The organism is Flavobacterium sp. 103 (assembly GCF_003096795.1).
Taxonomy (GTDB): Bacteria; Bacteroidota; Bacteroidia; order Flavobacteriales; family Flavobacteriaceae; genus Flavobacterium.
In genome coordinates, this window is the sequence record NZ_QENX01000001.1 from 1,557,132 (window position 1) to 1,614,802 (window position 57,671).

Sequence of the window (57,671 nt, forward strand, 5' to 3'; positions counted from 1 at the left end):
ATAACTACAAACTACTAGACACTGTAGTCATAAATGGTCGAAACACTTATATGGTTTACTTTAAAAACAAAAAAGAGAAAAGAGCCGCTGGTCTTGAAGGGATTTTGTACATCGATCAAGTTAATTTTGCTGTTGCAAAAGCAATTATGCGTATCAAAGGGATACTAGATATCAGTGGAATTCATGAATTTCAATTCATTCCAGAAAAATATTTGTGGTTTCCTACCGCAACCAAGTTTAAAATTGTAAAAGGAACCAATGATGATGATATAAAAATATTGGGAGGAACAATTCAATTTGATGGCGACATAAAAGAAGACTTAACTCCCAGGAAAAGAGTCGAATCTGATTATATCTATCTGCTTTCCCAAACAACAAATTTTGACATTCAATACTCCACTCCCGTAGCAATCAAAAAGCCAATAGTTCAGGTAGAGATTAAAGAGAATGCCATAAATAAACCCGAAAGCTTTTGGGTCGAATACCGAAAAGACAGTTTGGACAGCCGAAGTGAGAAAACCTATCTATCATTAGACAGTATTTCGATAAAAAAAAGAATAGAGAGCAGGCTCAATTTTGGCCGTAAAATCTTAACTGGATACCTCCCTTTTAAGATTTGGGATTTTAATTTACGTAAAATATTAAGTTATAATAATTATGAAGGATTACGATTAGGAATTGGCGGTATAACCAATGATTTTTTTTCCAAAAAATACCGTCTCGAAGGTTACACGGCTTATGGTTTAAGAGATTATGATTTCAAGTATAATTTAGGAATTGGAGCCAGAATAGATAAATTCTCCAATACTTGGATTGGAATAAGCTATACCGATGACCTTAGAGACATTGCAAGTACCGACTATGTTGTCGAAAAAAAAGCTTTCAAAATCTATGATCCACGTTCGATCAATTTCAACACTTTTTATAGATATGAGCATTGGAGAATTGCATTAGAATCCAAAATCATTCCAAAAGTGGAAAGTGTTTTCGCACTTGCCAATACTTTTGTAACCCCACAATTCGAATATACTTACAACCTGAATGGCAAGTCCTACAAGACTTACACGATGACAACCGCAACAATATCTTTGAAATGGAGTCCATACAGTGATTATATGCAAACCCCAACAGGAAGAATTGAAACCGAAAAAAGGTTTCCAAAGTTTACTTTTCAGGTGACTCAATCACTTCCCGATGTTTTGAACAATGATTTTACTTATACCAAAATTGACTTTAAAGCCGATTACCAAATCAAGTATTTAAATGGTCAGCGAACTTTTTTGTTATTTGAAGCCGGACGAGCCTTTGGTGATTTACCACTCCCTCAATTATACAGCAACTCACCAAATAATTTAAACAAAGAAACGATTTTTAAGAGAATTACCTTTGCGGGTAGAAACAGTTTTGAAACCATGTATTTCAATGAGTTTTTCTCTAGTGAATACATGTCTTTTCAGTTCAAACATGGTTTTAACAGAATTTATATTTTTAATAAACTAAAGCCTTCGCTTGATTTTGTAACTCGAATGGCTTGGGGAAATATGAAAAATCCAGAAAATCATATTGGACTTGACTTTAAAACCTTGAACAAAGGATTCTTTGAATCCGGCATTGAACTCAATAAAATCTTTAACGGATTGGGACTTGGTGGTTATTACCGTTATGGACCGAATCATTTAAGCAATTTCAAAGACAATATTGCTGTGAAACTGACTTTTATTCTTGATTTGGGAATTTAACCCAAAATCCTCTTCTTAAATTTACCCTAAGCAAAATCGAAACCCAATATCCAAAATTATTATTTTTTGGATCGACCTGTCCTACCCATTTTTTGCAAACAATCCATTCAAAATAAGGAACTTACAAATACATTATGAAATTTTCAGCAATGGATAAATACATAGGAAAAAGACTTCTTTATTGTTAAAAAACACTTGTTTTTAAGTCCAAAAAGAACAAAATTACACATTATAAAAAATTTGGAGCTAGATTTGTTTCGATAAAAAGCAAATTAACCCGATAAAATGCACTTATGATATAAAAAAGTAATCATATACTTAATATATTTGTACATTATTACTTTGAATAAAATAGAGAATAAAAGAACTTACAAATGGCTGAAAATATAAATATCGGACAATACAACATTCCTACGTTTCTAAATTCGACGACCAAAATTGTTGCCAGTACCGCTATACTATATTTTCTAATTTCCAAATTATCCCTATTTATATTCGTTACCGAAATTAATATACTTCCATTTTTTCCAGCGATTGGTTTTGCAATAGCTACAACTCTACTTTTAGGAAGAAAAGTAATTTTAGGTGTAGCGATAGGCTGTTTACTATTTTCCATAAGTTTATATCTAAGTGATTTTCAAAATGCGACAACATTTAAAGAACTTATTAAACCTTTGGCTTTATGCATTGTTAGGCCAATCATAGCCTCTATAAATGTATTTCTCGTCTCTTATTTGACCAAATTGTGGTGCAAAAATAAATATCCTTTCGACAATGAAAAAAATGTCATTTTTTTTGCTTTGGCCAGTTTACTGGGAACTTTTGTAAGTGTTAGCACTGGTTTTATTACTCTAACAATCATTCCCTATTTCTCGCTCGATAACTTCATTTTAATCTGGAGTAACAAGCTCAGGGGAAATGTTTTGGGTGCAATTATATTTACCCCATTTGTACTTTCTTGGTTACTTCGCACAAAAGAATTCACTGGATGGTCAGCAGTTAAAAAAATGGAAGCCTTTATCCTAATTATTTTTACTCTTTTTACAACTATATATATATTTGAAACACATGCAAACAACGAATCCATTCTTTTCTTTTTTCTGATATGGGCAGCGTGTCGTTTTGGGATGAAAATTATCACTCTAGTCTCCTTAGTCATTACTATTATATCAATATATTGCACCAGCCATCAGATGTGTGGTTTTACTTTTATTGGTTGGAATAAAGATTTTTTCATGTTACAATTGTTCCTATTTGTAAATATGGTCTCAGTCCTATTTCTAAAGTCAATTTTAGAACAAAAGGAAAACGAAGAGAACAAATTAAAAATTACCGAACAAGACTTAGACCTGGAGAAAAACATACTCAAAGCAACCGTCGAAAGCCCAAAAGAAGTCAGTATTTTTTCTCTGAATACCAACTTAAACTATCTAAGTTTCAATTCGGCTCATTCAAAATATATGAAAAATGAATATGGAGTCGAAATAAAAATCGGGGACAATCATATTGATTTAATTCCAAGAAGAAGCCGAAAAGAAGAAATCATTTCCATATTTAATAATGTTTTAAAAGGCAACACCTATTCTGCGGAAGAAAAAGATTCCACAGGGGCATATTGGAATGTTGCTAAATCACCCATCAAAAATGAGGAAGGTAAAATCATTGGAGCAACCACAATTGTCACCAATGTCACCGAATTAAAATTAAAAGAAATGCAGTTAGAAAAAAACAACATTTCACTTAATCAACGTATTAAAGAGCTCCGTTGTCTATATGACATCTCGGAAATCATTAGCAACAAAGCGCTTTCAAAACCCAAAAAATTGGAGGCCTCCGTTCAAATTATTCCAAAAGCACTGCAATTTCCCGAAATTGCCAATTGTCGAATCCAAATGTGTGAGGAAGAATTCTTTTCTGCCAATTATCAGCAAAACGATTGGACTCTCAAACAAAATATTTTTGTAAATGGAGAAGAATACGGCTTTATTGAAATTGGTTATTACAATGCAAAAGAATTAAAAAAAGAAACAATTTTTTTAGAAGAAGAAATCAAATTATTGGAAGCATTGTCAGATATTCTTTCCAGATCTATGGAAAGAAAATTGGCTAAAGAAAAACTCCTTAAAAGTGAAGAAACCTATCGTATTTTATTTGAAAATGTTCAGGACGTCTTTTTTAAAACATCGATAAGAACAGGAGAGATATTGGATGTCAGTCCGTCTTGCAGCACTTTTAATGGAATAACAAGAGAAGAACTAATTGGTCAAAGTATGTCAATTATTTATTCCGACAAGAATCAAATGCAATTGATGTTACAAAAAATAATAACGGAACAAAAAGTTATTGACCACAATAATGAAATTACTATAAATGGTAAGCTTTTTTATGTATCAATCAATGCCAAAATCATTTTTGATTCAAATGGAGAACCCGAATTTGCAATCGGCTCTTTTAGAAACATTACCGAACGAAGATTAATGGAGGAAAAACTAAAGATAAGCGAGGCAAAATTCCGTTCTATTTTTGAAAATTTTGAAGATGTCTATTTCAGAACAACAATGGACGGGACGGTCCTTGATGTCAGTCCCTCATTCGAAAAAAATTTCCATAAGCCTTGCTCGTTTGCATTAGACAATTCTGTCTTTGATTTATATTACGATAACCAAGATAGAGAATCCTTATTGCAAAAACTAAAAAAAGATGGTCAAGTTAGGGATTGCGATATCCGATTTAGAGATGGGAATGAAAAGATTCTGTTTTTCTCAGTAAATGCACGTTTAATATATGATGAGAATGGAGAGCCAATCTACATAGAAAAATCCATGAGAAACGTTAACGACCGTATAGCCTTTCAAAAGGAGTTGCTGACAAAAAACCGACAACTAGAATTTCAAAATACTGAATTAGAACAGTTTGCCTACATAGCATCCCATGATTTACAGGAACCGTTAATTACAGTAATCCATTGTATACAAATGCTTCAAGAGGAATTAAATGAAAATTTGGACGAAGATCAAAAACAATATTTACAATTCATTAACAGCTCCACAGCAAGAATGCAGTTATTGGTAAAAGGACTATTGGATTACTCCCGAATCGGCAAAGAAAGAAAAAATAACTGCATAGATTGTAATGAAATTGTTGCCAATGTTCTTACGGATATGGATGTTATCCTAAAAAAAAGCAATGCCTTTATTGAATGTGAGAACCTACCTGTTATCGAAGGTTACACTACCGAAATAAGACAACTATTCCAAAATATAATCAGTAATGCCAATAAATATCAAAAAAAAGACCGACAGCCAAAAATAAAAATAGCTGCAGTAAAAGAGGAAAACAACTGGCTTTTTTCAATTCAAGACAATGGAATCGGGATTGAAGAGCAAGATAAAGATAAAATATTCGTGATTTTCAAAAGACTGCACAATCACAATGAATACCAAGGGATCGGTATCGGATTATCGCTTTGCAAAAAAATCGTAGAACACCATAATGGAAAGATTTGGGTCGAATCCAATTACAACAAGGGAAGTACATTCAAATGGACCTTACCTGTAGAACTAAATTAACAATACAAAATATTAAAACTCATACAATGCCACAAATGAACAAAAAACTAAATTGCGTATTATTAGTCGACGATGATTTTGCTACTAATTTTATTAATAGAAAAATCATACAAAAAACTGATTTAACAGAACATATCCACGTAGCTTTAAATGGCAAAGAAGCCATTGATTACCTGTGCCAACAAGGAAAATTCGAATCGACAGTTGATAATGAATATCCGAGACCTCAACTAATTTTATTGGACATCAATATGCCTGTCATGGATGGGTGGGAATTTATAGAAGCCTATAAAAATTTGAATCTGGAAAACAAAGAGAATATCATTGTTGTGATGCTCAGCAGTTCTTTCAACCCGGCCGACCGAGCCAAAGCAGAATCCATTCAAGAAATCTCAGCTTTTAAACAAAAACCTATGAACAAGGAAGCTTTGCTTGAAATTTTTGACAAGGCATTTCCAGGATTAATTGGTGAAAATATCCTCTAAAAAAATATCCACTTGATTCATTATATTATTAACCGCAAAACTCAGGGAGCTTTGCGGTTACTTTTAAGGTTTAATAATTAGCACCGATGGCGTATTATTAAGCCAGGTACTGTGAGAGTCAATTAGTTTTTTCCAGCTTTCTAGGCTAATAATCATTAAATCCTGTTGTTCCAAAAATTCTTTCTTAATTGTTCTTTCCTGCATCATCATAATATGATTGGGAGCAATTTGTTCAATCGAGCGAACATTTTCCTGAATTTCTCTACTGTTTCTTACTTGCCCATCTGTATCCAAAACAGTAATTTGAGAACCATTATTGTGTATCAACTTTTGTGCAAACTCCATCAAAAACCCATCTTCTTTGCTGAAAATTGGCATAAACACACGATTTATTTCTTCCAACTCTTTATCGACAAGAATTCCAACTGGCATTTTGCTATTAGCGATAATTTGCCTTGTACTTTCATCGAAAGGAGAGTTTTCGAATAGGCCCTCTTTCCCCGTAATTTTATCGATCAAACGATCTGGATTAATAATTCGAGTTGTAAAGCCGAGCACTTTCCCCAACAACGTTCCTTCAAAAATAGATTGTCCCAAACCAACCAACAATAAATCATAATCCCCTTGATTAGCCGTCTCGGCAATTTCAAAATCTATATCATTGCTGACTTTAAAAAGAGTTACTATCTTTTGATTAAGCTTTTCTGATTCGGAAAGAACAGGCAAAAAAGTTTCCTTTTCATAATCTTTAACGTCAAAAGAATGCAACTCTGAACTTAATGACAAATGCATTGCCGTTAAAATTGTATTCCCGCCTTGTTTCTTAACCAAACTGTTGGCTACTTTTAGCAACGTTTTTCCTTTGTCTGGTGAAGCAAAAGAAATAAGAATTTTGTATTTGCTTTTGTTACTTATTTCTTCTGGGATAATAGTAGGTTTGTCTCTAAAAACATAATTTATTAAATCCAAAGCGGGACCAGTCATAAACGTAGTTACCAAAGCCATGATGACCATCATTGTAAAAATTTCGGTTGACAAAACGCCTAAATCATACCCAATATTCAGCACAACCAATTCCATCAAACCTCTCGTATTCATCAAGGTCCCAATAGACAAACTATCTTTCCAAGTATGACCGACAAATTTTGCTGCAAGCGCACTGCCAAAAAACTTACCTGCTACAGCAACCAAAATAATGATCCCTGTAATTTTCCACAAATGCGGGTCATCAATCAATCCGATTTGAGTTCTTAATCCCGTAAATACAAAAAACAAAGGAAGTAACACAACCACTGAAACGTCTTCTATTTTTTCGATAAAAATAGACCGGAATTTATTATTTTCAGGCATAATTGCTCCTGCTAAGAAGGCTCCAAACAATGCATGAATCCCTATTAATTCTGTAACGTAAGAAGACAGCAATAAAGTCAGAAAGAAAATAGCGACAACAGGTTTGCTCAGACTTTCTCTTGTTGAACTCAAATCACCAACCTTTTTTAGAAAAGGACGAACCACTTTCAACATTAGCAGTACATAAAATACCGCCAATACAATAACGTATAATGAACTCGTAAATGAACCCGCTTTTACAATAGCAATTACAGCTGCCAAAATACACCACGCAGTAATATCATCGGCAGCTGCACAGGTAATAACAATTGCTCCCAATTTCGTTTTGTGAATTCCACGTTCCCGAACTATCCCTGCCAAAACAGGAAATGCAGTTATGCTCATGGCAATCCCCAAGAATAATCCAAAAGAGATAAACTCAACCCCTTGAGGAGCAAAAGAATGATAGATAAAATAGGCCAAGGCTAACCCTAGCGCAAAAGGAATTATGATACTGGCATGGCTGATAACTACAGCATCGTGCGCTTTGTTTCTGAGCGCTTTCAAATCGAGTTCCATACCGATGACAAACATAAAAAGGATTAATCCTATTTGGCTCAAAAACTGAAGATTGCCCAACGAATCCTTTGGAAACAGCATTGCCGAAAATTCAGGAAAATACATCCCGATTAAAGAGGGACCTAAAACAATACCCGCAATCATTTCACCTATTACGGTTGGCTGTCCAATTTTTCTGCAAACCCAGCCGAAAAAACGAGCAACCAAAATTATTGTTACAATTTGTGCCAAAAGAATGGCTAACGGATGTTGCAAATTTTGCATCATCGCTGTCAGAAAATCATTCCAATGCCCATGTTCTACATGGTGAGAGACAATATTTCGTCCAGATTCCAGCATTTTCCCTTTTAGAATAATCCAATAGATTAATCCCGAAAATCCACCTATAATTGTCAGATAAAAAAAAGATTTTTTAATATTCTTCATACGGCACTCTTAAATTAATTCAATTTCCATGCAAATATGAGAACAGATTTTTGAGGTATAAAACGAATTCCAATCAAATTTTAAAGGAATGTAACAAGAGTAGAAAACTTTGTAATAAGTTAGATTTTCACTTTCATCAAAAAATCATCTCGATAAGTATCACTCAAAACTAATACGATTGGTTTACCGCTTTTTCCTTGAATAGAGAGCGTAATTTCATTATGATTGAAATATTGAACAGCCTTTATTGCAATAATTCCTTTTTTATTGACTCTGCAGAAATCAGCATTGGGTAGCTGATTTAATAGCGAAGCGAAATTGATGTTTTTAAGAATTAAAACACTGCCATCTGTAAGATGAACTTCCTTATCCCTACTATCGACCAATGCAGTTTTGATGTATTGAATCTGATTAAAATATAGTAATGATTTCCCCTTATCTGTATTCAAATGAATAAATTTCTTTGAACTTTCCAGCTTTTGGAATCGTTGCAAAGCTTTGGCAACTGCTTTTTCCAGACGCTCTTTGGTAACGGGTTTAGTGACGTAATCGACTGCATCTATATTGAAAGCTTCAGCAGCGTAATTTTTGTAGGCGGTAGTGAAAATTACTAATTTATTTTGGAGTAAATTAGCCAAAGTCAATCCATCAATCCCCGGCATTTCAATATCGGAAATACACAAATCAAAATCGAGGTCGGGCACTTCATCCAATAATTTTTGAGGATCGTTAAACGACTTTATGACTTCTAATTCCGGAATTTGTTCGCAAAGCATTTTCAGGTAAGTCAAACCCGGTAATTCATCGTCAAGCAGTAAACATTTGATTTTTGTATTCAAGAAGATTGATTTTTAAATGCGCAATATAAATGTCGTTCTCGACAAATTTATCCAATTTGAACTGATTCTTGTATATAATTTTCAATCGTTGTTCCAATGTAGTTGCGCCAATTCCGCTTCTTTCTTTTTTTAAGGCTTTTTTCTCCGACATTTTATTGGAAACAGTCAAATAAAAACAATTGTCTTTAAACTCAAAAAGTATTGAAATAAAGGCATCAGCACTTTGCAAATCGGCATGTTTAAATGCATTTTCAATCAAATCAATCGAAATCAAAGGAGCCAGAAGATTCTGTTCATACAACTTTTCTCCATCATTAATCTTAGTTTTTACTTTCAACTCAAAAAGCGGACTTACTTTAATTTTGTTAATTTCAATAAGATTTAAAGCAAACTGAATTTCTTCTTTTGGAGAAACAAACTTTTTTTGGCTTTCATATAAAATATAATCCAAAACATTAGCCAGTTTATCCAAAGCAAAATAAGTTTGGTAGGCATGTGACTGAATCGAATTGAGAATATTCTTGAAAAGATGCGGATTGAGTTTGGATTCCAATGTTTCCAACTGCAAATTATTTACTTTCATTTCAAGCAAATCAAATTTCTCTTCAACACTTTTTTTGGCTTTGCCAGATTCTATCAATCGATAGACAAGATAACAAAGCACCACTATGAATACCAGTATAATTATCAGCAACACATATATGATGTTATTGTTTTCTTCTACGTTATCCATTTTAGATTAAATATGAAATGATTAAAAAGGGTTCAACTTCATTAATGTGCCGAAACAAATTTCAACCCAATTATTGACGATATCAAAGTAAACAAGAAAAAAAGCCTCCAGAAAGTTGCGGGCTCTTTGAATATAAAAATACCAACCAGAACTGTGCCAACTGCTCCAATTCCTGTCCATACAGCATAAGCGGTGCCTATTGGCAAGGTTTGGGAAGCTTTGTATAACAAAGTCATACTAATAGAAAGTGCAATAAAAAAACCTATCATCCACAAAGTAGATGTCATACCAGAAGTTTCTTTGGCTTTGCCCAAACAAGTCGCAAAACCTACTTCAAAAAAACCAGCTATAATAAGTAAGATCCAATTCATGATTTGTATAAATATGAAACAAATATATTGATTTTGTTGAGTTACCCCCAGCTATAAATAATATCATTTGACAAGCTCAAACAGGAATATCATTAAGACTAATTACAAATATCTTCTTAACCAATCTTCTATTTCATCCAATAAATTACTATCTCTCACACTTTCTAGGCTATGATTTTCATTTTCATAGACTAGTAATCGTGTTGTAAAACTCGAACTATTTAATTTTGAATAAAATTTAAAAGCATTATCAATAGGCACCCTTTCATCCTTATTTCCTTGAATAATAAAATTAGTAAGCTGTTTATTCTGGATAGAATCGATTGCCAATAAACTAGAACGTGTTTTTAAAGCTGCAATAGAATCTTTAGCATAATTTGGTATTCTTTGTCTAAAAACTCCAAACATATCAAGCCTTTTATTATCCAATAAATCAGCTTGGCCTGCAATAGCAATGTTGGTTTTGATTCGATTGGTTTTTTTTAGCATCAAAAAGTTAGTCATTACCCCTCGACTCCAACCAAAAACTCCAATTCTTTTATTATCAACATTAGGTAGTTGGTCAATAATGTCCAAAAGGCTTAACACATCATTTACGTCTTTTCCTCCAAACTCGTCAAACCCTTCACTAGCAGCATTTCCTCTTAACTGAGAACCAATTATAACATAACCCTTATTTGCTATCTTGCCCAGGAAACGTGCTAAATACTGAAAAGGAATTTTTCCGAAATCTCCATTCCCTCCCCTGTTATAAATTAAAACGGGATAAATACCTTTCTTTTTTGGCTCAATCAAAAAACCTCTTATTCTTAAGTTATCAAAAGACTGGTAATTAAATCCATAAAAATTCAAAGAATCTATATATTGGTACTCTCTTCTAATAACTATTTGTCCATTCTCTTTTTTAGAAATTATGGAATCAAAAGGGAAACTTGCAATTGTTTTAGGCTCTAAAGTAAAATTTTGCTTTTTTGTTTGTGCGAAGCTGAAATGGGTGAAAATTAACAGTAATAGTGGTGCGTAAATAATTTTATACATAAGCTATCTAGTTATTGATTTGAATTCTTGAAAAATGAAAACACAGTTCTCAAAGAGAAATTTAAAAACTTTTGAGTCCATCCCCAATAATTCATGATTAAGGCTTTATAATCAATACCGAAGGCATACCGCTTAACCAAACCGGACGAGTATCCAATAAGTCTTTCCAACTCTCCAAACTCACAATCATTAAATCTTGTTTGATCAAAAACTCCTCTGTCAAAATAGATTCGTTATCCAAAATTACATTATCTGGAAATTTTTGTTTTAAGGAACCTAGAGCACTTGCAATTACAAAATTGGATTGCATATGACCATTGATGTCCAAAAAGGAAACGGTAGCATCATTATTGAAAATTATTTTTTGGGCATAGTCAATTAAAAAAGAGTCTTCAGAACCGTAAATAGGAACAAAAACCTGATTTACTTCTTTTAAATCCTTGTCAATCAAAACTCCCAATGGCATTTTGACTTTCAAAACAATTTGTCGTGTTCTTTCATCAAATGGTGAATTTACGAACAACCCTTCTTTGCCCGTAAATTTATCCAACAATCTTTCGGGATTAATAATTCGGGAAGTAAACCCAATTACTTTGCCCAATAAAGTACCCTCAAATATGGATTTTCCAAGTCCTACCAATAATAAATCATAATCCCCTTGATTGGCTATATCTATTATTTCTGTCTCAATATCAATTGTCGCTTTGAAAATAGTAGTGATTTCTTGTTTCAGAATAACTGCTTCTTTCATTATCGGATTAAAGCTGCTTTTCTCTTTATCTTCCATGTTGAACGTATGCATTTCATCACTTAAGGACAAATGCAATGCTGTTACTGAACAGGTTTCTTTTTGCTTTTTCACCAAGCTATTAGCCAAACGCAGCAAAGATTTTCCTTTTTCATTATTACCAAAAGAAATTAAAATTCTATACTTGCTGTGATTTACTTCTTCATCATGATCTATTATGTCACTGGTTTTAAAAATGTAATTGATTAAATCTAATGCAGGTCCAGTCATAAAAGTGGTTACCAGGGCCATGATTACCATCATCGTAAAGACTTCGGTCGTAAGAACTCCAAGAGCTAGTCCGATATTCAATACAATTAATTCCATCAAACCTCTTGTATTCATCAAGGCTCCTATCACAAGACTATTTCTCCAACTTTGTCCAACAAATTTGGCTGCCAAAGCACTTCCGAAAAATTTACCCACAACCGCAACAAGAATGATAAACCCAGTTACTTTCCATAAATAAGGCTCGTTTAACAAACCTATTTCGGTACGCAAACCGGTAAACACAAAGAACAAAGGCAATAATAATATTACGGATACATCTTCGACTTTGGAAATAAAAACAGTTCTAAACTTAGGGACATCCGGCATGATGGCCCCCATCATAAAAGCACCAAACAAAGCGTGAATTCCAACTAATTCTGTAGCATAGGAAGAAATAATCAATATCAAAAAGAAAATGGCAACAACGGGTTTACTCAAACTGTCTTTGGCCCCATACAAATCTCCAATTCGTTTCAAGAAAGGTTTTACCAGATAGATCATCACGACTACATAAATAGCAGCCAACGAAATGATGTACATTGAACTTTCAAAAGTTCCTGCTTTTACAATGGCAATTACAACGGCCAATAGACACCAAGCCGTTATATCATCGGCGGCGGCACAGGTGATTGCAATAGCTCCCAATTTGGTTTTATGCATCCCTCTTTCCTGGACAATTCGTGCCAAAACAGGAAAGGCGGTAATACTCATCGCAATCCCCATAAACAAACTGAACGAAAGAAACTTAACTCCCTCCGGAGCAAAACGGTTGTAAACAAAATAGGCCAATCCGATTCCTAATGCAAATGGAATTACGATACTCGCATGACTTATAACAACCGCTTCTTTAGCTCTGTTTTTCAATACTTTGATATCGAGTTCCATCCCAATCACGAACATGAAGAGAATCAAACCAATCTGGCTCAAAAATTTTAAATTCTCTAAGGAATTAGCTGGGAAAAGTGCATGGAAAAAATCAGGAAAATACAAGCCCAATAAAGATGGCCCAAGCGCAATTCCTGCAATAATTTCACCTATTACAGAAGGCTGCCCTATTTTTTTGAAAAACCAGCCAAAAAGGCGAGCCACAAGGATAATCATTATAATTTGTGCCAATAAAATAGCCAAAGGGTCCTGTACATTATGAATCATTGAAGTGAGAAAATCATCCCAAGAACTTACGCTTGCCGTTGGATGAATGATTATTTTATTTCCCTCAAGATGCTTGCCCTCTTTTATAATCCAATACATTACTGCAGTAAAACCACCTGTAACTCCCAAATAAAATAATGTATTCTTGTACTTTTTCATACCTTTTTTGACTTCTTTATCCCATTAACAAAAGCGCTAAGATGAGAATTTCAAATATATAATTTATAATGCACAAATTATCTTATTGTAAACAAAAATAAAGTCAAAAAAACACCTATACAATAACCAGAAAATCGAAGGACTTTCATGTAATTTCTAACTGTTTTGTTTACATTTGCATGCATTTTAAAACGTATATGAAAAAGAAATTCACTGATAGGTTATGGCAGAACATAGCCCGCATTGTACTTAAAAACAGAATAACCATACTAGCTGCAATACTTGCCATAACTATTTTCCTTTCTTTTCAGTGGAAAAATTTGGCGATGACCTATACTGAAGCTAATTTACTTCCTAAAAAACATATCGTAAATAAACAGTATCAAGACTTTCTAGATAAATTTGGGGAAGAAGGAAACCTTATTGTCATTGGTTTTAAAGATGATGCTTTTTTCACGCCCAAAGCTTTTGCCGCTTGGAATGAATTGATGACTGGCTTGAAAAATTCTAAAGAAGTGGAATTAGTCGTTTCTCTGAATGACCTAAAAACGCTTGAAAAAGACACTGTTGCGCAGAAATTTAAATTGGTTCCGTTTATTGACCAAAGTCAAACTGCGAATCCAGAATACATTCAAAAAATAAAATTCGAATTGTTTCATAATCTTCCGTTTTATGAAGGTTTATTGTTCAACAAAGAGTCAGGTAGTATCCGTTCTGCGGTTTATATCAAGAAAAATATTGTAAATACGGCTTCGAGAAAGACATTCATTTTGGAAAATTTAGTTCCAAAAATTGACAAGTTTGAAAAAACAACCGGAATTGACCTTCGTGTTTCCGGTATGCCTTACATCAGAACCATAAATGCCGAAAACATGAAAGGCGAAATTGGTTTGTTTATTGGTGCTGCATTGTTCATTACTTCTTTAATTTTCTTTTTATTTTTCCGTTCGTACAGAGCCACTTTTATCTCTATCTGTATTTTGATTATTGGTGTAATGTGGTCTTTTGGAACACTAGGTTTGTTTCATTACAAAATCACAATTCTTACGGCTATCATTCCCCCGTTAATTATTGTAATTGGAATCACAAACTGTATTTTCCTGATCAATAAATACCAGCAGGAAATAAAAACCCATCAAAATCAGGCCAAAGCTCTACAACGTGTAATTTCAACAATCGGGGTTTCCACCTTAATGACCAACTTAACAACAGCAGCTGGTTTTGCCACTTTTATGATTACCGGAAATGATTTGTTGTTCGAATTTGGTTTAGTAACCTCTATAAATGTGATTACGGTGTACTTGCTCACCTTGGTAATTGTGCCAATTGTGTACAGCTTTATGGATGTTCCCAAAGAAAAACATTTAAAACATCTAAGCAAAACCTATATATCTGCCCTATTAAACTGGGTTGAAAGCGTCGTAAAAAACAACCGCAAAATGATCTATATTATTTACGGATTACTACTGGTTTTTAGTGTAATTGGGGTTTCCCAAATGAAAGTTTCGGGAAGTTTGATAGGCGAAATGCCAAAAACAGCTTCATTTTTCAAAGACATTATTTTTTTTGAAAAAGAGTTCAATGGTGTAATGCCGTTAGAAATCATGGTGGACACCAAACACAAAAAAGGGGTAATGAAATTATCTACAATGAAAAAGATGGATGAATTGCAAAAAACAATTGCGGAGATTCCAGAATTATCAAAACCGGTTTCTGTTGTCAATTTGGTCAAATATTCTAAACAAGCCTATTACAATGGCAAGCCAGAATATTATGAATTACCTACTTCACAAGAGCAGGCTTTTATATTGTCGTATGCCAAAAATGCCACCAAAGACACCAAGACCAACCTGATGAAAAGCTATGTGGATTCGACTGGACGATATGCCCGAATCACCACTTTCATGAAAGACATTGGAACTCAGGAAATGGCCAGAGTCGAAAAGAAACTAAAAACCAAAATAGACAAAGTATTCCCAAAAGATCGCTATGAAGTTACCCTTACTGGGAAAGCTTTGGTTTTCCAAAAAGGAACTTCTTACCTAATTGACAACCTTATCGAATCGCTTATTTTTGCTATTTTCCTTATTGCCGGATTGATGGCTTATTTATTCCGTTCTGCCAAAATGGTTATGGCATCGGTGATTACAAATGTGTTACCACTTTGCATCACATCTGGGCTGATGGGGTATTTTGGAATACCGCTGAAACCTTCGACGATATTGGTATTTAGTATTGCATTTGGTATTTCGGTTGATAATGCGATTCAGTTTATGGCCAAATACCGCCATGATTTGAATCTCTATAATGGTAAAATTAAAAAATCAGTATTTAGTGCCTTGAGAGAAACCGGTATCAGTACTTTCTACACTTCAATTGTATTAATTGTGGGATTTGCCACATTCACATTGTCTAGTTTTAGTGGTACGATAGCACTTGGAGGATTGATTTCATGCACCTTGATGTTTGCTATGTTTGCCAATTTATTGGTTTTACCGGCTTTGGTATTGACATTTGAAAAGAAAAGAACTAAAAAAGAAGAATTAGAGCAAACACATTAATCAGGAATATTTTTATTTCAAAAAGCATATTCATAATAAAAACAGCCAGTTGTTTTATTATGAATATGACTTCCAAAATCCCTTTTGATCTTATAGTTCAAATTCAATACTAAAAAGATTTTTCTTTGTAATCCGGCAGTTTATAAATTAATTCCTGGATTATCATAAGCCAAAATGTGTTAAGAAACATTGTAAGAGTGGTAACAGCCAAGGTTATTTGATAAGTATAAATTCCCACAAGTTGCAAAGAAGATGCCAAGGTCATCAAAACAAAACTAAATTCTCCAATTTGTGATAAAAGTGCTCCTCCATACAAACTATCACGCCATGAGTTTTTTGTAAGTTTAAAAAGTATGGCATTGATCAGGCTATTTATAAAAAGCACAGCAACTGAAATCCATATTATAGTTCCAATATTTTCAATAAAAAACTTGATATCAAGCTGAACACCTACTGCAAGAAAGAAGAAAGCCATAAAAAACACTCTGAAAGGAATCAGGGATTTACCTAGCCAATGTGTCGCCTTGTCGTGTCCAATTAGAACACCAGCGATAAAAGCTCCAAAGGCAGGAGACAGTCCAAACCATTCACTAATCCATGCCATACCAAAACAGATGCTGAAACCAATGAAAACCTGCAATTCATGATCGGCAATAATTTCTCTTCGCATGGGGATTGAGAAAAGCTTTTTACTGATAGCCGCTTTCATAAACAGAATAATCAATAGTCCTCCTACGCAAACTTTTGTCAATTCTACAGCTGAAATATTATTTCCTGACATAAAATTCAGAGTCAATATCATGGGAACCACAAGTATATCCTGCATTAGTAAAACGCCACAGGTAATAATTCCGAGCTGACTTTTAATCTCACCCGTCTTTGCCAAATATTGGAACACAATCGCAGAACTACTCAAACTTATTATAAAAGCTATCAAAATTATAGTTGCCATTTTCCACTCCAAATATGAACCAACAATATACATGCAAATAAAACTAAGTACAATTTGTACCAGTGCGATTAAAAGAGGCTTGTAAAAATTATGCGATAGATAATGAAGATCGATTTCATTGCCAATGGAGAACATTAGAAGCACAATCCCAATTTGTCCCAATTCTGAAATTACTTCGGGTTCATAAATAACGTTAAATACTTGAGGTCCTAATAACAAACCGGCAATTATATAAGCAATAAAATAGGGTTGCTTTAATCGTCGCAAAAGCAATATCAATAATAAAACCATAAAGGACAGCACAGCTATCCCGGAGAATAATTGTGACAACATCTTCGTGTTTTTTATAATGAAGAAAGCTGCCTAAAGACGGCAGCTTCCAAAAAAGATAATTAATTAGAATTTATAAAATTTCGATCATTCGTGGAGGTCTTGGTTTGGCCTCTTCACGTTTTGGAATGGACAATAATAAAAGTCCATTTTCATAACGAGCTATTATTTTATCCTCATCCACTACGTTTTTAGGCAATTCAAAACTTCTCTGGAATGATTGGTAACTAAATTCTCTACGGCTATAATTTTCGTTCCCTGTTGTTTGCTCATTTTCTTTCACCGAAGAGATAGTCAATTGGTTCCCATCAAGTGTAATCTTGAAATCATTTTTATCCATACCCGGAGCGGCAACTTCAACTTCATAATTGTCGGAAGTCTCTTTGATGTTAACAGAAGGCAGTGTGGTACTTGTTGTTGAATAATTATTATTTTCCCAATTGAAAAAATCACGGCCAAAGATATCATCAAAGAACAAACGATGTAAAGCTGGCGCTTGACCTACATTTCTTTTAATAAGATTCATAACTGTTTTACTTTTAAAATTGTTAAACAAATATTCTATTTATTCTAAACTTGCGCAAGTTATATACCTAAAAACAAAAAATATGCCATTAGAAAAAAATGACATATTTTCAGAATTGGGTTGAAAAAATGTCATATCCCTATGTATCAAAGCCATAAACACAAACACTTAGACTTCAGAAAATATTTTAGTTCAAATACAAATTTAAATTAAACCAAACATTTATCCTCGCCATCGGCTCTTCTCCAGGCAACATGAAACTTTTTCCTAAAAAATAAAAGATATGGAGAATCGCTAAAAATTACTCCTTATTACACTATATCTCACAATGACAATTACAAACAAATGATTTATATTTGCATTTAGATTAAAACACCATTTTTTGTTTTGATCTAAAATTAAAATCAAAAATCAAAATGAGACATACAAAAGTTAAAGACTTACTAAACAGTACAACGACGTTACAGGAAATTAATGCAAAAGGTTGGGTTAGAACTTTTAGAAACAATCAGTTTATTGCTTTAAACGATGGTTCAACCATCAATAACATACAGTGTGTTGTCGATTTTGAGAATACTCCAGACGAAACTTTGAAGAGAATTACAACTGGAGCCGCAGTATCGGTTACCGGAAATTTGGTAGAAAGCAAAGGTGCGGGACAAAAATATGAGATTCAAGTAAATAAACTGGAAATTCTTGGAGATTCGGATGCCGAGAAATTCCCAATGCAACCTAAGAAACATTCATTGGAATTCTTGCGCGAAAATGCACATTTGCGCGTGCGTACAAATGCTTTTGGAGCGATTATGCGTGTGCGTTCGGTTTTATCTTTTGCAGTACACAGCTATTTTCAGCAAAAAGGCTTTGTATATGTAAACACGCCAATTGTTACAGGAGCCGATGCAGAAGGTGCTGGCGAAATGTTCCAAGTGACTTCATTGCCATTGGACAATTTACCAAAAACAGAAGAAGGCAACATTGACTATAAAAAAGATTTCTTCGGAAAACACACGAATTTAACGGTTTCGGGACAATTGGAAGGCGAGACTTTCGCAATGGCTTTGGGACAGATTTATACTTTTGGACCAACTTTTAGAGCCGAAAATTCTAATACTTCTCGCCATTTGGCTGAATTTTGGATGATTGAGCCTGAAGTAGCTTTCAATGATTTGAATGACAATATGGATCTTGCCGAAGATTTCATCAAATACGTAGTGAAATATGCGGTTGACAATTGCGGTGATGATTTGAAATTCTTGGAAGGTCGTTTGATCGAAGAAGAAAAATCAAAACCACAGACTGAGAGAAGCGAAATGCCTTTGTTGGAAAAATTAGGTTTTGTTATGAATAACGATTTCAAACGCGTTTCCTACACCGAAGCAGTTGATATCCTAAGAGATTCCACTCCAAACAAAAAGAAAAAATTTCAATATATCATCAACGAATGGGGGGCGGATTTACAGTCGGAACACGAGCGTTATTTGGTGGAGAAACACTTTAAATGTCCGGTAATCTTGTTTGATTATCCTGCAAATATCAAAGCTTTCTACATGCGTTTGAACGAAGATGGAAAAACAGTTCGTGCAATGGACATCCTCTTTCCTGGAATTGGAGAAATCGTGGGAGGTTCTCAAAGAGAAGAGCGTTTTGATGTTTTGGTTGAAAAAATGAAAGCCTTAGGAATCGACGAAGAAGAATTATGGTGGTACTTGGATACCAGAAGATTCGGTTCTGCAGTTCACTCTGGTTTTGGACTTGGATTCGAAAGATTGGTGCTTTTTGTAACGGGAATGACTAACATACGTGACGTAATTCCTTTCCCAAGAACGCCACAAAATGCTGAATTTTAAAAAAAAGATTCTAAGTTGCTGAGGCACTAAGATTCTAAGTTTTCTTTATATAGTAAATAAATATAATTCATCAACAAATGTTTCTCAGCGACTTAGTCACTCAGTAACTCAGCAACTTTTTTTATGCTAAAGCAATTTTTAAATTTAAAAATATCACAGAAATTATCTCCACAACAAATCCAGTTGATGAAGTTAATTCAGTTGCCTACGCAAGCATTTGAACAAAGATTGTTGGAAGAAATGAATGAGAATCCTGCTCTTGAATCTGGGAAAGAGGAGGATAATTATGAAAAAGACGAATTCGATACAGAACAATATGACGACTATGATGATTCGGAAGCAGACAGAGTCGAAGCCGAAGACATTAACATAGACGAATACCTAAACAGCGATGACACTCCTGATTACAAAACGCAGGCCAACAATTACAGTGAAGACGACGAAACCAAAGAAACGCCATTTGCCGCAACGATAAGTTTTCATCAAGACCTCATCAATCAACTAAACACCTTCATCCTCAATGATGAAGAACGTGATATTGCCGAGTTTTTGGTGGGAAGTATTGACGATATGGGATATATCAGAAGAACCGTCTCAGACTTGGTCGATGATATGGCATTCACTCAAGGACTTTACACCACTGAAAAACAAGTTGAAGCTATATTGCATATCATTCACGAACTCGAACCAACAGGCGTTGGAGCACGTGATTTACAGGAATGTCTGTTACTGCAATTAAAACATAAAACCCCTACGGAATCCGTTGATTTGGCCACGGCTATAATTGAACAGCAATTTGATTCTTTCGTGAGAAAGCATTATGACAAACTGATTCAGAAATTCAATATCTCCAATGAACAGCTTAGAAATGCTATCCATGAAATCGAAAGGCTTAATCCAAAACCCGGAGGCTCTTTTTCCGGAAACAACAAAATCACCGAAAACGTAGTTCCTGATTTCACTATTCGTATCGTTGATGGAGAATTAGAACTCACATTAAATGGCAGAAATGCACCTTCCCTGCACGTTTCCAAAGATTATCAGGAAATGATGCAGACCTATAAAGAATCTAAAGACAAATCGCATTCGCAAAAAGATGCTGTACAGTTTATCAAACAAAAACTGGATTCGGCCAAATGGTTTATAGACGCCATCAAACAGCGCCAAGACACTTTGTACGTAACGATGAACGCCATTATGCACTATCAAAAAGATTATCTTCTTGATGGTGACGAAACGCGATTGAAACCGATGATTTTAAAAGACATTGCCGATATGGTTGGACTAGACATATCTACAGTTTCCAGAGTGGCCAACAGTAAATATGTAGAGACTCCTTATGGCACAAAACTGATAAAAGAATTCTTTTCGGAAGCGATGAAAAATGATCAGGGGGAAGAAGTATCCACAATTGAAATCAAAAGAATTCTTCAAAATACCATCGAAGAAGAAGATAAAAAAAATCCGCTTCCTGATGATCTTTTGGCTGAAATTCTCAAAGAAAAAGGATATCCAATCGCCCGAAGAACAATTGCAAAATACCGCGAACAGCTGGAAATTCCAGTTGCCCGTATGAGAAAAAAATTATAAGCACCATTTCTCAACCTTAACATCCCTCAAATCTCTTTTTGAAATTGAAAAAGATACTCCCCATATTTTCGTATATATTCCATCCGCTTTTCACACCGATACAAGCTTGCTTTTTCTATTTTTTATTCCATATTGCAGATTACAAGATAGAACAGGTTAGCTCGTTTTTTCTGCAAATTTCAATCATAACCATTGTCACTCCGATGGCACTGTATTATTTATTGCGATATACAAACAGAGTAGATTCCATAATGATTGCCGATATGGAACAACGCAAAATACCGTTAATATTTCAAAGCTTTATAATCATTTTATTGCTAAGAAAAACCATCTCATTAGAATATTACCACGAATTGCATTTTTTCTTCTTAGGCGCTTTGTTTAGCACTTTATTCGCACTTGGATTATTATATACCAAAACCAAAGCAAGTTTGCATATGCTCGCTATTTCAGCTTTAACGGTTTTTGTTTTCGGGTTGAATATTCATCTACAAATGGGAAATATATACTTAGTCCCTTTTCTTCTGCTAATGAATGGTTTTGTTGCTTCTTCACGTTTGGTTATGCAAGCGCATACGCCAAAGGAATTGATAATAGGATTACTTTTGGGCAGTATTCCGCAGTTGCTGTTTCTTTTTTTATGGCTATAAAATATAAAATACAACACCAATACTCAAAGCATTCATGGTGATGGGCACAGAATCTATTTGAGCTGAAGATTTAAAAAAGGAGTTTATGTTGTAATACACTTGCAGATTAAAAGCACTGTACCCCACTGAAAGATACACCCCATAAAGAAAGTCTTCAAAATCTTTATTGTTTTTAATGACAATTTTATCAGTGCCATCATCATACACTGATTTATCTGCCAGTAAATAACTGACTTTAACACCTCCATAAATTCTAAAAAACTGAAACTCTACAGGAGTTGAATTACGCCACCTAAACTCAATTGGGATTTCCACGCGCAGTTGTTCGAACCTGCTTTTATCATAGTTTACAGTAGATGGTATTACACTATAAACAGGATTTTGGTTAGTTCCTGTAATAGCCATATTTTGAAGATAGTTGTTAAACGAAAAACCTATTCCAGGCGCTATTGCTAAAGTCCTGCTTTTGTTTATTGGCATATCCCTAAGAAATCCAGCCGAAAAGCCAAAAGATATTTTTTGCTGGGACACTCCTGAAGGTTTCTTTAAAATCGAATTGTAGTTAAGTCCGGCATAAAACTGATCCTCTCTATAAAGACTATCAATCTTGACGTGCAAAGTATCAATTGAAAACGTATCCTCTTGAGAATACCCTCTGAAAAATGATAAAAAAAGAAAACAGCCAAGAAATAATCGCATCATTATTTTGAGAATTAAATTGAGAGTTACAGCATTCAAAGTTTACTAAAACCAATTGCCTTTACAAATATAAGATTTTGGGAGTTTGATAACACTTTTAAATATAAATTAAACTTCGACAGAGATAATCGAATAAAAATCATTCAAAATACCAGAAAAAAGTATTACTTATTAATTAAAACACATATTTTTACTATTTACACGCATAAGCGATCCAAAACAAACATACACAGCACTTTAAAAATAGATAAAAATGCAAATAGGAATTATAGGACTTGGGAAAATGGGATTTAATTTGGCTTTAAATCTAAATCGAAATAAATATGAAGTTATTGCCCATGATGTGAATACAGATTTCGTCAAGAATATTGCAAAAGAAGGAATCCAAACTGCGGCTACCGTTGAAGCACTATGCGAGCAATTAAAAAATCGAAAAGTAATCTGGCTAATGGTTCCTGCAGGAGAAATTGTCGATGAAGTAATCACTTCCCTCCTCCCTTTTTTAAATAAAAATGACATTATCATTGACGGAGGAAACTCTAATTACAAAGATTCAAAAAGAAGACACACACAACTCAAAGAACTTGGTTTTGACTTTCTGGATTGCGGGACTTCAGGTGGTACCTCGGGAGCTTTAAATGGCGCTTGTACCATGATTGGTGGAGACGCAGCTGTTTTTGATTATGTTTCCAATGTTTTTCAAGCAATTTCAGTAACCGATGGTTGGCTCTATACTGGAGAGGCGGGCAGCGGACATTTTACAAAAATGGTTCATAACGGAATAGAATATGGTATGATGCAATCCATAGCTGAAGGGTTTGAAGTATTTGAACACTCTGAGTACGACATTAATTTTGAAAAAACAGCCAAACTTTTCAATCACGGTTCAGTTGTTCGCAGTTGGCTTATGGAACTTACCGAAAGTGCTTTTTCCAAAGACCCAAAACTAGACGGTATAAAAGGCATTATGCATTCTTCCGGTGAAGGGAAATGGACATTAGAAACTGCTTTAGACTTAGGTGTTCCAACTCCCGTAATTGCGCTTTCGATAATGATGCGATACCGTTCTCAAATGCAGGATACTTTTTCCGGAAAAGTAGTGGCTGCACTTCGTAACGAGTTCGGAGGTCATGCTGTAGAGAAAAACGAATAAAATTGTATCGAATTATTTCATTTGAATTTTAATCTAAAAGAAACATATGTCAATATTGATTTTAATTATAAGCATTGTATTGTTACTGGTTCTGATTTCCGTAATCAAGCTCAATGCCTTTATAGCATTAATCATTACCTCTCTTTTTGTTGGAATTACAAAAGGAATGTCTTTCCCCGAAATCATAAACTCATTGCAACAAGGGATTGGCAGTACACTCGGCTCTTTAATTTTAATTCTGGCCTTTGGAGTAATTCTTGGTAATTTATTATCAACTAGTGGAGCGGCACAACAGATAAGTTCCGTAATGACTAAGTTATTTGGCGCAAAACACATTAAATGGGCAATGGTCTTAACAGGGTTTGCCGTTGGCATTTCTATGTTTTACAATGCTGGTTTTATCATTTTGATTCCAATGGTTTTTGCCGTCAGCACAAATAGCAAACAACCTCTTACCTATTTAGGTATTGCTATGGCATCCGCACTGTCTATCACTCATGGCTTTTTACCTCCGCACCCTGGACCAACTGCCATTGCCGTAATTTTCAAAGCCAATATTGGCAAAACCTTGCTTTATGGATTGATTGTAGCACTCCCAGCTTTACTCATAGCTGGAATTATATTTCCAGAATTTATTAAAAAAATCAGTGCCAATCCACCAAAGGGTTTATTCGAAAGCAAAACTTTCGAAGAATCCGAACTTCCTTCTTTTACCATAAGCATCGTTTCCGCTTTGATTCCAATTTTACTAATGGCTTTGGCAACCATAACAGAATTGACATTATCCGAAACCAATTCTATCCGAATCATTCTCGGATATATCGGAAACCCAACAATAGCCCTACTAATTGCCGTTCTGTTTGTATTTGTATTTTTAGGGATAAAGAGAGGTCAAAAAATGCAAGATATCATGGACAAATCAAGTACAGCACTTGCATCGGTAACTATGATTATTTTAATTATTGCATCAGGAGGTGCTTTCAAACAAGTTCTTATTGATAGTGGCATTGGAACAGATTTAGCCGTGTTTTTCGAAAAATCTACACTTTCACCCTTAATCCTAGGATGGTTAATTGCCACAATTATTCGAGTAGCAATAGGCTCGGCTACAGTGGCAGGATTAACCGCTGCAGGAATAGTTCAACCTTTGGTGGCGAGTTCAGGCATCAGTCCAGAATTGATGGTGCTTTCTATTGGAGCTGGAAGTCTGATGTGTTCCCATGTCAATGATACCGGTTTTTGGATGTTCAAAGAATATTTTGGCATCAGCCTAAAAGACACTTTTAAAACATGGACTGTAATGGAAACGCTTATTGGGATTATGGGATTGATTGGTGTTTTAATTCTAAATCAATTTGTGACTGCTTAAAACATGGAAAAAACATACATAGGAATCGACATTGGCACAACGGCTACAAAAGCAATTTGTTTTGACGCAAACGGAAACGTATTGCATCAAATCACCAAAGAATATCCAATGTATCATCCTAAGGAAAATTGGAGCACTCAAAAGCCAAATGAAATTTTAGATTCCGTTTTAGTCTGCATTAAAGAAATCACAAAAAACACAAAACCTGAATTCATCAGTTTTAGTGCGGCGATGCAAAGTATCCTTATCATAAATGAGGATGGTAACCCGATAAGCGATGCATTACTTTGGGCAGACAATAGAGCCGCTTCAATTGCTACAGCATTAAAAAAATCTGAATTTGGATCTATTTTTTATCAAAAAACGGGCATTCCCATCCATCCTTTTTCTCCAATGACAAAATTGGCTTGGTTCAAAGAAAATGAACCCGATTTATTCAGCAATGCTTTTAAATTCATTAGCCTCAAAGAATATATTTGGCATCAGCTCACGGGAGAATATGTTACCGATTCCTCGATGGCATCGGGTACTGGAATAATGAACATCCACACTTTGCAATGGGATGAAACTATTCTTAATTATTTAAATATAAAAGAAAATCAACTTTCGAAAATTGTGTCACCAACGCACAAATCCAAAGGAATTAAAGATGACTTTTTATACATTCTAGGCGGCGGAGATGGCCCATTGGCGAATCTAGGAACTGGTTCAATGGAAAAAAATCGAATTGCCCTATCTATCGGAACTAGTGGAGCTGTTCGAATTCCCATTAAACAACCTTACATTGATGCTGAAATGCGGACACAATGTTATCATTTAATGGACAATCAATACTTAAAATTGGGTGCCGTAAATAATGGCGCAATCATTTTACAATGGCTTAAAGAATCCCTTTTAAAAACAAATGAATCGTACGAAACCCTTTTAGAACAAGCAAAACAAATTCCCGCAGGTTCTGATGGTTTGCTTTTTGTTCCCTATTTACTTGGAGAAAGAGCACCAATTTGGGATGCCGAGGCACAAGGAACTTTATTAGGTATTAAAATCACCCATCATAAAGCCCATTTTATAAGAGCTACTCTCGAAGGCATTCTTTTTGGATTGTTTAGTGTTGTCGAAATTTTACTTCCAGATTCCAAAATAAGAAAAGAAACTACCGTAATGGTCAGCGGCGGTTTTGGCAAAAGTGAGTTATGGCTGCAAATGGTGGCCGATATTTTTCAAATGAACGTTGTTGTTTCCGAAACCATTGAAGGAGCAGCCTGGGGAGCTGTTTTAATTGGATTTAAAGCTACTGGAAATACAAAATCATTAGAAAATAAAATTGAAACGATTTTTTACCCCAACCCAAATCACAGATTGATTTATGAAAAAGCATTTGAGAAATTCAAAAAGGTTTATCCTTTGCTAAAAGATATTTAGCATAAAACATCATAAACTAAAAAAGCGTTGAGTCAGATTTGACACAACGCTTTTTTTCAGCAGAGAGGAAGGGATTCGAACCCTCGATACAGTTACCCATATACTAGCTTTCCAGGCTAGCTCCTTCAACCACTCGGACACCTCTCTATTATTTTGGTGTGCAAAGAACATTAAAAAAAATGAATTTTGAAAGTAAAAAATCAATATTATTGCATTTCTCCCCTTAACGACGTTTCGAATACATTTTTGAAGTCTGACGAAGCTATATTTTGCCCCAATAAATACATTAATTTGGTAATTGCAGCTTCAGTAGTAATATCTTTTCCAGAGATAATTCCCAGTTTTTTCATAGTGGTACTTGTTTCATAATGCCCCATACTCACACTGCCTATCGAACATTGGGTAACATTTACAATATGCAAACCCCTATTTATTGCATTTTGCAAAAGCGACAGAAACCAATCTTCCGTAGGTGCATTTCCTGCGCCGTAAGTTTCGAGCACAATCCCTTTCAAACTGTCAATATTTAAAATCGCAGACAGTACGGTTTCACTTATTCCCGGAAACATTTTGATAATTGCCACATTATTGTCCAAATGTGTATGAACTTTCAAAGAAGTTCCATCATTTGAAGGTAAAAATAATTCTGAATTTATTTTTAAATGTACTCCAGACTCTACCAAAAAAGGGTAATTGGGAGAAACAAACGCACGAAAATGTTCTGCATTTATCTTGGTAGTTCTGTTGCCACGGTATAATTTGTATTCAAAATAAAGACAAACTTCCTTGATTAGCGGTTTACCATTTTCTTGTATAGATGCAATTTGAATCGCAGTAATTAAATTTTCTTTAGCATCCGTCCTTAAATCCCCAATAGGCAGCTGAGAGCCCGTAAAGATGATAGGTTTTGAAAGATTTTCGAGCATAAAACTCAATGCCGAAGCCGAATACGACATAGTATCCGAACCATGAAGCACCACAAAACCATCAAAATTGTCGTAATTATTCTCTATAGTACGAGCAATTTCGGCCCAATGCTCAGGATTCATATTGGACGAATCGATAGGATTTTCAAACGAAAAAGTATCTATCTCGCAATCCAGTAATTTTAATTCGGGAATATTATGAAGGAGTTTACTAAAATTGAAAGCCTTAAGAGCCCCTGTCTCAAAATCCTTTCTCATACCAATCGTCCCGCCGGTATAGATTAAAAGAATTTTAGGTTTAGATTTCATCAACATATTTCAATTTATTGACAACTGGATTTGCATACATGTCCAAAAACCCTTGTTTGGCAACTGGATGTTCGTGATCAATTCTCATCTCCAAACGTCGCTCAAAAAGCAATTTTTCGTTTTCGGTATATAAATGGGAAAATCGATTCGAGCAGTTCAAAATATCGTAAGCGATAAAATTGGTTGTCCACAATTTGTAATTGCTCAAAATGGAATCGTCAATTACTTGAGCCAATGCTTGAACTTGCTTGTTGGTAGTATCTACATTTTTGATAATTTCATCGATTTCAGTATCCAGAACATCACCTATATGTATGTGAATTCTTTTCTTTTGCCCGATGATTCCACTCAACAAAGTCTTGAAATCTTCGTTTTTCTCTTTCTTGTAAATTTCATTGTTTGCTTCTGCCAATAACTGTGGCATTTTTAAAGCATCTGTTGGGTCATATTCGTATGAAATAGAAACAGGAACAATTTTAATTTTCTTAAAATAATCCATTATATTAGGTTCGTCAGATCCCATGGCAATCATTTTCAAAACCCCAGGATTGGTTTCGTCATTTCCATCTTTGGTTCTTCCTTCGCGTTGCGCAATCCAAACCGAACGATTTTCGTGTAACAACAACTGAGCCATATATTCAGACAGCAATTTGGAACTCACCAGTAATTCTCTTGGTGATAATCCACGCAGAACCAAAAAGTTCCTGTTTAGTTTTGCTAATGTTTTTAAAAAAGATTTTTTCACCAAATTATCACCAATAGCCGACGAAGTCATATCCAAACCATGTTCAAACAAAGAAGAGTTTAACAGAGTTGTGTCTAAAACGATATCTCTATGATTCGAGATAAAAAGATAAGCAGTGTTCTTTTCTAACTTTTCAAAACCAGATGTGGTTAAGCCCTCCGAGCTTTTCTCCAACACCTGTTGCACTCCATAATAAATAAAGTTGCATTGAAAATCACGAATTGAATGAGTTTTGCGAAGCTGTTCTTTCCAAATTTCATCTTCTACTCCTGGAAAACAAAAGTTCATTAAAGCTTTCATCATCGGATGATCAATAACTTTTATTATTCCTTCGTTTATTTCGGAATCATAAAAAGACCGAATCGCATCAAATTTATTCATTGTTAGTTTTCAATTTAGTTGGACAAAAGAACAAAAAAAATATTAAAGTTACAGAAAATCGATATTAAATACCGAATATTTTTGCAGAATTATCGGTTGTTACGGCCGCTATCTCATTTGCCGAAAGGCCATATATTTGGGCCAATTTATCGACAACATTTATTAAATAGCTGCTTTCGTTGCGTTTGCCGCGATAAGGAATTGGAGCCAAATATGGGGAATCAGTTTCCAAAACAATATGTTTTAAATCGATTTTATTCAAAAATTGATCTATTTTTCCATTTTTAAATGTAACAACCCCGCCTATTCCTAATTTCATATTATACGATATCGCCTGCAAGGCCTGCTCATAAGTTCCCGAAAAGCAATGAAAAATTCCAAACAATTCAGGTGATTTCTCCTCTTCCAAAATTTCGAATATTTCATCAAAAGCCTCACGACAATGAATAACTATAGGAAGCTTGTATTGTTTGGCTAACTGAATTTGCTTTCTAAACGCAATTTGCTGTTCGGCCAAATGTGTTTTATCCCAATACAAATCAATCCCTATTTCACCAATAGCGGCGAACTTTCTTTTAGTCAATTCAGTTTCAACATGCTGCAATTCCTCCAGATAATTATCCTTTACATAAGTAGGATGTAAACCCATCATCAAGAATATATTATTGGGATAATCTCGTTCCAAATCATACATGCTTTGCGTACAGGTAGAATCTATCGCAGGAACAAAAAAGCGTGTAACCCCATTATCAATGGCGCGTTGCATCATTTCGCTTCTGTCCAAATCAAATTCTTCTGAATATAAATGGGTGTGGGTATCGGTAAGTATTGTTTTTGTTTCCAAGTGTAAATTTTAATGCCGCAAAATTACTCGAAAAAACGGGCTTTACCAAAAAAGGAATTCCACAAAAAATTCAACCCGTACAATACAAAAAAAAATAAACACAGATTTCACAGGTTTACACAAACGAATCTGTGCTAATCTGTGAAATCTGTGTTTAAATTTCCTCTGCGAATCTTCGCGAAAAAACCGTTATAGAATATTAATCCAAATCATTCAGCAACGCATCCACCTGATCATTTCCTTCATAATCCTCAGGAATCGTCAACAAAAGCTCTTTGCACGATTTATAATCTTTTTGCTTCAATTTAGTCAAAGCCAAACTCCAAATCGCCTTATTTTTATAAATGGAATTCCCTTTCTCCAAACTTGTAAAAACCGCTTCGGCTTCTGGCAATCTATTCTCCTCCAGTAGTGCCACTCCATAAAAATACTGAATCTCGGCACTTTTATCTGCTTTCAAAATAGTTTCAAAAAGCGGAATTGCAGCTTTATATCTTTTCGCATTAAAAGCATCCTGAGCTAGTTTCAAATTATCATTCGCCTCCCCTCTCTCTGTAAAAAAAGCCATTTCAGGCTGATTGTAATCTTCAAACGTTGGATTCGAATTCTGATTCAAAAAGAACAATCCAAACAAAACCGCAACCGATGCTACCACCGCATAATACCATGGTTTCAATGCTATCACCTTAGGTTTGGACTTTCTAAAATGTTCCTTAGAAATCCCTTTCAAATTCTTCTTGAAATCGTTTAATTCATCAACTTGACCAAACTTATTTTCCAAATGAAAATGCAATTCTTTATAGATTTCAAAAGCCATAGCCAAATCAGGCTGATCTTTTAATTGTTGTTCAAAAGCCAATTTCTCTTCAACGGTCATTTCGCCTTGAAGATATTCATCAAATTCCAAAAAGTGTTCTTCGTTCATGGCTAGGTGTTTTTTATAGATTTAAAGCGATTGGTTTCCTGAATCCATTGCGTCAATTGACCAATGCATAGTGATTTTTTTTTTCGAACATAACCATATGTTACCGCTAGCTTTTCGGCCACTTCCTCCATCGATGGAAGCGTAAAACTCAACTTCAACAACTCTTGGCATTTCTCCCCGAGTTTTTGAAACATCATATCATACAATTGTTGTTTCTCGTCAAAATGCTCGGCCTGCAAAACCATTTCATCAGCAGATTCATGTATAGATGTCAAATCGTCTTTAATTGTTACCCCTTTATTCGAATGTTTTTTCAACTCATTGAGCCATTTTCTTTTGCACAACAAAAAAAAGTACGCATCAAATGGGCATGTCAATCGTAACTGTTCCGATTTGGCCTGACTGAAGAGTAAAATCATCACTTCCTGAATCACATCCTGCGCCCTATCTTCATCACCAGAATTGTTCTTTATATAATGAACCACTTTTGGCACAAACTTCTTGTAAATAGCATGAATAATCGTCGAATCATTATTCGCCAATCCTTCAATATACATTTGATCGGGATGAACAGTCGTTGGAGCCATAAAAAAACTTTTCATCGAAAATACTAAAAAAAGAGAGAAAACCATTACCCGACCTCTTTTATAAATACCAATAAACCATTGGGCGTAACCCCATTATAACAAGAGGCCTACTCGACTTTGCGCATATTCGGCCTCTTCTCCTAATGCGGTCGGGCTATTTGGGCTACTTCGGTAGCTTCCGTCTATCCCTTACGCGCATCACGTAAAACAAGATATTTATACTAAAATCAAAAACAGGGGTAACAATTATAAAACCAAATTGATATAACGGTATAAATCAATAATTGGAACTTTTTAAACCTTTTAGAGTATGGAAAATTTAAAAAAAATAGGAGTCTCATTCTTCAATAAACTATGGACATTAATTACTCGATGATAAAAAAAATAAAAACAAGGGTAACAAATCAAAACTAAAGTTGATATAAGAATGAAATTAGAATTAAAAAGAAATTTCAGAAACAAGGGTAACAATATCAAACCTTAATTGATATAAACAAAAGAAACTATAATTAACAACCAGAATCTGAAACAACCTCTTGAACATTTTCAAGACAGATTTAAAAAACTTAGAAATCATGAACAGAAATTTAAAATCAATCGCATTTTTATTTTTAGGAACAATCGCAATGGTAAGCTGTACAAACGACAACATTACCGATAACAATGAAATTCAAAATGTTCCACCGACTGCCTCTGAATTGAAAGACGTAAGAACCGAAGCACTAACCAAATTAAAACAAACATTCACCATCACCGAAGCTTCTGGATCAGTAACCCTAACTTCAGCGAAAGGAGTAAAATTAATAATCAACAGAGACTATCTTAGAAAAAATGGAGTCGCAGTGACCGGTGCTATCAACATCGAATATGTTGAATTATTTGACAAAGGACACATGCTAGTAGCCAACAAACCTACCATGGGATTAACGACAGATGGAAAGAAAAACTTACTGATTTCTGGCGGAGAATTTTACATCAAAGCAACCCAAGACGGAGTAGCACTTGAATCATTAGCCACAATGACCCTTCTTGTCCCAGCAAGCTTAACCGGTGGTCTTGAAACAGGAATGCTACTTTGGACAGGTAATTTAGAAGATCCCGAAAACTTAGTTTGGAGAAACGTTGCTGATGCTGCTGGCACCAACGGTGGAAAAGGCGGAGTACAAGGAGAAGGTGGTAACTATTATGTGTCTTTTGGAAACTTTGGATGGACCAATGTTGATAAATTCTACAGCGACCCAAGACCTAAAACCACAATTCTTGCTGCTGCACCAACAGGATATGACAATACCAATAGCGCCATCTATTTGTCATATGATGGAGAAGGTCAAAACGCTCTTGCCAAATTAGATACTTATACTGCGGCAGGTTTGTTCAGCGAGCATTATGGTCAAATTCCAATCGGGTTGGCTTGTCACGTAATTTTTGCCACCGAAGAAAATGGACAATGGAGATACGCCATCAAAGCAGTTACGGTAGCTGCAAATGATGTTTACACTTTCACATTAGCCGAAACAACTGTAGGGACCGAAGATCAATTAATAGCTGCAATCAATGCTATTCAATAAGTTACAAATTCAAATAAAGAAGAAAAAGTGGTGATTTGCTCACCGCTTTTTTTTACATTTAAAAAATAATTTGAATTTAAATCGCGTTTTAGAACGCTCCAAAACCTATAATGACTGACCAAAATAACCAAATATGAACAAATCGCTAGTAGTACTTTTTCTAATCATTGCATTCCCTTTTTACGCACAAGTAAAAGTAAAAGATACCATTACCCGAAGAGCAAATATAGGATACGATCAAAAAGGAAATTTAGTCAATTTCAAACCCGAAACACCTCCATTAATTCCTATTGCGGGAGCTCCAAAACCAAGTTACTCCTATTTGTGGGAATTGGGCGATGGCCATTACAGTAAAGAAGCCGAACCCAAACATGTCTATAAAAACAAAGGAGTTTATACTGCACGACTGGCTGTAACCAACAATTATGACAACGGAAAACCACCAGCTACCCGTCCGAAAAAAATAGTAATCAATGATATTGAGGACGCCAACTACAAAGACATCGCATCGATTGCCGATCAAAATGGATTGTCAATTTTCAAAAACTGCGATCCCATCCCGGAACAGGAAATACAAGTTGTGGTGAGTTATGAAAATTTGGAAAACTATGTAACTAATGGAAAACTCTATCTTTTTTTCAATGAAAAGCAATTCAAAAACAACAATTTCGATTTACAGGAAGTAAGATCGTATGCCAATGAAAGGAACGTAAAAGAAAACAATGTTGTTTCGGCAGATGATATCGATAATTCAAACCGTTATTTGGCTTCGAATGACACTTTGGCTTACGCCAAAAAACACAGAGAAACAACCAATGAAACCGACTTGGATTCGACTTTATTAGCAGCAAAAAACAGTTATGCAGCTGTTTCCATTTTAGAAATAGACGACCACAATCCAGGAGAAACCCGCAATGTTTTTTATACTTTCAAAACCACTCCTCAAATGATCAAAGACACCAGTGCCACCATAACGATGCGAAGTATTTATGTCCCCAACCGAAGTTTTAAAAACCATAAAATAAAAAATCTGGAAATGGAAATTGTCACTTCCCACGACCCCAACAAAATGGGCTCCAACGGAAGTTTCATGAATTACAGATTTGTACGTTACAAAAGAGTAAAATTCAAAACCAGCTTCCAAAACAATGGTGAAGGTCCAGCCAGAAAAATTCAGCTCGAAACTGATATTCCGGATATGTTTGACAAAACTTCATTAAAAATTGAAAGCATGTATCCCGAATGTCCCATTTGTCCCAAAGGCGAAGTGGCAACTACCAGTTGTTTGGACGTTATTGAAAGAGAAACCCAGATATTTTTCGTTTTCAGAAACATCTATTTGCCCGGAAGCAACCAGAAAAATGTAAAAGAAATAGACAGTACCAAAGGATTTGTAAAATACTCGATGAAATTCAATGAGGATTTCCATAAAATAAAAACCAAAAGCAGAACGGCTATTATTTTTGACAAAAACGAACCCATAATCACCAATTATGCCACTACCCGATTCACTCCCGGTATATCTATTGGAGCCAAAGCGGGTTATAACTTTTACTCCAATTTAGACAATTCCAAAAGTTATTTTGTTGGCGCCACTGTTTCTCCTTTCAAATCGTATCGCTATTATGGGCAAGCCGAATTTTTAAATAGTTTTACGTCTTATGATGGAGCAACCACTTTCTCAGAAAAAGTTGATCAAAGTGCAGGCACAGTGAATTTAAAAAAAATCACCACATCCATTGAAAACAAAAATATTAACTGGGAAATTCCAGTATTGTTCCGATATAACATCTCCACTTATTTTGGCGTCGGGGCAGGATTCCAAATCAATATGAATGTATCCGAACAGCAAACACAAAACATCAAAACCGATGTCTACGAAGGAACTTCAGACAAGTTCCTCATACGAACGGAATACTCAACCACTACATCCTCAAATTCGTTTGCCGAATTAAAATCGGGACTATTATTCGATTTTACAGCTGGTTTTGCAAGAATTGGTCCTAGCTTGGGAGCGCGTTATGTACTCAACTTTGACAATAACTTTAATTATATTCAGTTGTATGGTATATGGAAGTTCTAGGATTTAATCCCTAGAAAACACCAATAAGATAAAAGTTATGCCAAAAAAAATAATCTTCTTGTACCTCTTAATTTCTCTGAATGTATTCGGACAAAAAAAACACACGCAAGAAGATATAACCTATGATGCTATCGATTATTTTGTCGCCAATCCATCATTGGAAGGAATAAATAACCTCAACACCATTGAAGCCAATTTTTGGAAAAACCAAGACAAAAAATCAAAAGAAGGATTGCTATCCATCGTGATTTTAAACTGCAACAAAGCCTATTTCGAAAATGAATTTGGCAAAACAAACCAAGCCATAACCAGTTATGAAAAGGCTTGGAAAACATACCAAACCTACCAACTCACTGATTACGATATTATTGATTATTGCCTAAAACCATTAGGTAATTTATACACAATAATGGGTGATTATGACAATGCCGAAAACACCATCAAACACTATTATTTTATTGCCAACGAGGAGAAAAATGAAAGCGCTAAAATAGCGGCCATTATCAACTTATCCAATGTATATCAAAGTTCTGGCAAAAACAGCATGGCTATTGATTTATTAGAAAACACCTTAAAAACAGCAAAACTTTCCTCAAATCAAAAAGGGATTTTATTGAATAATCTGGGAAATAATTATTTGCTACATGCAAAAGAATTAAACAATTATCCAAAAGCATATTATCAAGCCGAGGAGAGCTACGAAAGAGCCCTTCAGTTTTTAAAAACCGAAAAAAATCAGTCTGAAGCTTTATCCAATTGTTATAGAAACCTTGCTTCCCTAAATGGACAAAAAAGTGATTTTAAAAAGGCGAATGGTTATTTCGAAAAAGCAAAAACCCTTTTCTTCACAATCAAAAATCATGGAGTTCGAGCCATTGCAAAATTGTATTACGAAGAAGCATTGTTGTTTTCCAAACAAAATAAAACGCCTCAAGCATTGCAGTCCATCCAGTTGGTTTATCAAACCTTAATCCCTTTATACAGCAGTCAAAAAAGAAACATTCCGCTACAAAGTTCATTGTATGCCGAAACGATATTGCTGGACGCATTAGATTTGCAAGCCGACATTTATAACCAACAAAACCAACCTAAAAAAGCATTACAAGTTTATTCGCTTTGTTTTCCTATCGAAGAATTGATGAGTGGTTTATTACTGTATGAAAACTCAAAAATCATGAATCAAATCCGGATGAGCAATCGCTCCGAAAAATGTATTGCTATCTATAACAATTTGTATAAAAAAGAAAACAAAATCAGCTATATCGAACAAGCTTTTCAACTAGCGGAACACACCAAATCTGGTGTTTTAAAAAGTGAGCTCTCCAGAAACAGAAGCGCTTCACAAAAGGAAAAACAAAAAATTCAAGAATTGCAATTTTGGAACAATGAAATTCTGAAAGAACAGCAAAAAGGAGAGTCTGCCAATATTTACAAAATAAACAAAGCCATCAAAAAGCAAAATGAGAGCATGCTTTTGCTCAAAGAATTTCAATCAAAAATCACCACTTTTGAAGAAAAACCAATCGATTTAAATGACTTATATTCCAAACTCGAATCAGATGATGCTCATATGATTTACTATTTTTCGGGTTATGAGAAAATGTACTATTTTGTTTTGGGTGGCTCTCAAAAATCAAAAATAGCATTGAATTCTTTTAGCAACGACGCTAAATATTCCAATATTTTTTGGCGATTTATTGGTTATTTTAATGATGCCAATGCTATTACCAATGACATAAAAGGGTACAACCATTTTGGAAAAATAGCTTATGATAGGTTACAATTCCCTCAAAACACCTACTGTAAAAATCTGATTATCATACCAGATGGCGTTCTTGATTTTCTGCCATTTGAAGCCTTAATTACCAAAGAATCCAAAACCACCAATTTTGAAAAAATGCATTATTTGCTGCATGATTTTGACATTGCTTATAACAATTCGGCTAGTTTTTATTTGAATGCTAAACCCTTTTCTCCTAAAGAAAAAACGGTTTTGGGTATTTTTCCCGTTTTTGAAAAAACCAATTATGCATTGACTTATTCAAAAACTGAATTACAATCCATTAAAAATAATTTCAAAGGGTGCTTTTTTGCAAATGATTCTGCCACTTTTCAAAACTTCAAAAATAATGCCTCAGGTTATTCCATACTGCATTTGTCAACCCATGCCACTGCCGGAGACATAGAAACACCTGCCAGTATTAAATTTTACGATCGCGAAGTCCTATACTCCGAGCTATATCACCTTGACATAAATCCGAATTTGGTTGTCTTAAGTGCTTGCGAAACGGGAATTGGTAAACTCTACAAATCCGAAGGAGCGATGAGTGTCGCCAGAGGATTTCAGTTTGCAGGAGCTCAAAACTTGTTATTCTCATTATGGAAAGTAAATGATTATACAACATCCGTATTCATGGGGGATTTCTACAAATATGTCAAACAAAATGACTCCTATTTTGAGGCCAATGCAAAAGCCAAACTCGATTTTTTAAAAACCAAAAACATCTCAAATGCCAAAAAATCACCCTATTATTGGGCAGCTTTCGTATATTATGGCAGTTTGGAAAATAAAGAAAAAAACAACTATGTACTAATAGGATTTGTAACTATTGCTACACTTATTGGTTGTTTTTTATTATTCAAATTAATCGCTAAAAGAATAAAAAAAGAAAAAATCAAGTCCAAAAAGAAAAAGCATCGTTAGGAATACTATTTTTACCTTGCAAAAAGTCGCTTCCCACATGAAAAACTTACACGAAAAACTAAAGAAGGTAGATTATAAAAAAGTCAAGTTTAAAGTCACCAAGACACAGCACCTTTTGATTAAAGCAAAAATCAATGGAGTCAAAGGAAATTTTATATTGGATACGGGCGCTTCCAACAGTTGTGTGGGATTTGAAAGTATTGAACATTTTGCATTGGAAGCCAAAAATTCCAAAACCAAAGCTTCGGGTGCAGGAGCAACAGGTATGCTCACACAAACCGCCACAAACAACAAACTTCGATTAGGCAAATGGAAAAACAATAAACTAGACCTTGTTATTTTTGATTTATCTCACGTCAATGAAGCTTTGAGTCACTATAAAGTAAAGCCCGTTCATGGAATTATTGGTGCCGATGTTTTAATGAAAGGCAAAGGAATTATTGATTACTTTAACCATTGTTTGTATTTGAAGTAGCATATTTTTTCAACGAAAAATATGAAACAATACCACTAACCATCATCAATAAACCACCAAGAATAAATGGCATTCCTGCAAATTCAAATGGTGAGCCTTTATGTGTAAAATAATAAAAAAGGCTCGACATTATGGGTGGTCCAATAATGGTTGCGGCACTCATTAAACTCGCAATTGTCCCTTGAATTTCGCCTTGTTCTGATGGCAAAACATGATTCGAAATTATGGCTCGCAATGCTGGACCAGCAATCCCGGCAAGACAATATGGAATCAAAAAGAGAAACATCATCCAACTTTCCGAAGCAAAAGCAAACAAAAACATTCCAATCGTATATAATGTCATGCCAACATAAATACTTTTTTCGTTTCCAAATTTCCGACTAGTCCATCGTATCAATCCTCCTTGAACAAGACTTACTAAAACACCAACAACACCTAGTGAAATACCGACCATTTTTTCGTCCCAGCTAAATTTGTACATGGTAAAATAACTCCAGTTACTTTCTACCGCATGCGACGCAACGTAAATCAAAAACAAAGCAAATAATAATCCATATAGCGAAGGGTGTTTTTTTAAATTCAAAAATGCACCAATTGGATTGGCTCTTTTCAAATTCAATGGTCTCCTATTTTCCTTTGATAATGATTCGGGCAAAATAAAATAACCGTACAAGAAATTTAGTAAACACAAAACTGCTGCAGCATAAAACGGGATTCTGGAGCCATAATGCCCCAAAACACCTCCGATAACAGGCCCAATTATAAATCCGAGCCCAAAAGCCACACCAATCATACCAAAGTTTTTGGCTCTATTTTCAGGCGTACTCACATCGGCTATATACGCCGAAGCTGTTGAAATACTTGCTCCTGTCAGTCCAGCAATTATCCTACCTATAAATAACCATGTAATCGTTGGAGCAAATGCCAATAAAATATAATCCAGGGAAAAAGCAAAAAGCGAAATTAGGATTATGGGTCTTCGCCCAAATTTATCACTCAAATTACCAATTAGTGGCGCAAACATAAATTGGGTTATCGCATACGCAAAAGTTAACCAACCACCGTATTTTGCTGCTTCGCTAACATCTCCATGAATCAATTCTTTGATCAGTTTTGGAATAACTGGAATAATAATTCCCCAGCCTGTAATGTCGATTAACATTGTGATGAAGATAAAGCCGATAGCAGCTTGTTTTTTGTTTGAAGCCATAAATAGTATTTGATTTGTCAGGCAAATAAACAAAAAAACCGTCTCGTTTTGGAACGAGACGGTTTTTTTATTTCATGAATTTGTCAAACTACAATTCCAATGCTTTTTTAGCATTACCACCCATCAATAATTCCAATGGATTTTCTAAAGCTTCTTTTACAGCAACTAAAAAACCAACAGACTCACGACCGTCGATAATTCTGTGGTCATAAGAAAGAGCCACATACATCATTGGGTGAATTTCCACTTTACCGTTTACGGCAATTGGACGCTCGATAATGTTGTGCATTCCAAGGATTCCAGATTGAGGAGGGTTGATAATTGGCGTAGATAACATAGATCCAAAAACACCACCATTAGTAATTGTGAATGTTCCTCCAGTCATATCATCAACTGTGATTTGTCCGTCACGAGCTCTTAAAGCCAATCTTTTAATTTCTGCTTCAACTCCACGGAAAGTCAAGTTTTCAGCATTACGAACTACAGGAACCATCAATCCTTTTGGTCCAGAAACTGCGATAGAGATATCTGCAAAATCAAAAGCAATTTTATGGTCACCATCCATCATAGAGTTTACGTCTGGATACAATTCTAAGGCTCTTGTAACTGCTTTAGTAAAGAATGACATATATCCTAAACCAAGGCCACCATGTTTTGCTTTGAACGCATCTTTGTATTCGTTACGAATCAAGTTGATTGGCGTCATGTTTACTTCGTTGAAAGTAGTCAACATTGCTGTTTCGTTTTTGGCTGCCACTAATCTTTCGGCTACTTTACGACGCAACATAGATAATTTCGTTCTTTCAGTACCACGAGATCCACCAGTTGGAGTTCCCATAGAAGGCACAGCATTTACTGCATCATCCTTTGTGATTCTTCCAGCTTTACCAGTTCCTGTAACAGTAGCTGGAGCTATGTTTTTCTCTTCCAATATTTTTTTAGCCGCTGGAGATGGCGTCCCTGCAGCATAAGAAGCTACAACAGGAGCCGCTTTTGGTGCCTCTGCTTTTACTTCAGCCTTTGGTGCTTCCACCGCTTTGGCAACTTCTGCAACTGGTGCAGCACCAGCTGGTTTTGCGCCATCAGTATCGATAAGGCAAACTACTGCGCCAACAGCAACAGTATCTCCTTCTTCCGCTTTTAGCGTGATAATTCCACTTACTTCTGCTGGCAATTCAAGAGTTGCTTTGTCTGAATCAACCTCTGCAATAGCTTGGTCTTTTTCTACATAATCTCCATCCTTTACTAACCAAGTTGCAATTTCAACTTCTTTGATTGATTCCCCTGGTGATGGGACTTTCATTTCTAAAATCATACAATTTTTGTTTAAAGTTTAAATTGTTTAAAGTTTCAAGCTGTGTTAAACCTGAAACTTTAAACCTGAAACAATTCTTTTTATCTAAATAACGTTTTGTCAAATACCATTCTGATTGCATCGGCGTGACGACGTTTTGCACGTGTGTAACTACCTGCAGCAGGTGCAGCGTACTGACGTAATGAAGCCAATCTCCATTTTACTAGATCAAAATTCATTAACATATAACTGTAAGCTCCCATATTTTTAGGCTCTTCTTGTGCCCAAACATAATCATCGGCATTTGGATATTGTGCAATAATCGCTTTTAACTGTTCTACCGGCAATGGGAACAACTGCTCAATTCTTACTACCGCCACATCTTTTCTACCGATATTTTCTCTTTCAGCAGTAATATCATAATAGAATTTACCCGTACAGAAAACCAATGTTTTCACATCTTTCTTGTTTACTGTAGTATCATCGATCGTTTCTTGGAAACTTCCGTTTACCAATTCCTCAACAGAAGAAACGCATCTTGGGTCACGCAGTAAACTTTTTGGAGTAAACACGATTAATGGCTTACGGAATTCCGTTTTCAATTGACGACGTAACAAGTGGAAGAAGTTGGCTGGCGTAGTACAATCGGCAACAAACATATTTTGTCTTGCACAAAGTTGTAAGTAACGCTCCATTCTAGCCGAAGAGTGTTCTGCTCCTTGTCCTTCGTACCCGTGTGGCAACAATAAAACAATACCGTTTTGATTGTTCCATTTATCCTCACCACAAGAAATATATTGGTCAATCATAATTTGGGCTCCGTTTGAGAAATCTCCAAATTGTGCTTCCCAAATGGTCAACGCCTTTGGACTTGCCAAAGCGTATCCGTAGTCAAAACCTAAAACACCGTATTCTGACAAGTGTGAGTTGAAGATATTAAAGTTTCCTTTTTTATCTTTCAAACTGTTTATTAAAATCACTTCTTCTTCTGAATCTTCTACTTTCACAACGGCATGACGGTGAGAGAAAGTCCCTCTTTCTACGTCCTGTCCTGAAATACGAACGTCAAAACCTTCTTGTAATAAAGACCCGTAAGCTAAATGCTCCGCCATTCCCCAATCCAGCTTGTCCGTTTCAAAGAACATTGTTTTTCTGTCGTTGATTAGTTTTTGAATTTTACTAATAAACTTTTTATCCGTTGGTAAGTTTGAAATCGCATTGGCAATTTCAGTTAATTTTTCTTTTGGATAAGAAGTATCCACTTTTTCCAACATTTGAACAGCTGTTACTTGTTTGTAACCTTGCCATTCGTTTTGCATAAATGGAGTAATGATAGTCAAATCTTTTTTACGAGATGCTTCTAAATTAACCTCCAAAGTAGCTTTATATTCTTTCTCTAAACCATTAACATAAGTAGCGTCAATAACACGCTCTGCCAATAATTTTTCGGCATAAATGTCTCTTGGGTTTTGATGCTTTGCAATAATTTTATATAAAACGGGTTGTGTAAAACGAGGTTCATCGCCTTCGTTATGACCGTATTTTCTATATCCTAACAAATCGATAAATACGTCACGTCCAAACTGCATTCTGTAATCCAATGCAAAAGACATGGCATGAACAACTGCCTCGGCATCATCTGCATTTACGTGTAATACTGGTGAAAGTGTTACTTTGGCAACATCAGTACAGTATGTAGAAGAACGAGCATCTAAATAATTAGTTGTAAAACCAACTTGATTATTGATTACGATATGAATGGTACCACCTGTTTTGTAACCGTCAAGCAATGCCATTTGAATGATTTCATACAAAATACCTTGCCCAGCAATTGCAGCATCACCGTGAACGGCAATCGGCAATACTTTTGAAAAATCATCCGGATAATATTTCTCTTGTTTTGCTCTTGTGATTCCTTCAATAACAGCTCCAACCGTTTCTAAGTGAGAAGGGTTTGGCGCTAAATTGATATTGATACTTTTACCAGTTCTTGTTTTTTTGTCGGCAGTAAGACCTAAGTGGTATTTTACGTCACCATCAAAATATTCCTGATCGTAATCTTTACCGTCAAATTCACCAAAAATGTCTTGAGTCGATTTGCCGAAAATATTTGCCAAAACGTTCAAACGACCACGGTGAGCCATTCCCATTACAAATTGCTCTACTCCTTGTTCGGCTGCTTTTTCGATTAAAGCATCCAAAGCTGGAATAATTGTTTCCCCTCCTTCTAATGAAAAACGTTTTTGACCTACATATTTAGTATGCAAAAAGTTCTCAAAAGAAACTGCTTGATTCAGTTTGTTCAGTATATTTTTTTTCTCATCCGCAGAAAAATTTGGCTGATTATTGTTTACACCCAATTTATCTTGAACCCACTTTACAACACCAGGATTTCTGATATACATATATTCAACACCAATATGCTGGCAGTAAATTGCTTTAAGACGTGTTATAATATCTTGTAAGGAACTAGGCGGAATACCAATAACTTGAGCTGCATCAAAAACTATTGATAAATCAGCAGTTGTTAATCCGAAATTTTCGATATCCAAAGTTGGCGTAAATACTCTACGATCACGAACTGGATTTGTTTTAGTAAACAAATGACCTCGGGAACGGTAACCATCGATTAATTTCAATACATTGAATTCCTTTTGCAATTTGTCGGAAACTAAACTGCAATCCACATTACCAGTGGACACTTCAACAATTTGCTGAACAGGATTTTCATCATTATATGTGGTCATCCCAAAGTCAAAACCTTGAAAAAAACTTCTCCAACTTGGCTCTACGCTATCTGGATTTTCTAGATATTGATCGTATAGTTGCGCGAAAAATTCTGTATGTGCTGCGTTTAAAAATGAAAACCTATCCATAATATTGTTATTGAATATACTTTTGTTAAATAGTCCGGCAAAAATACAATAAAGCAAATTATTTAAATCTATTTTTTTACGTACTTTTACGTAAAAATTTGTTAAAAAAAGCCTGAAGTATGAAAAAATCTACCTTTTCCTCCCTAACAAAGTACCTTTTCATCTTTTTTACCTTGCTCTTTTACGAAAACGTAATAGCTCAATACCAGCAAACTCCTCAATCGAGAAGTCCGTTTTGGAGTAATGTACAATTTGGAGGTGGATTAGGATTGAGTTTTGGCAGTGGATACACTGATATCTCTATTGCTCCGAGTGCTATTTATAATGTAAATCCTTATTTAGCAGTTGGTCTAGGCTTACAAGCCAGCTATGCTTCATCCAAAGGATATTACGATTCCGGAATTTACGGCGCAAGCTTCTTGACCTATATCAATCCGATTCCTCAAATTCAGCTTTCCATAAATTTAAATCAATCTTATGTCAATAACCATTATGAAGCCTATTATGGACAAAGTGGTTATACAGACAATTTCTGGAATACCGCTTTGTTTCTTGGAGCGGGTTATCGAACTGGAAATGTAACTGTAGGACTTGCCTATAATGTATTGTTTGACGAAAATGACAATGTATATGGAGATGCTCTTATGCCTTTTGTGAGAGCTTATTTTTGATTTTTTGAAGTTACTGAGATTCTGAGTGACTAAGTTTCTAAGTTATTAAAACGCGACAAGTGAAAAAATATATTTTTCTTCTTATTGTTATTATAATTTCAAGTTGTAATAATTCCAAAAAAGCAGATACAGAAATCCAAAAAAAGGAAAAGAAAGAATTAAGACCTTTTTTTGATTCAGACAAAATTGATCATTATTATCTGGATATTTCTGAAAGAGAATTCGAATATTTTGCTAGTGATAATACTACTCAAAAAGAAAAGAAAAAAGAATTCTCAAACTTATTTATGGGCTATTATCCAGACAGCATTCCTAAAAAAAATTTTGAAAACCTTCTATTAAAATACAAATACAAAAAATCGAACTTATCTTTAAAACAGGAAAAAGAGATTAAAAATGTGTTTAGTGAAAAAGATTCGTTAATGAACGAAGGTTATGCCTGCGTGGCAGAATATCGTGATATTTTTATTTTTAAAAAGAAAGAAAAAACAGTTGGAATAGCAAAAATTTGTTTTAAATGCGGTCGCTTTCAAATCACAGGAAGCAAGTTAGATGTTAGCGGATTTGGACTTTGGAAAGAATTGGATAAATTAGAAAGTATTGTTCGTACTGATATTAAAAAGCCTTAGATTTTCAGAATCTCAGAAACTTCATTTATACTTATTTCTGAACCAAACTTTCTGCCATTCTCTTTTCAAAATTAAAAAAGCAACTTGTTCCGCAAGAATAACCAAATCAGAACCGTCTAGTTTTTTGACTTCCTCTTCGGAAACATCAATGATATAAAGCAAATTGAGGTACTCGGCAAATTTGTACTGAATAAGTCTGTAGATTTTTTCGTGCAATTGCACTTTCAATTCGTCTGGACTCAGACTTATTGGAAAATCTACCGCTTCGTTTGCCAAATTAAAATCCTTATTCAATTGAACAATCAAATTAACATAAAGCGTTTCTTTCTCAGCTTCCTGGAGCAGTAAATCGGTATTTATTGGTGCTATAAACATGGAGATTTTAGATTGCAGATTTTAGATTTCAGAGTGATGATTGCTTCGCCTGTTCATCTTTAAGGCTTGGGTAACGATTTTTGATTTCAGATTTAAAAAGAGGTCGGTTTAATCGAATGCAAAACTTCTAAAATCTGCATTCTGAAATCTTAAATCTAAACCTTCCTTCCCATCAGGTTTTCACCAAAAGTCCTCAGCATTTCTTTTTTAGGTAGTTCAATATCCATTTTCTCTAAGGTTTCAAATGCCTTGAAGGTATACATTTCTATAGCTTCTTGAGTAGCCCTTGATGCACCTGATTCATTAAAAATAGCTTTTGCAATTTCTATTTTCTCGGCATTATCTTCTAATTGCGAACTGAATAATTTCTCTAATTCCGAAGCTCTTTCAGGAGTTGAAAATTCCAATGTTTTTAAATACAAATAGGTTTTTTTGTTTTCGATAATGTCCCCTCCTACTTGTTTTCCAAAAGTTTCGGGATCACCAAAAGCGTCTAAATAATCATCCTGCAATTGAAAAGCCAATCCTAAATTGAGTCCAAAATCGTAAATTAAATTAGCATTTTCTTCGGATACATTGGCAATAATAGCGCCCATTTTCATGGCAGCCGCTACCAAAACAGCCGTTTTGTATTCTATCATTTTGAGGTATTCCGGAATGGTAACATCTTTTCGGGTTTCAAAATCGACATCCCATTGCTGGCCTTCACAAACTTCGAGAGCTGTTTTGCTGAATAACTTAGCCAAATCCCTAAAAATAATTGGCTCGTATTGCTCAAAATATTGATACGCCAAAATCAACATGGCATCACCCGAAAGGATTCCGGTGTTGATATTCCATTTTTCATGAACGGTTTGCGAACCTCTTCGCAGTGGCGCATCATCCATAATATCATCATGAACCAACGAAAAATTATGAAAAACCTCAACCGCCATCGCCGCCGGAAGTGCTTTTTTATAATCTGCATTAAACACCTCAGCCGACATTAAAGTCAAAACGGGACGCATTCTTTTTCCACCTAAACTCAAAATATAATCTATGGGCTCATAAAGATTTTTGGGCTCTTTATTTACACTTTGGTTTTTTAAATAACTAACAAAAAAATCTTGGTACTGACTGATATCGTGCATAAATGAAAATCTGATTTGCGAGGCCCAAAGATACAATTCAAATATGAATTATTGCCTTGCAAATCGGAGTAAAATAGAGGCATAGTTTTTGCCTATACATTTATTTTAAAAAAACATCGGAAACTTTATTGGTATTCAAAGTTTCCTGCTTACATTTGCGTCATCAAAAACAAAAGAAACTATATTAGTGTTTAAAGTTTCCATTGTATTTGCACTATCAAAATTTTATAAAACAAAACATCAGGAAATAACATTACTTAAAATAAGAATCATGGAAAATGAATGGGCAATTGATTCAAACGGATCAGACGTATTAATAAAATCTAGACATTCTCTAATAGGCTACATGCCTGGAAACAAAAACAATTTCAAAGGACACGTAGCCATTCAAAATGACGAAGTGGAGGATGCATCGATTGAATTTTCATTAAATGTAAATGACAAAGAATCCAATTCGATTCAAAAAAATAAAGATCCAAAATTCACCGATCTTTTTGAGGATGATGAAACGCCTTTGATACAATTCAAATCAACTTCTTTTCAGAAGATTAATAAAAACATCAATTTCCTAAAAGGCTTCTTAACAATAAAGAACATCACCAAAGTGGTTGAATTGGATACCGAATTTATCGGATTCAATAATTACAACGGTGTTCAAAAAGCCTCTTTTGAAATTACGGGAAACATCAACCGTAAAGAATTTGGATTGAATTACAATATTCTTTCACCAAATGGAGGTCACCCGATAGGCAGAGACATTAAACTTATTGCCAACTTAGAATTTTCACATTAAGAATAACCAGTTCTTATAAAGCATAATAACAACCCAAAACTCATTTGACAACTAACTTTTACTGTATTATTCCAAATTTTTATTACAATAAGTTACCCATAAAATGAAAGAGAAAATTATATCAAAAGCAACAGAACTCTTCTTAAAACTTGGTTTTAAGAGTGTAACTATGGATGACATTGCCTGTGAAATGTGCATTTCAAAAAAAACGATTTACAAATTTTTTTGTAACAAAGAAATTCTAATCGCAGAGAGCACCGAGATGGTCCATAAAACGATTCATGAAAGCATTGATACAATCGCAGCAAAAAATCACAATGCAATCAAAGAAAATTTCGAAATCAAAAAGATGTTCAAAGAAATGTTTAAATCTGGAGAAGCTTCACCAGCTCATCAATTGAAAAAACATTACCCTGAAATCTATGACAAAGTAATGTCCAGAGAAATAAACGAATGCAACACGGTCTTTAAACAAAATATTGAAAAAGGGATTCAACAGGGTTTGTACCGGGAAAATTTGGATATCGACATCTATGTTAAATTTTATTACAACCTTATTTTCAGCATTCACGGGATGACGAGTTCTGAAAAAGAATCACAGAAATTAGAATTAGAAGCATTAGAATATCACACTAGAGCAATGGCAACACCTAGTGGAATAATAGAACTAGAAAAACAATTACAAAATCCAACTTTATCATGAAGAGAATACTTTTATTAACATTCTTAACCTTTGCTCTCACCGCACAATCCCAAGGGGTAAGCACAACAGCAACAAATCCGCTTACGCTAAAAGCGGCAATTACCTACGCACTCGAGAACAAAGCCGATGCTAAAAAAGCAAGATTAAGTGTTGAAAACAGTGAATACCAAATCGAAGAAGTTCGCTCAAGAGCTTTGCCACATATCACAGCAAACGGAAGCTTAACCTATAATCCTATTTTACAAACCAATGTAATTGACGGATCTGCTTTTGGCGCACCAGGAACCACAATTCAAGCTTCTTTTGGACAAAAATGGACATCGGGCGCCGGAGTTTCATTAAGCCAAACGATTTTTGACCAATCTGTTTTTACAGGATTGAGAGCGGCGCAAACCACTCGTGAATTCTATCAAATAAACAATCAATTAACAGAAGAACAAGTAATTGAAAAAGTAGCCAACAACTACTACTCTGTTTACGTACAACGCGAAAGATTGGCTTTATTGGACAGCAATTATGTGAATACCTCAAAGGTTCGCGACATTGTAAAAGGACAATTTGATAATGGCTTGGCCAAAAAAATTGACTTGGACCGAATCATCGTAAAAATGTCTAACATTGATACGGATCGTCAACAAATCAAAAACCAAATTCAATTACAGGAAAATGCATTGAAGTTTTTTATGGGAATGCCTATTGAAACTGAAATCGTGATTCCTAAAACTGAATTTGAAGCAACACCAGCTGCACTATCTGAAGCGCCAAATACTGAAAACAGAACGGAATACTTGCTTTTGAAAAAACAAGAAGAATTATTGCAATTTCAAAAAACTGCCATTAAAGCCGAATATTACCCAACACTTTCTTTGGTGGCTGGATACAACTATATAGGGCAAGGTCCAGAAGTACCTCTTTTTGCTAAACCTGCCGATGGTGTTTATTGGTCGGATTACTCTGCAATCGGATTGAATTTGAGAGTGCCTATTTTTACTGGTTTTGGAACTCGCGCCAGAGTAAGACAAGCTGATGTTGACATCAGAACGTTACAAGAAGACATTAAAGACACGCAACTTTCTCTTGATTTAGATTACAGAAATGCTAAAACTCAAATTGAGAACAACATTATAACCATCAGAAATCAAAAAGAAAATATGCGTTTGGCCGGAGATATTTTGAAAAATACCAAAAACAATTATCTACAAGGTTTAGCATCATTGACTGATTTATTGGATGCCGAAAACGCATCACTTGAAGCACAGAACAATTACACAAGAGCTGTATTAGCCTACAAAATAGCAGAAATATCATTAATCAAATCAAAAGGAGAACTTAAAACCCTATTAAACTAAAACAAGATGAAAAAGAATATAATAACCATAGCCGTAATTTTAGGAGCATTAGCGCTTATCGCTTTTACTTTAAATAAGAATAAAGCGGAGAACAAAGCTAAAACTGATATTGTTGCCGAAAAAAATGCAGCGGTATCCGTAAAAACAGCTCAGGTAAAAACAGAAGAGGTTTCATTGGATTTTTTAGCCAATGGAAATTTTGAACCGATTCAAGAATTGACTTTTTCTGCTGAAAAATCAGGTAAAGTGATTAGTGTTTTAGTAAAAGAAGGTGATTATGTAAATGTTGGTCAAACATTGGTAATCGTGAGAAGCGATGTTATAAACGTAAATGCCCAAACGGCAAAAGCAACTTATGACAATGCAAAATCGGATTATGACCGTTATGAAAACGCTTTTAAAACAGGTGGTGTGACCAAACAACAATTGGATCAGGCAAAATTGGCTTTGACCAATGCCGGAAACAACTTGAAACAAGCCAACATCAACGTAGGAGACACTAAAGTAAAAGCTCCAATTAAAGGTTTTATCAATAAAAAATACATTGAGCCAGGTTCTATTTTGACAGGAATGCCAGCTACAGCAATGTTTGACATTGTGAATGTTTCTAAATTGAAATTAAAAGTTACCGTAAACGAAAGTCAAGTTGCCAGCTTAAAATTAGGAAACACTATTAATGTTACTTCAAGTGTATTTCCTGATAAAACATTTGCAGGTAAAATTACTTTTATTGCTGCCAAAGCTGATGAAAGCCTGAATTTCCCAGTGGAACTTGAAATCACAAACAACTCTGATAACAGCTTAAAAGCGGGAATGTACGGAACTGCCAATTTTGGTTCTAAACAAAAACTACAATTAAAAGTAGTTCCTAGAAATGCTTTCGTAGGAAGTGTGAGCAGTAATGAAGTTTTTGTTGTAGAAAATGGTATCGCTAAATTAAAAAAAGTAGTCTCTGGAAGAATTATAGGAGAACAAGTAGAAATAGTTGACGGATTATCTGATGGTGAAACTGTAATTGTTACAGGGCAAATTAACTTGCAAGACGGTAATACAGTAGAAATTATTAAGTAAGTTATTAGTACAGAGCACTTAGTCCTTAGAATTAGTCAAACTAAATAACCTCCAGGGACTAAGGACTAAAAACTAAGGACTTAATAAAATTTAAAAGAAAAACATGAAATTAGCAGAAATATCCATAAAACGTCCGTCGATAATAATTGTATTGTTTACGATTCTTACCCTTGGTGGACTGTTCAGCTATAGCCAATTGGGCTATGAATTGATTCCTAAATTCGAACAAAACGTAATCACCATTGCCACCGTTTATCCTGGAGCTTCTCCAAGTGAGGTCGAAAATACGGTTACCAAAAAAATTGAGGACGGAATCGCCTCTTTGGAAAACATCAAAAAGATTGATTCCAAATCATACGAAAGTTTGTCTGTAGTTACGGTTACATTGACAACACAAGCAAAAGTTGACATTTCGATGAATGACGCACAACGAAAAATCAATGCTTTGATAAGTGATTTACCCGATGATGCAAAAACACCATCGTTATCGAAATTCTCGTTGAGCGATTTACCGATTATGACTATTGGTGCCAACGGAAAAATGGACGAAGCTGCTTTTTACGATTTGATTGATAAAAAAATAGCTCCCGTGTTATCCCGTGTTACCGGTGTGGCACAGGTAAACATTATTGGTGGTCAGGAAAGAGAAATTCAAGTGAATCTTGATGCAGTAAAAATGCAGGGTTACGGACTTTCGGTTCCACAAGTACAACAAGTTATTCTGACTTCGAACTTGGATTTCCCAACAGGAAACATCCAAACCCGTAATCAAAAAATATTAATTCGTCTTGCCGGAAAATATAAGAATGTTGACGAATTAAGAAACTTAGTTATTTCTTCTAAAAACGGAATTGAAATACGTTTACAAGACATTGCAGACGTACAGGATGCTCAAAAAATTGCCGAAAAAATCTCTCGTGTCGATCAAAAAAGTGCGATTATTTTACAAGTAATCAAACAGTCAGATGCTAATGCCGTAGCAGTAAGCGAACTATTGCACAAAAGCATTAGTAAATTAGAAAGCGATTATAAAACCAATCAATTAAAACTGGAAATAGCCAAAGACAGTACGGTTTATACCCTGGAAGCTGCAGATTCTGTAATTCACGATTTAATGATCGCGGTAGTATTGGTTGCATTTGTAATGTTGTTCTTCTTGCACAGTATTAGAAACTCATTGATTGTAATGGTTTCGATTCCTGTTTCGTTAATTGCAACCTTCATCGGAATTTACCTAATGGGATATACATTAAACTTGATGAGTTTATTGGGACTTTCACTTGTTGTGGGTATTCTGGTCGATGATGCGATTGTGGTATTGGAAAATATCTACAGGCATATGGAAATGGGTAAAAGCCGTGTTCGTGCAGCCTTTGACGGTACTGCCGAAATTGGTGGAACTGTAACTTCGATTACATTGGTAATTGTGGTGGTGTTTTTACCAATTGCAATGAGTTCTGGATTGGTATCCAATATCATTACACAATTTTGTGTTACCGTAATTATTTCAACATTGTTTTCATTGTTGGCTTCGTTTACTATCATTCCGTGGTTGTCCTCTCGTTTTGGGAAATTGGAACATATTGAAGGCAAAAACTTGTTCGGGAAAACGATACTTGGATTCGAAAGTTATTTAACTCGTTTTACAAACTGGGTTACTGGATTATTAAACTGGTGTTTGGATCATTATTTCAAAACAATTGCTGTTGTACTTGTCTTGTTCTTCGGATCAACAATCGGATTAATGGGTGGTGGTTTTATTGGAGGAGAATTCTTTGCCTCTTCAGATAGTGGGGAGTTCTTGGTTCAAATCGAAATGCCGAAAGACGCTTCATTGGAACAATCTAACTTTATGACTCAAAAAGCGGAAGCCTTTTTGAAAAACGAAGAGTATGTTCACAGCCAGATTACGACTGTAGGGCAAACCAGTGAAGGTATGGGTGCTGCACAAGCTACTGCTTACAAAGCGGAGATTGACGTGAAAATGATTGACCAAGCAGAACGTACAGATGACGCATCAGTATATGCTGCAAAAATCAAACGTAAATTGGAGAAAGTATTGGTTGGAGCCAAAGTAAAAACAGTTCCGGTTGGTATCTTGGGTACTGCCGAAAACGCAAAATTGGGATTGATTGTAACAGGGCCTTCTACTGAAGCTGCTATGGCTTTCGCCAAATTAGCCGAAGCTGAATTACGTACCATTCCTGGAACAACCGAGATTAAATTAACCGTTGAAGATGGAAATCCTGAAATCAATGTACAAGTAGACCGTGATAAAATGGCTGCATTAGGACTAACACTTCAAACTGTTGGTATGACGATGCAAACTGCTTATAGTGGTAATACTGATGGTAAGTTTAGAGCTGGTGAATACGAATATGACATCAACATTAAATACAATGCTTTTGACAGAAAAAATATTACTGACGTAAGTAATCTGATTTTCATCAACAATGCGGGTCAACAAATCAAATTGTCACAGTTTGCTGCTATTACTGAAGGTTCAGGACCTAGCCAATTGGAGCGTCGTGATAAATCGGCTTCGGTAACGGTCCAAGGTCAAAACGTTGGGGTTCCAACAGGGACAATTGTAACACAATGGCAAACCAAACTGGACAAACTTAAAAAACCGGTTGGGGTAAATTATATTTGGGGTGGAGACCAGGAAAATCAAAGTGAAGGTTTTGGTACCTTAGGAATCGCTTTATTGGCCGCTATTGTCTTGGTTTACCTTGTAATGGTTGGTTTGTATGATAGTTTTATGCACCCGTTCGTGGTATTGTTTGCTATTCCGCTTTCGTTTATTGGAGCGATGCTGGCTTTGGCATTGACGAATAACACATTGAATATATTTACCATTTTGGGTATCATTATGTTAATTGGTCTGGTGTGTAAAAATGCGATTATGCTTGTGGATTACACCAACCAACGAAGAGCTGCCGGAGAAAGCATCAGAAGGGCATTGATTCAAGCGAATCACGCTCGTCTTCGTCCTATTTTGATGACGACAATTGCGATGGTTTTTGGTATGTTCCCTATTGCATTGGCTTCTGGAGCTGGTGCCGAATGGAAAAACGGTTTGGCTTGGGTAATTATTGGTGGATTAATTTCATCTTTATTCCTAACCTTGATTATTGTTCCCGTGATTTATGAAATCATGGAGAAAATCAAAGCCAGATTATCTAAAGGTGAAAAAATCGATTATGAAGCCGAAATGGTTGCCGATTATGACCACAAAGAACTAAGCGAGGATGGTTTTAATCCGAAGCATACAGTTTAAAATAGGTTGCTTACTAATTCAAAAAAGGGCTTTCAAGATATTTGAAAGCCCTTTTTTATGGATTTAACAATGCTCTTTTCGGAAAAAGTCGGGAGACTTTTATCCTATTTTGAGTTTTCAAGAACTTGTAAAAAACGCAAAGTCATGAGACTTTGCGGAGCGGGGGGATAGGTCTAAAGCCGTCCCTGGTTATACTTTTGCTACAAAATCGATCATCCATTCAATGCCGTATTTGTCTCTAAACATACCAAAATAAGAACCCCAAGGGCTGTCACCAATAGGGTATTCAACATTTCCGCCTGCCGAAAGTCCGTTAAACAGCTTGTCGGCTTCATCACGACTTGCTGGCATAACACATATTTTAGATCTGTTTTCATTTTCACTTACTGGCCCCATACTTTCTGGAACATCATTGCCCATTAAAAAATTTGGGCCAATAGATAAAGCAATATGCATTATTTTATCGGCTTCCTTTTCGGGTACTGGATATTCATCGCTTGATATCTCTTTGAAACGAACAATTCTTTCGAACTCTCCGCCAAATACTGATTTGTAAAAATTGAATGCTTCTTCGGCATTCCCATTGAAGTTAACGTGAGGATTGATAAGTGCCATGATTTCTATTTTTTAAAAATTATTTAAGTAATACTAACTGACCTGAATGGTATTGCAAATGGGAGGTTCTGGTGATGATGATATTTAACTTATTGCGATGGGGTTCATTAACAAAATCTTCGGCAGATACTGCGGTATGTTTTTCAAACCATTCTTCGGGTTTCAAACTGTCAAATTTTTGTTTTAACACTTCACATTGTTTGATCCAAAAACTTCTCAATTCTGCCGCAGTTGGAATTTGCGTTACTGATTTGTCAGGCGATTTAATAAATGGCTCATACAATTCTGGATAAAATTTTTCGCCCAAATCCAATAGTTTCAGCATTTCGTCGTGTACCGCTATTAAATGTCCAAGCAAATAAATTCCTCTGTTTTTACCCGGTGCAATTTCCTTTAGCAAAGCTTCGTCTGTTATGCTATTGAGAATTGCATTCAAATTTGTAATGGATCCATTCCATCTGTCGAATGTCATTTTTATAAATAATTCTGCTGTTGCCATCTTTTTAATTTTTATTTTTAGGGTTGTTATAAATAGCTCTTTTAAATTTCATTTCTCCTTAAGCTCCCATTGTACCTGTCTCGACTTCGCCGGCACGCTTATATTTGGCAATAATCACTCCGGATGGTGTGACCAAACTCTCCGTTAAAGTATAAGCCGCAGGAATCGATTCCTCATCAAACAATTTTTTCCCTGCACCAAGAATCAATGGGTGAATTTTGAGACTGAGTTCGTCCACCAAATCATTCTTAAGTAACAGTTGAACGAGTTTACTACTGCCCCAAACTTGAATATCCAAACCATCTGAGTTTTTGAGCTTTTTTATATCTTCCAAACTTTCGATAAATGCAGTGTTTTTCCAGCCTGATGTAGCAACCGTATTAGACATAACGTATTTTTTACCATCATTGATACCAGGCCAAATATCGGCATGTTCAGGCCAGAAGGATTCCCAAATCTCAAATGTCTTCCTGCCCAAAAGATAATCTGCAGGTTGTTCCAGCTCTTTTTGCACTATTTTGCCACCAACTTCATCATCGAACGGCGCGCTCCATCCGCCAAATTTGAAACCTTCTGATGGATCTTCCTCGGGTCCGCCGGGTGCTTGCATTACTCCATCTAATGAAATAAAGGACAAAACAATTATTTTTCTCATGATTATTATAATTTGAGTTTTTAAAAAGTAAATACAATGTCAATATATGCGAATTTTTATCACCACTGTTTAATAGAAACGCTTCACCCGACTTTACGCCAAAACTCTGTTAGCGATTCGTTTTTTTATTCTTTTTTCAGTTCGTAGTAAAGGATTACTGCACCACCACTAAAGGCTTTAGTTTTTATGAGTTTAAGAATAGTCCTTTCGTTCATATTTTCAAATAACGGCAAACCGGTTCCTGCTATCACAGGATAAATACAAAACTGATATTCATCAATCAAATTAAGTTTCATTAACTGTATGATTAAACTCCGGCTACCAACTAAAATCGCTCCACCCGATTGTTGTTTGAGTTCTAAAACTTCTTCTTCAATTGTTTGATTTGACAATTTAGCACTGTCCCAATCGGTATTCTTCAGCGAATGTGAAAAGACGATTTTTGGAATTTTGTCAATAGCCATAGCAAAGTCGTCCATTGATTTTTCCCCTGAAGGATTTTTAACCAAAGTTTGCCAATATTGCATAAGTTGATAGGTTATTCTGCCGTATAGAATCGCATCTCCTTCTTTTAATAGTTCCGTATAATGCTGATGTATTTCTTCATCGGGAATTCCTGCCGTATGATCGAAAACCCCGTCAAGTGTCATATTGATTGCTGCAATTATCTTTCTCATATCTTGTCTCTAATTATCATTTTATCATTCGTTGTTGGTTTTGCGAACATCTTACAATGACCATTAACTCATATAGGTCTTGCAAAATAACTCTAATCGACCTTAATTTGGGAAGTTTGGTTTGAGAAAAAGGATAGTTGTATTGCCTTTCAAATTTAATAAATAATATTTACAAATAAATTTTGTACGCTAGTAATCAAAACTTTATCCGTCCCCCTGTATATGCGCAACGAAATTAAAATTGTTTCCATACCAAAAAAAATTTCACTCTTGAACAGCCTTTACAACAGACACATTGCAGTAATTTTATCCAATGTTATTTGTACTTTCAAAAAAAATTAAAAAAAATAGCATTTCTGTAAAATATTTATCCTGTTCATTTGTCTACATAAATAGAAGGCTTCTAGAAATGAATTTAAAAACAAATAAAAATTATAAAATGAAAAGAAAAGGTTTTAAAATAGCAGGAATGGTATTGCTTGGCATCGGAGCAGCTGTAGGATTTACTTTTGCAGTAATGTTGCTGTGGAATTCGCTTATTCCTAGCATATTCGGATTGGGAATTATCAGTTTTTGGCAAGCATTGGGATTACTTGTGCTTTCACGTCTTTTGTTCGGAGGTTTCGGGCACTCAGGAGGACACCGATTTGGCGGAATGCATCATAGAAAAGGTTTACGTGAAAAATGGACGAGCATGACTCCCGAAGAACGAAAAGAATTCATAAGCAAGCGTAAAGAGCGCATGTGCGGAGGAAGATTTGGTCGCAGACATTTCTTTGATGATAGGGATTTTGATTTTGAAAGAACTGATTTCGACAAAAAAGATAATGAGTAATAACCAACGGCAGGATGTCGGAACTCTGGTAACAACCTATAAACCTAGATTGAACGCGTTTATCCGTAAACGCGTTTCAAACAAGGAAGACGCGGAAGACATTTTACAGGACGTTTTTTACCAACTGGCAAAAGTGGATACTGCGATGAATCCCATTGAGCAAGTGGCAGCTTGGCTGTACCGGGTAGCTCGCAACATGATAATCAATAAACAAATTAAGAAGCATGAAGAAGAATTACCTTCGTACCAAAACGATGACTATGATGATGTCCTGAAAGATATTTCCGAAATGCTATTCAGTAAACAAACATCACCATCTCCAGAAACAGAGTACTTACGCTCTTTATTGTGGGTGGAACTAGAAGACGCATTGTCAGAATTGCCTCAGGAACAAAGGGAAGTCTTTGAAAAAACGGAATTAGACGGTTTGTCATTCAAGGAAGTATCCCTAGAAACTGGTGTCTCTGTCAACACATTGCTTTCGCGAAAACGGTATGCTGTTTTACATTTGCGAAAGCGATTATCAGAGTTGTATGAAGAAATCATTTATTCCTGATTATTTCAACTCATTCATTTAGCGATAGAGAAAATTCTTTACTCTTCCAAAGAGTCATGGGAAATTTACTTAACGTATAGAGACCAACAATGCTAACAAGGTTTAATTAGCTAATTTTTTATTCTTTGTTTCTTCAGGATTTTTTTCATCTAATTAGTTACAGACGCAAAAGATAAAATAGAACAGAGCTCGCCTACATTATAGCACTCTGACCCTGCTAAAAACATAATCATCTAATTTTCAATACAATCAAAATAAAACAGTGGAAACTTATTTTGTTTATAAAGTTTCCTTATCTATATTTGCATTACAAAATTATTACAAAAAT

46 protein-coding genes and 1 tRNA gene (1 of these 47 only partly in view) are annotated in these 57,671 nt (G+C 35.1%); 23 read left to right on the forward strand and 24 right to left on the reverse strand.

The window, feature by feature from the left end; translation table 11 throughout:
- The 3 genes from C8C85_RS06415 to C8C85_RS06425 all read left to right on the forward strand — a co-directional run.
- Nucleotides 1-1,739, forward strand: the 3' portion of a protein-coding gene (locus C8C85_RS06415; RefSeq protein ID WP_116796329.1) for a DUF5686 family protein. 760 nt of this gene lie to the left of the window's left edge; 1,739 of the gene's 2,499 nt are visible here — the last part of the coding sequence; its start codon lies beyond the left edge, outside the window; it ends in the stop codon at nt 1,737-1,739.
- Between the two features lie 374 nt (nt 1,740-2,113).
- Nucleotides 2,114-5,308 (forward strand): PAS domain S-box protein, encoded by a 3,195-nt coding sequence (locus C8C85_RS06420; protein WP_116796330.1) that lies wholly within the window; start codon nt 2,114-2,116, stop codon nt 5,306-5,308.
- A 35-nt stretch (nt 5,309-5,343) separates the two neighbouring features.
- Nucleotides 5,344-5,793 carry a response regulator gene (locus C8C85_RS06425; RefSeq protein WP_116798406.1) on the forward strand — a complete coding sequence of 150 codons (450 nt, stop codon included), beginning with the start codon at nt 5,344-5,346 and terminating at the stop codon, nt 5,791-5,793.
- A 63-nt stretch (nt 5,794-5,856) separates the two neighbouring features.
- Here C8C85_RS06425 and C8C85_RS06430 read toward each other — a convergent pair whose 3' ends face one another.
- From C8C85_RS06430 to C8C85_RS06455, 6 genes are all read right to left on the reverse strand, one after another.
- Nucleotides 5,857-8,127: a cation:proton antiporter gene (locus C8C85_RS06430; RefSeq protein WP_116796331.1), complete on the reverse strand. Its 2,271-nt coding sequence runs from the start codon at nt 8,125-8,127 to the stop codon at nt 5,857-5,859.
- Between the two features lie 119 nt (nt 8,128-8,246).
- A complete protein-coding gene (locus tag C8C85_RS06435) occupies nt 8,247-8,966 on the reverse strand; it encodes a LytR/AlgR family response regulator transcription factor (RefSeq protein ID WP_116796332.1) in 720 nt (239 codons plus the stop codon).
- A complete protein-coding gene (locus tag C8C85_RS06440) occupies nt 8,935-9,699 on the reverse strand; it encodes a sensor histidine kinase (protein ID WP_173503404.1) in 765 nt (254 codons plus the stop codon). Before C8C85_RS06440 ends, C8C85_RS06435 begins: the two co-directional genes overlap by 32 nt.
- A 41-nt stretch (nt 9,700-9,740) precedes the next feature.
- Nucleotides 9,741-10,070, reverse strand: coding sequence for a DMT family transporter (locus C8C85_RS06445; RefSeq protein ID WP_116796333.1), 330 nt, complete (start codon nt 10,068-10,070; stop codon nt 9,741-9,743).
- Between the two features lie 102 nt (nt 10,071-10,172).
- Nucleotides 10,173-11,108 carry an alpha/beta hydrolase family protein gene (locus C8C85_RS06450; RefSeq protein WP_116796334.1) on the reverse strand — a complete coding sequence of 312 codons (936 nt, stop codon included), beginning with the start codon at nt 11,106-11,108 and terminating at the stop codon, nt 10,173-10,175.
- Between the two features lie 97 nt (nt 11,109-11,205).
- Nucleotides 11,206-13,476, reverse strand: a complete 2,271-nt coding sequence (locus tag C8C85_RS06455; RefSeq protein WP_116796335.1) for a cation:proton antiporter — start codon at nt 13,474-13,476, stop codon at nt 11,206-11,208.
- Between the two features lie 197 nt (nt 13,477-13,673).
- Here C8C85_RS06455 and C8C85_RS06460 point away from each other — a divergent pair, with 197 nt between their 5' ends.
- Nucleotides 13,674-16,037, forward strand: a complete 2,364-nt coding sequence (locus C8C85_RS06460) for an efflux RND transporter permease subunit (protein WP_116796336.1) — start codon at nt 13,674-13,676, stop codon at nt 16,035-16,037.
- 109 nt (nt 16,038-16,146) lie between these two features.
- Here the strand turns inward: C8C85_RS06460 and C8C85_RS06465 are convergent, their stop codons facing one another.
- Complete coding sequence (locus C8C85_RS06465) at nt 16,147-17,322, reverse strand: cation:proton antiporter (RefSeq protein ID WP_116796337.1); 1,176 nt, start codon at nt 17,320-17,322, stop codon at nt 16,147-16,149.
- 70 nt (nt 17,323-17,392) lie between these two features.
- Nucleotides 17,393-17,845, reverse strand: a complete 453-nt coding sequence (locus C8C85_RS06470) for an Hsp20/alpha crystallin family protein (RefSeq protein ID WP_077378097.1) — start codon at nt 17,843-17,845, stop codon at nt 17,393-17,395.
- 416 nt (nt 17,846-18,261) lie between these two features.
- Here C8C85_RS06470 and asnS point away from each other — a divergent pair, with 416 nt between their 5' ends.
- The 3 genes from asnS (at nt 18,262) to C8C85_RS06485 (ending at nt 21,935) form a co-directional block, all read left to right on the forward strand.
- Nucleotides 18,262-19,695, forward strand: coding sequence for an asparagine--tRNA ligase (gene asnS / locus C8C85_RS06475; RefSeq protein ID WP_116796338.1), 1,434 nt, complete (start codon nt 18,262-18,264; stop codon nt 19,693-19,695).
- A gap of 123 nt (nt 19,696-19,818) precedes the next feature.
- Complete coding sequence (gene rpoN / locus C8C85_RS06480; RefSeq protein WP_116796339.1) at nt 19,819-21,285, forward strand: RNA polymerase factor sigma-54; 1,467 nt, start codon at nt 19,819-19,821, stop codon at nt 21,283-21,285.
- 44 nt (nt 21,286-21,329) lie between these two features.
- Complete coding sequence (locus C8C85_RS06485; protein WP_116796340.1) at nt 21,330-21,935, forward strand: hypothetical protein; 606 nt, start codon at nt 21,330-21,332, stop codon at nt 21,933-21,935.
- On the opposite strand, the gene C8C85_RS06490 is transcribed toward C8C85_RS06485, so the two are convergent.
- The gene (locus C8C85_RS06490; protein ID WP_116796341.1) at nt 21,930-22,637 is read right to left on the reverse strand and encodes a porin family protein; all 708 of its coding nucleotides are present in this window, start codon (nt 22,635-22,637) and stop codon (nt 21,930-21,932) included. The two genes, C8C85_RS06485 and C8C85_RS06490, sit on opposite strands and share 6 nt — an antisense overlap.
- Nucleotides 22,638-22,887: 250 nt before the next feature.
- On the opposite strand from C8C85_RS06490, the gene gnd reads away from it, so the two are divergent.
- Genes gnd through C8C85_RS06505 form a run of 3 tightly spaced genes read left to right on the forward strand, consistent with a single transcriptional unit; the run spans nt 22,888 to nt 26,578 of the window.
- On the forward strand, nt 22,888-23,787 hold the full coding sequence (gene gnd, locus C8C85_RS06495) for a phosphogluconate dehydrogenase (NAD(+)-dependent, decarboxylating) (protein WP_116796342.1): 900 nt from the start codon (nt 22,888-22,890) through the stop codon (nt 23,785-23,787).
- Between the two features lie 46 nt (nt 23,788-23,833).
- The gene (locus C8C85_RS06500) at nt 23,834-25,156 is read left to right on the forward strand and encodes a gluconate:H+ symporter (RefSeq protein WP_116796343.1); all 1,323 of its coding nucleotides are present in this window, start codon (nt 23,834-23,836) and stop codon (nt 25,154-25,156) included.
- Nucleotides 25,157-25,159: 3 nt separating this feature from the next.
- The gene (locus tag C8C85_RS06505) at nt 25,160-26,578 is read left to right on the forward strand and encodes a gluconokinase (protein WP_116796344.1); all 1,419 of its coding nucleotides are present in this window, start codon (nt 25,160-25,162) and stop codon (nt 26,576-26,578) included.
- 60 nt (nt 26,579-26,638) lie between these two features.
- Here the strand turns inward: C8C85_RS06505 and C8C85_RS06510 are convergent.
- From C8C85_RS06510 to C8C85_RS06535, 6 genes are all read right to left on the reverse strand, one after another.
- A tRNA-Ser gene (locus C8C85_RS06510) sits at nt 26,639-26,725 on the reverse strand.
- Between the two features lie 59 nt (nt 26,726-26,784).
- Nucleotides 26,785-27,813, reverse strand: coding sequence for an asparaginase (locus C8C85_RS06515; protein ID WP_116798408.1), 1,029 nt, complete (start codon nt 27,811-27,813; stop codon nt 26,785-26,787).
- Nucleotides 27,803-28,939 (reverse strand): 1-acyl-sn-glycerol-3-phosphate acyltransferase, encoded by a 1,137-nt coding sequence (locus tag C8C85_RS06520; protein ID WP_116796345.1) that lies wholly within the window; start codon nt 28,937-28,939, stop codon nt 27,803-27,805. The genes C8C85_RS06515 and C8C85_RS06520 overlap by 11 nt, the downstream gene beginning before the upstream one ends.
- A 64-nt stretch (nt 28,940-29,003) precedes the next feature.
- The gene (locus C8C85_RS06525; protein WP_116796346.1) at nt 29,004-29,783 is read right to left on the reverse strand and encodes a TatD family hydrolase; all 780 of its coding nucleotides are present in this window, start codon (nt 29,781-29,783) and stop codon (nt 29,004-29,006) included.
- A 199-nt stretch (nt 29,784-29,982) separates the two neighbouring features.
- Complete coding sequence (locus tag C8C85_RS06530; protein ID WP_116796347.1) at nt 29,983-30,708, reverse strand: tetratricopeptide repeat protein; 726 nt, start codon at nt 30,706-30,708, stop codon at nt 29,983-29,985.
- Nucleotides 30,709-30,710: 2 nt separating this feature from the next.
- Nucleotides 30,711-31,295, reverse strand: coding sequence for an RNA polymerase sigma factor (locus tag C8C85_RS06535; protein ID WP_116798409.1), 585 nt, complete (start codon nt 31,293-31,295; stop codon nt 30,711-30,713).
- A gap of 575 nt (nt 31,296-31,870) precedes the next feature.
- On the opposite strand from C8C85_RS06535, the gene C8C85_RS06540 reads away from it, so the two are divergent.
- The 4 genes from C8C85_RS06540 to C8C85_RS06555 all read left to right on the forward strand — a co-directional run bounded on the left by C8C85_RS06540 (nt 31,871) and on the right by C8C85_RS06555 (nt 38,125).
- Complete coding sequence (locus C8C85_RS06540) at nt 31,871-32,863, forward strand: hypothetical protein (protein ID WP_116796348.1); 993 nt, start codon at nt 31,871-31,873, stop codon at nt 32,861-32,863.
- Nucleotides 32,864-32,996: 133 nt separating this feature from the next.
- On the forward strand, nt 32,997-34,946 hold the full coding sequence (locus C8C85_RS06545) for a PKD domain-containing protein (RefSeq protein WP_116796349.1): 1,950 nt from the start codon (nt 32,997-32,999) through the stop codon (nt 34,944-34,946).
- Between the two features lie 37 nt (nt 34,947-34,983).
- Nucleotides 34,984-37,650: a CHAT domain-containing protein gene (locus C8C85_RS06550; RefSeq protein ID WP_116796350.1), complete on the forward strand. Its 2,667-nt coding sequence runs from the start codon at nt 34,984-34,986 to the stop codon at nt 37,648-37,650.
- 37 nt (nt 37,651-37,687) lie between these two features.
- Nucleotides 37,688-38,125, forward strand: a complete 438-nt coding sequence (locus tag C8C85_RS06555) for a retropepsin-like aspartic protease (protein WP_116796351.1) — start codon at nt 37,688-37,690, stop codon at nt 38,123-38,125.
- On the opposite strand, the gene C8C85_RS06560 is transcribed toward C8C85_RS06555, so the two are convergent.
- From C8C85_RS06560 to C8C85_RS06570, 3 genes are all read right to left on the reverse strand, one after another.
- Nucleotides 38,100-39,335: a TCR/Tet family MFS transporter gene (locus C8C85_RS06560; RefSeq protein WP_116796352.1), complete on the reverse strand. Its 1,236-nt coding sequence runs from the start codon at nt 39,333-39,335 to the stop codon at nt 38,100-38,102. The genes C8C85_RS06555 and C8C85_RS06560 overlap by 26 nt on opposite strands.
- Before the next feature lie 88 nt (nt 39,336-39,423).
- Entirely contained in the window at nt 39,424-40,650 is a 1,227-nt protein-coding gene (odhB, locus tag C8C85_RS06565; RefSeq protein WP_111409585.1) for a 2-oxoglutarate dehydrogenase complex dihydrolipoyllysine-residue succinyltransferase, read from the reverse strand.
- 80 nt (nt 40,651-40,730) lie between these two features.
- Nucleotides 40,731-43,505, reverse strand: a complete 2,775-nt coding sequence (locus tag C8C85_RS06570) for a 2-oxoglutarate dehydrogenase E1 component (RefSeq protein WP_116798410.1) — start codon at nt 43,503-43,505, stop codon at nt 40,731-40,733.
- 119 nt (nt 43,506-43,624) lie between these two features.
- Between C8C85_RS06570 and C8C85_RS06575 the strand changes: the two genes are divergently transcribed.
- Both C8C85_RS06575 and C8C85_RS06580 read left to right on the forward strand, forming a co-directional pair.
- Entirely contained in the window at nt 43,625-44,176 is a 552-nt protein-coding gene (locus tag C8C85_RS06575; protein ID WP_116796353.1) for a hypothetical protein, read from the forward strand.
- 59 nt (nt 44,177-44,235) lie between these two features.
- Nucleotides 44,236-44,805, forward strand: coding sequence for a hypothetical protein (locus C8C85_RS06580; RefSeq protein ID WP_116796354.1), 570 nt, complete (start codon nt 44,236-44,238; stop codon nt 44,803-44,805).
- Nucleotides 44,806-44,826: 21 nt separating this feature from the next.
- Here the strand turns inward: C8C85_RS06580 and C8C85_RS06585 are convergent, their stop codons facing one another.
- Both C8C85_RS06585 and C8C85_RS06590 read right to left on the reverse strand, forming a co-directional pair.
- Nucleotides 44,827-45,180 (reverse strand): hypothetical protein, encoded by a 354-nt coding sequence (locus C8C85_RS06585; protein ID WP_116796355.1) that lies wholly within the window; start codon nt 45,178-45,180, stop codon nt 44,827-44,829.
- A 155-nt stretch (nt 45,181-45,335) separates the two neighbouring features.
- Nucleotides 45,336-46,310: a polyprenyl synthetase family protein gene (locus C8C85_RS06590; protein ID WP_116796356.1), complete on the reverse strand. Its 975-nt coding sequence runs from the start codon at nt 46,308-46,310 to the stop codon at nt 45,336-45,338.
- A gap of 271 nt (nt 46,311-46,581) precedes the next feature.
- On the opposite strand from C8C85_RS06590, the gene C8C85_RS06595 reads away from it, so the two are divergent.
- The 5 genes from C8C85_RS06595 to C8C85_RS06615 all read left to right on the forward strand — a co-directional run bounded on the left by C8C85_RS06595 (nt 46,582) and on the right by C8C85_RS06615 (nt 53,506).
- The gene (locus C8C85_RS06595) at nt 46,582-47,103 is read left to right on the forward strand and encodes a YceI family protein (protein WP_116798411.1); all 522 of its coding nucleotides are present in this window, start codon (nt 46,582-46,584) and stop codon (nt 47,101-47,103) included.
- 103 nt (nt 47,104-47,206) lie between these two features.
- Complete coding sequence (locus C8C85_RS06600; RefSeq protein ID WP_116796357.1) at nt 47,207-47,806, forward strand: TetR/AcrR family transcriptional regulator; 600 nt, start codon at nt 47,207-47,209, stop codon at nt 47,804-47,806.
- Nucleotides 47,803-49,155 carry a TolC family protein gene (locus C8C85_RS06605; protein ID WP_116796358.1) on the forward strand — a complete coding sequence of 451 codons (1,353 nt, stop codon included), beginning with the start codon at nt 47,803-47,805 and terminating at the stop codon, nt 49,153-49,155. The genes C8C85_RS06600 and C8C85_RS06605 overlap by 4 nt, the downstream gene beginning before the upstream one ends.
- Nucleotides 49,156-49,161: 6 nt before the next feature.
- Nucleotides 49,162-50,226, forward strand: coding sequence for an efflux RND transporter periplasmic adaptor subunit (locus C8C85_RS06610; RefSeq protein WP_116796359.1), 1,065 nt, complete (start codon nt 49,162-49,164; stop codon nt 50,224-50,226).
- A 103-nt stretch (nt 50,227-50,329) separates the two neighbouring features.
- Nucleotides 50,330-53,506 carry an efflux RND transporter permease subunit gene (locus C8C85_RS06615; RefSeq protein WP_116796360.1) on the forward strand — a complete coding sequence of 1,059 codons (3,177 nt, stop codon included), beginning with the start codon at nt 50,330-50,332 and terminating at the stop codon, nt 53,504-53,506.
- A gap of 189 nt (nt 53,507-53,695) precedes the next feature.
- Here C8C85_RS06615 and C8C85_RS06620 read toward each other — a convergent pair whose 3' ends face one another.
- From C8C85_RS06620 to C8C85_RS06635, 4 genes are all read right to left on the reverse strand, one after another.
- Entirely contained in the window at nt 53,696-54,121 is a 426-nt protein-coding gene (locus C8C85_RS06620; protein WP_116796361.1) for a VOC family protein, read from the reverse strand.
- 19 nt (nt 54,122-54,140) lie between these two features.
- Nucleotides 54,141-54,620, reverse strand: coding sequence for a DinB family protein (locus C8C85_RS06625; RefSeq protein ID WP_116796362.1), 480 nt, complete (start codon nt 54,618-54,620; stop codon nt 54,141-54,143).
- A 58-nt stretch (nt 54,621-54,678) separates the two neighbouring features.
- The gene (locus tag C8C85_RS06630) at nt 54,679-55,275 is read right to left on the reverse strand and encodes a dihydrofolate reductase family protein (protein ID WP_116796363.1); all 597 of its coding nucleotides are present in this window, start codon (nt 55,273-55,275) and stop codon (nt 54,679-54,681) included.
- A gap of 125 nt (nt 55,276-55,400) precedes the next feature.
- On the reverse strand, nt 55,401-55,952 hold the full coding sequence (locus tag C8C85_RS06635; RefSeq protein ID WP_116796364.1) for a dihydrofolate reductase family protein: 552 nt from the start codon (nt 55,950-55,952) through the stop codon (nt 55,401-55,403).
- A gap of 439 nt (nt 55,953-56,391) precedes the next feature.
- On the opposite strand from C8C85_RS06635, the gene C8C85_RS06640 reads away from it, so the two are divergent.
- Nucleotides 56,392-56,787 (forward strand): hypothetical protein, encoded by a 396-nt coding sequence (locus C8C85_RS06640; protein WP_116798412.1) that lies wholly within the window; start codon nt 56,392-56,394, stop codon nt 56,785-56,787.
- The gene (locus C8C85_RS06645; protein ID WP_116796365.1) at nt 56,780-57,343 is read left to right on the forward strand and encodes an RNA polymerase sigma factor; all 564 of its coding nucleotides are present in this window, start codon (nt 56,780-56,782) and stop codon (nt 57,341-57,343) included. Before C8C85_RS06640 ends, C8C85_RS06645 begins: the two co-directional genes overlap by 8 nt.
- The last annotated feature ends 328 nt before the right edge of the window (nt 57,344-57,671 follow it).

Bases quoted from the DNA above. Each gene is read 5' to 3' on its own strand.
- C8C85_RS06420 (WP_116796330.1), top strand. From the start codon at position 2,114: ATGGCTGAAAATATAAATATCGGACAATACAACATTCCTACGTTTCTA.
- C8C85_RS06425 (WP_116798406.1), top strand. From the start codon at position 5,344: ATGAACAAAAAACTAAATTGCGTATTATTAGTCGACGATGATTTTGCT.
- C8C85_RS06430 (WP_116796331.1), bottom strand. From the start codon at position 8,127: ATGAAGAATATTAAAAAATCTTTTTTTTATCTGACAATTATAGGTGGA.
- C8C85_RS06440 (WP_173503404.1), bottom strand. From the start codon at position 9,699: ATGGATAACGTAGAAGAAAACAATAACATCATATATGTGTTGCTGATA.
- C8C85_RS06445 (WP_116796333.1), bottom strand. From the start codon at position 10,070: ATGAATTGGATCTTACTTATTATAGCTGGTTTTTTTGAAGTAGGTTTT.
- C8C85_RS06450 (WP_116796334.1), bottom strand. From the start codon at position 11,108: ATGTATAAAATTATTTACGCACCACTATTACTGTTAATTTTCACCCAT.
- C8C85_RS06455 (WP_116796335.1), bottom strand. From the start codon at position 13,476: ATGAAAAAGTACAAGAATACATTATTTTATTTGGGAGTTACAGGTGGT.
- C8C85_RS06460 (WP_116796336.1), top strand. From the start codon at position 13,674: ATGAAAAAGAAATTCACTGATAGGTTATGGCAGAACATAGCCCGCATT.
- C8C85_RS06465 (WP_116796337.1), bottom strand. From the start codon at position 17,322: ATGTTGTCACAATTATTCTCCGGGATAGCTGTGCTGTCCTTTATGGTT.
- C8C85_RS06470 (WP_077378097.1), bottom strand. From the start codon at position 17,845: ATGAATCTTATTAAAAGAAATGTAGGTCAAGCGCCAGCTTTACATCGT.
- asnS (WP_116796338.1), top strand. From the start codon at position 18,262: ATGAGACATACAAAAGTTAAAGACTTACTAAACAGTACAACGACGTTA.
- rpoN (WP_116796339.1), top strand. From the start codon at position 19,819: ATGCTAAAGCAATTTTTAAATTTAAAAATATCACAGAAATTATCTCCA.
- C8C85_RS06490 (WP_116796341.1), bottom strand. From the start codon at position 22,637: ATGATGCGATTATTTCTTGGCTGTTTTCTTTTTTTATCATTTTTCAGA.
- gnd (WP_116796342.1), top strand. From the start codon at position 22,888: ATGCAAATAGGAATTATAGGACTTGGGAAAATGGGATTTAATTTGGCT.
- C8C85_RS06500 (WP_116796343.1), top strand. From the start codon at position 23,834: ATGTCAATATTGATTTTAATTATAAGCATTGTATTGTTACTGGTTCTG.
- C8C85_RS06505 (WP_116796344.1), top strand. From the start codon at position 25,160: ATGGAAAAAACATACATAGGAATCGACATTGGCACAACGGCTACAAAA.
- C8C85_RS06515 (WP_116798408.1), bottom strand. From the start codon at position 27,813: ATGAAATCTAAACCTAAAATTCTTTTAATCTATACCGGCGGGACGATT.
- C8C85_RS06520 (WP_116796345.1), bottom strand. From the start codon at position 28,939: ATGAATAAATTTGATGCGATTCGGTCTTTTTATGATTCCGAAATAAAC.
- C8C85_RS06530 (WP_116796347.1), bottom strand. From the start codon at position 30,708: ATGAACGAAGAACACTTTTTGGAATTTGATGAATATCTTCAAGGCGAA.
- C8C85_RS06535 (WP_116798409.1), bottom strand. From the start codon at position 31,295: ATGGCTCCAACGACTGTTCATCCCGATCAAATGTATATTGAAGGATTG.
- C8C85_RS06540 (WP_116796348.1), top strand. From the start codon at position 31,871: ATGAACAGAAATTTAAAATCAATCGCATTTTTATTTTTAGGAACAATC.
- C8C85_RS06545 (WP_116796349.1), top strand. From the start codon at position 32,997: ATGAACAAATCGCTAGTAGTACTTTTTCTAATCATTGCATTCCCTTTT.
- C8C85_RS06550 (WP_116796350.1), top strand. From the start codon at position 34,984: ATGCCAAAAAAAATAATCTTCTTGTACCTCTTAATTTCTCTGAATGTA.
- C8C85_RS06555 (WP_116796351.1), top strand. From the start codon at position 37,688: ATGAAAAACTTACACGAAAAACTAAAGAAGGTAGATTATAAAAAAGTC.
- C8C85_RS06560 (WP_116796352.1), bottom strand. From the start codon at position 39,335: ATGGCTTCAAACAAAAAACAAGCTGCTATCGGCTTTATCTTCATCACA.
- odhB (WP_111409585.1), bottom strand. From the start codon at position 40,650: ATGATTTTAGAAATGAAAGTCCCATCACCAGGGGAATCAATCAAAGAA.
- C8C85_RS06570 (WP_116798410.1), bottom strand. From the start codon at position 43,505: ATGGATAGGTTTTCATTTTTAAACGCAGCACATACAGAATTTTTCGCG.
- C8C85_RS06575 (WP_116796353.1), top strand. From the start codon at position 43,625: ATGAAAAAATCTACCTTTTCCTCCCTAACAAAGTACCTTTTCATCTTT.
- C8C85_RS06585 (WP_116796355.1), bottom strand. From the start codon at position 45,180: ATGTTTATAGCACCAATAAATACCGATTTACTGCTCCAGGAAGCTGAG.
- C8C85_RS06590 (WP_116796356.1), bottom strand. From the start codon at position 46,310: ATGCACGATATCAGTCAGTACCAAGATTTTTTTGTTAGTTATTTAAAA.
- C8C85_RS06595 (WP_116798411.1), top strand. From the start codon at position 46,582: ATGGAAAATGAATGGGCAATTGATTCAAACGGATCAGACGTATTAATA.
- C8C85_RS06600 (WP_116796357.1), top strand. From the start codon at position 47,207: ATGAAAGAGAAAATTATATCAAAAGCAACAGAACTCTTCTTAAAACTT.
- C8C85_RS06605 (WP_116796358.1), top strand. From the start codon at position 47,803: ATGAAGAGAATACTTTTATTAACATTCTTAACCTTTGCTCTCACCGCA.
- C8C85_RS06610 (WP_116796359.1), top strand. From the start codon at position 49,162: ATGAAAAAGAATATAATAACCATAGCCGTAATTTTAGGAGCATTAGCG.
- C8C85_RS06615 (WP_116796360.1), top strand. From the start codon at position 50,330: ATGAAATTAGCAGAAATATCCATAAAACGTCCGTCGATAATAATTGTA.
- C8C85_RS06620 (WP_116796361.1), bottom strand. From the start codon at position 54,121: ATGGCACTTATCAATCCTCACGTTAACTTCAATGGGAATGCCGAAGAA.
- C8C85_RS06625 (WP_116796362.1), bottom strand. From the start codon at position 54,620: ATGGCAACAGCAGAATTATTTATAAAAATGACATTCGACAGATGGAAT.
- C8C85_RS06630 (WP_116796363.1), bottom strand. From the start codon at position 55,275: ATGAGAAAAATAATTGTTTTGTCCTTTATTTCATTAGATGGAGTAATG.
- C8C85_RS06635 (WP_116796364.1), bottom strand. From the start codon at position 55,952: ATGAGAAAGATAATTGCAGCAATCAATATGACACTTGACGGGGTTTTC.
- C8C85_RS06640 (WP_116798412.1), top strand. From the start codon at position 56,392: ATGAAAAGAAAAGGTTTTAAAATAGCAGGAATGGTATTGCTTGGCATC.
- C8C85_RS06645 (WP_116796365.1), top strand. From the start codon at position 56,780: ATGAGTAATAACCAACGGCAGGATGTCGGAACTCTGGTAACAACCTAT.